Here is a 55,974-nt window from a genome sequence, read left to right as displayed (position 1 = left end):
GAGTTATTCGTTACTGGGTCGTGCGTCGTGGTGGCACGGGCGTCGACGGTCGCGACACGGGTGCTGACGGGCGGACGGGCGCTTTCGACAGATGGGCGATCGGGAACGGAGCCGCTCGTCTCGCGTTCCGGGCCCCGGATCATGCTGCCGGTTGATCGCGCTGTCCGCTCGGGGGAGATCAGAGAACGACGGCGGCGGCGTGCCGAGAGAGCCGGCGTTCCGGCTACATCCCCATATCGGCGGCGGCGTCCGGCACCGGGAGGTCTGGGACGGCGGCGCCGAGCAGCTCGGCCGCGTGGTCGAGCGCCATGTCGAACCCGTAGTAGCGCTCCAGTTCGTCGCCGTCCGGGCCGGTCCGGATCTTCAACATCGCGTATCCGTCGGCGTTCTGCGCGACGGTCGCCTCCCGACCGTCCCGCGAGAAGGTGAGCCGTCGCTCGCCGTCGGTCTCCTCGTACCGCGCCTCGATGCCGTTCGCCGACGCGGCCTCCGTGTCGGTCATACAGGCGTTACGGGCCGGTCCCTGTCGAACCTGTCGGTCGCCGAGACCGGGCGATCGGTCGCGAGCCGTCCGGTGCCGTGGCCCCGGTGCCGGGCGGCCCGCGGCCGCGGAGCTAGCGCGGGTCCCACCCGTTGAACTCGCTCCCCGACTCCAGTTCGGGGTCGAACGCGTCGATGACGCCGCCGAGCGTGTCGTACCCTCGGCGACCGCGGCGATGTCGACGATCGCTTCGTCGTCGGTCCCGACCCCGCGGGCGATGGTACCGCGTTGGTGCTACTCGTACCGGTTGCCGATCTCGCTCGATACCGCCAAGATGACCAGTTCACGCTCCCGTTCGGTGAGCCGGCTGTCGGTCCACAGCGACTCGGGGAACGACCAGAGGCCGGCGAGCACCGCGGGGTTGTTGCCGAGCGACCGGCACACGTGAAGCGGTTCCCCTGAAGCGACGACCCCGAGAGCTCCCCGTACTCGTCCGGCACGTCAGACGCCTCTGCGTAGGGAACGCGGGCCATGGCGAAGGGCTCGCACCCGCGAGGCATAGGTGTACGCCACTCGGTACCGTTCGCCGCGACCGGTTCGGGCCGGTCCGCAGGGATCCGCGATAGCAAGCTTAAGGGACGCCACGCGCCAATCGGCGGCAATGAGTACCGAGGTGACCCGTCGGCGCGCGTGGGTTATCGCCGCTCGGCCGCAGACGCTCCCTGCCGCGGCCGCGCCGGTGATCGTCGGCGTCGGGCTCGCGCTCGCCGACGGGGTGTTCGCCCCGCTGCCCGCGCTCGCGGCGCTCGTCGGCGCGGCGCTGATCCAGGTCGGCACGAACTTCGCGAACGACTACTACGACGCGATCCAAGGGGCGGACACCGACGACCGCGAGGGGTTCACGCGCGTCGTCGCCAGCGGCCTCATCGAGCCCGCCGAGGTGAAGCGGGCGATGTGGCTCACCTTCGCGGCAGCGATCCTCGTGGGGACCTACCTCGTCGCCGTCGGCGGCGTCCCCATCCTCGTGATCGGGCTCGCCTCCGTGGCGGCCGGGATCGCCTACACCGGCGGGCCGTACCCCCTCGGCTACCACGGGCTCGGCGACCTCTTCGTGTTCGTCTTCTTCGGCGTGATCGCGGTGACGGGGACCTACTACGTTCAGGCCGCCGCGCTGCTCGCAGGGTGGTTCCCGGCGGGGCCCCCGGAGGGCACCGTCGCGCTCGCGGCGGTGGTCGCGAGCCTCCCGATCGCCGCGCTGTCGACGAACATCCTCGTCGTCAACAACCTCCGCGACCGCGAGGAGGACGCCTCGACGGGCAAGCGCACCCTCGCCGTCCGGTTCGGCTACCGGTTCGCTCGCGCCGAGTACCTCGCGCTGCTCGCCGTCGCGTACCTCGTCCCCGTCTGGTTCGCCGCGCGCGGCGACGGGGTCGCGACGCTGCTCCCGCTCGTCACTCTCCCGCTCGCGGCGACCGTCGCGCGGACGGTGCTCACCGAGACCTCGGGCGAGGCGCTCAACCCCGCGTTAGAGTCGACCGGCAAACTGCTCGCGGCGTACGCCGTCGCGTTCGCCGTCGGGTTGGCGGTGTGACCGACGACGACCCTCGCGGCGAGGCCTCGGTCACGGTCGTGCGCCACCGCCCGTTCGCGCTCGACCTGACCCGACCGCTCGGAACCGCACGCGGCGAGATCCGTCGCCGGGAAGGGTTCGTGATCACGGCTAGACGCGGCGGCGACGAGTCAGGCGCGGTCGGCCTCGGCGAGGCGACTCCGCTCCCGGGGTGGACGGAGTCGCGCGACGCCTGTGCGGCGGCGCTCGGCGACCTCGAAGCCGGGAACATGTCCGAACCGGTCCCGGGAGTGCCGGACGCGGAATCGACGCCAGCCGCGCGACACGGCGTCTCGCTCGCGCTCGCCGACGCCGCAGCTCGCGACGCGGGACGGCCGCTCGCGGAGCAACTCGCCGTCGAGGCCGGCGTGACCGCGACGCCCGCTGACGCCGTCCCGGTCAACGCGACCGTCGGGGACGGCGGGCCGGCGGAGACCGCCGCCGAGGCGACGCGTGCGGTCGAGGAGGGGTTCGACTGCCTGAAGCTGAAGGTCGGCGCCCGCGACGTCGACGCCGACGTCGAGCGCCTCCGCGCGGTCCGCGACGCGGTCGGCGACCGGGTCGCGCTCCGGGCCGACGCGAACGGAGCGTGGGACCGGGAGACGGCGCGTCACGCGCTCGGCGCGCTGGCGGCGTTCGACCTCGCGTACGTCGAGCAGCCGCTCCCGGCGGACGACCTCGGCGGGCTGGCGGAACTTCGCCGCGACGGTGGCGGCGAGCGGGTCCCGATCGCCGCCGACGAGTCGGTCGCGGTCCACGGGGTCGACGCCGTCCTCGAAGCGGACGCCGCCGACGCGGTCGTCCTCAAGCCGATGGCGCTCGGCGGCCCCGACCGCGCGCTGGCGGCCGCGCTACGGGCGCGGTCGGCCGGCGTCGACCCGGTGGTCACCACCACGATCGACGCGGTCGTCGCGCGGACGGCCGCCGTCCACGTGGCGGCCGCGGTCCCCGAGGTGTCGCCCTGCGGGCTCGCGACCGGGACGCTGCTCGACGAGGACCTCGCCCCCGATCCCTCTCCGGTCGCAGAGGGCGCGGTCGCCGTGCCGTTGGGACCCGGACTCGCGGGCGCCGCGTTCGACGATCTCCGGCGGTCGTGAGCGCGCCCCGTCGGCGTCCGCACCCTGACGCGAGGGGGACGGACTTTTCACCGCGACCGGCGAACGGAGTCGCATGAGCGAGTGGACCGACGCCATCGTCGGCGAGCGGATGACCGTCGACAACCAGTTCAACGAGCGCGTCGCCGCGTCGCGCTTCTCCAGCCAGGAGTGGGGCCTGATCATGACGGCCACCGATCTGGAGATCGAGAACGCCGACGACCCCGACGCCGCCCGCGTCGTCGCGGACACGTCGAACCTCCCCGCGATCATGCCGGAACTGGAGAACCTCCGGTCGCAGATGGCGGGGATGGGCGGCGCTCCCGGCGGCGACTCCGGCGGGTCCGGCGGGGGCGTGGTCGACTCGATTAAGGGCGCACTCGGGCTCGGCGGCGGGGGCGGATCCGGCGGTCCCTCGGACGAGGAGCTGGAGGCCGCCGAGCGGCTCGTTCAGGAGTACGCCGACGAGCTACAGGCGCACCTCGAAGAAGTCGGCAAGTGGGAACAGGTCCGCGTCGCGTACCAAGAGTAGCCGGCGGTCGCCGTCCGACCGGCGGGCGGACGCTCGCCCCGGCTCGTTACTCCACGTCGCTACCGCGGAACAGGGTGAGCTCCTCCGCCTCGTAGATGCTGATGAGCTCGCTGACGATCTCGTCGTACTCCTCGTCGTCGACCCGGAGCGCGTCCAGCCGCTCGACCGTCTCCTCGTCGAGGTGTATCTGGGGCATACGCGGCGGTTCGTCGTCCGGAGAATAAAAGATGTCGACGGAAACGAGGTCCCGAGAGTGCGGCCATTCACTCCTCTCTACCCGCTTCGCACGCGGCTTCGGTTGAGCTGACGTCTGACCGTCGGCTTCGGGCCATCGCTGCGATCTCATCCGCGGAGAGATCGTCGCTCCAGAGGACGAGTTCGTCCGAGAACTCGAGGACGGGTGACTTGTCGCTGTGGATATCGAGAATCCCCGAAGCGTCAGTGATCCCGGCCTTCACGCCCGTTCCGTTCAGGATCGATTTCCGGTCGCTGAAAACCCCGGTGAACCGGTACTCGCTCCCGATCAACACTTCGGTCGAGAGGAACGACCAACAGCCCACGCGATAGGTGTCGTTCGCCTGTGATCGGCAGGAATACAGCTGGGTCGTAAGTCCGCGGTCGACGGCGATCGCGGTCCCCGGGTCACCGACGTGTCGAGCGGTCACAGGTCCGTCGCGGAGACTCAGTCGAGTCGCCACTCTGAGCGGGGATCCGGCCGCGATCAAGCCGACCATGGTCCGGAGCCGCTCCGGGGACACGACGTCGCTGAGGTGAATCGCGCTCGACCCGCCGCGCTCGACGGCGTCGATGCCGGCGGCGGTGTCCCTCGTGCCTTCGAACACGGTCAGTTTCGGTGCCTCGGTCCTCCCGTCGAGAGGAAGGGAACCGTCGGGTCCCACGGCGCCGGCGGTTACCGAAGCCCCGCAGAGTACGATGTCGAGTTCGGGGTCGGACAGCGTCTCGACGACCGCGTCGCGAGACGGCGAACCGATCACGTCCAACGACCCGATACCATCGAGTTCCGCAGGTTCGACCATCGACCCCCGAAGGGATCGGGCGCGTTCCTCGTCCTCGAAGAGGAACACGACCGAGAGGGTGCCGCGCTCTGGGATCTGTCTCCGAAGTCGGTTCTCGTACGCGTCGGGGGATATCACGGATGCGCCCGCAGGAATCGGGTCCGCGTCCGGAGACGGAACCCGACTCGAACGAGAGGGAGCCGTCTTTCCCGGTCCCGATGAGGTGTTCGAAGGGCCAAAGGCGGACAGATCCGCTGACGCCTGAGGCGATGTCGCAATCCCCACTGGCGCGTCCGACGCGGAGGAACCGGCGTCGCCCCGGACGCGGACCGGCGCGAGGACGTGAGCGAGGTGCGGCAGCAGTTCCGCGGACGCGGGAACCGGCCGGAGGACGGCCTCGGTCGGCCACGCCGGCAGATGAGGTTCGACCGTCTCGGGATCGACCTCTAGGTACTCCATCAGCCGCTCGCTCATGGAGCGGTCGGCGAGGTTCGGAGGGTAAAACGGGAGATCGGGACCGACCGCGTCGTACTCGTACCGGTCCGACGGGACATACCCCTCCGTCCGCGCGAGCGTGTCGAGGAAGAACCACGTTCGGAACAGTTCCGTGACCCGTTCCCCGAGGGCTTCCCCCTCCGTCGGGAGCCGTTCCTCGTACCCCGTGTCCAGTCGGATCGCCGGGGCGTCGCCCGTCACCATTCGAGCCCCGAGGTAGTACGACAGCGTCGAGAGGCGGTACACGTCGGCGTACGTCGGTCGGACGACGACCTCGACGCCCGTGTCGGGTACCGACAGCGGGCTCGGGACGTCGAGGGAGTCGCCGGGCTCGATCCGAGGCGGATAGCCGCGCAACGTCGGCCACGACCGCTCCGGGGTGAATTCTTTGACTGACGACCCGAGCAGCGACACGGCCTCGGTCAGCGCTGCCGGGTCGTCGGGGACGGTGATCGTCGCCTCGGGGCGCGTGTGGAACGAGCGCGCACCGACCGAGACGGTCCGGGGGCGGTCGAACGAGATAGTAACCGGGTCGGGACCTCCGCCACTGGTCGCCGAGACCTCAACGTCCGTCACGCGGATGAGTACCTTCGTCACCCCGTTCACTTCGATACAGTACGAGCCGCGTTCGAGCTCTATCGAATCGTTGTGTCTGGCGACGTGGTCACCGTTAACGTCCCGGAAGACGATCGACGCGTAGTCGAGTAGCACCAGCGATTCCGCTTCGAAGCTGACCGCGCGGTCCACCGGAGAGGGGAACAGCGCAGGCAGCGCCGGGCGGAGATCCGGCTCGCGGTCGACGCCGAGCCGCAGCTCCTCGCCCTCGATCACGTCTCGGACGGTGAGCGTCGTCCCGTCGACCTCGAACGCGATACGCCCCTCGGATGACCCGTCGTTCACTAGATTAGTCTGATTCGCCAACACGTATGAGGTTGTTGGTAATTATCTCGTTTCGGAGTTCTGAAGCGTGCTACCGTGGTTCTTGCTCGCTTTAGACCAGCCCTGACAACAATCTTAACATCGGCCGACTCGGACGAGCACGCATGGACGGGCCCGGATCGGAACCGATCGACCGCGCGCTCGCTGCGGCGTTTCCGGACCGCGAGGTCGACCGGCTGACCGGCGTCGGCCCCTCTTGGAACGGCGCCAACGAGACGGTCGGCGTCGCCTTCGCGGACGGCTCCTGGGCATTCCTCAAAGTCGCGCTCGCCGACGAGAGCCACCGGCTCACCCGGGAGCGCGCCGTGCTCCGATACGTCGGAGCGCACGGCCTCCTCCCGGTCCCCGAGGTGCTGGCGGCCGATCCGGACGGGGACCCGGCGTACCTCGCGACGGCGCCGGCCCCCGGCCGCGGGCTGCTGGAGGCCTACGAGGCCGCGAGCGACGACGAGCGCGAGCGACTGCTCCGCCGCGTCGGGGGCGCGCTCGCCGCGCTCCACGCCGACCGGTTCGCGAGCCACGGGGAGATCGTCGGCGCGGGGACGGAGCGCGGGAGCGCGGCGGAAGGAGCGGCGACCGCGGGACCCGACGCGCAGACCGGACTCGCGATCGAGTTCGCGCCGTGGACGGACGTGCTGCTCGCGACGGTCGAGCGGACGCGCGAGATCGGCACCTCGGAGCGGCTCGCCGACCACTACGACGCCGTCGTCGACTGCGTGCGCGCGAACCGGGACCTGCTCGACGGCGCGCCGGCGGCGCTGCTCCACGGCGACATCACGAAGCCGAACCTCTTCGTGACGGCCGAAGGGGACGGGGCGGACGCTACCGACGGCCCGGGCGTCGCGGCGATCGACTGGGAGCTGTCGCACGTCGGCGACCCGGCTCGGGACCTGGTGCGCGCGGAGGACCAGCTGCTCAACGGGTTCGACTCGACCGGCTCGGAACGGTTCGCCGCGGCCCTCCGCGAGGGATACCGCGAGCGCGCCGGGGGGCTTCCCGAGGGGTTCGAACGGCGGCGCCCCGTCTACGAGGTCGTCAGAATGCTCGGACGCTCGGGATTCATCGATCAGTGGGTACCGTACCTCGACGAGCCCCTCGATGCCTTGGTCGATCGGGCGGACGCCGAGCTGCGGGCGCGGCTCGACGCGGTCTGATCGCGGTGTCAGCCGGCCGCCCCGTCAGCGGTTCCACGCCGCGTCGTCGGGGTCGATCTGACGTTCCCCCGGATCGAGCGCATCGATCTCATCGAGGTCCTCGTCGGGCAGGTCGACGTCGACTGCGCGCAGGTTCTCCCGCAGGTGGTCGCCTCGCCCCTTCGGGATCGGCACGATACCGCGATCGAGCGCCCACGCGAGCGCGACGACCGCCGGCGAGAGGTCGTTTCGCTCGGCGATTTCGAGGATCGCCGGATCGTCGAGGATCTCCCCGCGGCCGAGCGGGGAGTAGCCCACGAGCCGGTGGTCGAACTCGTCGGCGAGGGCGCGCAGTTCCGGCTGCCGGAACCGCGGGTGACACTCGACTTGGTGGGCCGCGATCGGCGCGTCGAGGATCTCGCGGGCCTCGCGCAGCAGATCGGGCGTGAAGTTCGAGACGCCGACGTGGTCGGTCATCCCCTCATCGCGGAGTTCGTCGAACGCGAGCAGCGTGGTCTCCGCGTCGTACGCTCGGATCGGCCAGTGGACGTACAGGAGGTCGACGCGGTCGAGGCCGAGCCGATCCAGGCTCGCCCGCGCCGTCTCGCGGACGTCGTCGGGCGCGAGGTTCTCGGGGTGGACCTTCGTCGCGACGACCACGTCGTCGCGATCGACGTCGCTCGCGGCGATCCCCTCGCCGACCGCCGCCTCGTTGTCGTACATCTGCGCGGTGTCGACGTGACGGTAGCCGGCGTCCAGCGCCGCGGCGACGGTGTCGGTACAGGTCTCGGGGTCGTCGAGCCCGGACGTTCCGAGCCCGATCGACAGGTCGAGCGGTGGCACGCGTTCGCGTTCCGGCCGCCGGGTGAAAAAGGCGCGCGAGCCGGCACGTCACGATCCCGCAGTTCCGTGCGCGTCCCGTGCGCTTGTCGCGCCCCGCACCCTTAATCCGTCGCGACCGTAGGACGGGTCGATGGCGACCGGACCCGCGCTCCCCTCGACCCCGGATCCGCTCCCGCTGGGCGCGCTCTCCGACCCGATCCTCGTCGACCCCGGACCGCGACTGCTCCGCGCGGTCGTCGAGGCGTACCGGGAGGCCGCCCCGGTGCTCGTCGAGCCGAGCGTCGCGGAGCTTGCCGGTGAGGCGCACGGGGACGGCGGGGAGGGAGACCGCGACCCGTCCGGTCTCCCGCCGCTGAACGTGTTCGCAGGCGAGCCCGCGGTCGACGCCATGACCGCCGGGTTCCGGCCTGCGAGCCGGCTCGCGGCGCTCCTCGACGCCGACGCGATCGACCTCCGGGTCCTCGACACGCCGCAGCCGAACCCCGTGCTGGTGGGAGCGGAGACGGGGTTCGCGCTGATCGGAAGCGAACGCGACGGGGCGGGCGGGGAGACGAGCGAGGAGACGACCGGAGCGGTGAGTCGGTGGCACCGGATCGGCGACGACGCCACGCTCCGCGAGCGGTACGCGCCGCGGTTCGCGGCGGCCGAGCCGTACCGGCTCCGGACGCCGAGCCGACGGCGGGTGTACGAGGGGTTCGCGACGCGGTGTGACGAATCGGTCGCCGCGGCGGTGCTCCGCGCGCTCGATGCCGAGGTCGGCGCCGATTCGCGCGGAGCCGCGGGTCCAGACTCCGAGGAGACCCGCGTCCGCGCCTACGCGGTGGGCGCCCGCGAAGGCGCCCTCGACCGCACCCTCCGGCGGGCCTGCGAGGACGCGGGTCTCGGGAGCCCCTCGACGTTCACGCGGATAAAACGGCTCCTGCGGGAGGCCGAGCTGATCGAGACCGTCTCCGAGCCGCAACCGGTCGGGCGCCCGCGCGAGCGGCTCGCGGCGCGCGGCGCGCTCGCGGCGGCGGAGACGGCGGAAGAGACGGTCGCGGCGGTTCGCGGCGTAACAGGGTGAGAAGCGTTCGGACGCCCGTCACCGGGCGTCATTCCGGACGGATCAGTCGTCTTTCGTCTTGATGTCCGCCGAGAGGCCCTGCGCCATCTCGATCTCCTTCGAGTTGTTCAGGGTCCATGCGGTGCGGTCGGTGACGGCCTCGATCGCCTCCCGGGCGGAGGGGTAGCCGTTGCCGGACTTCTTCACGCCGCCGAAGGGGAGCTGGACCTCGGCGCCGATGCACGGGAGGTTGCCGTACGCCAGCCCCAGCTCGGCGCGGTCGCGGTAGTAGTTGATCTGTCGGTAGTCCTCGGAGATGATCGCGCCAGCCAGCCCGTAGTCGGTGTCGTTCTGGATCTCGACGGCCTCCTCGATGTCGCCGTCGTACTCCATGAGCGCGACGTGGGGTCCGAACACCTCCTCGTGAGTACACGTCAGGTCGGCGTGGGCGTCGGCCTCGTAGACGAACGGACCGACCCAGTAGCCGTCCTCGTGGCCGTCTGGGATCTCCTCGTCGTCGAGCTCGGTCCGGTCGACGAGCACGTTCACGCCCTCCTCGCGGGCCGCCTCGTTGTTTCGGGTGACCTTCTCGCGGTGTTCCTCCTCGATGAGCGGCCCCATGAAGGTGTCCTCGTCGAGGGGGTCACCGACCGCGACCGACTCCGCGACCTCGACGAACCGCTCCTTGAACTCGTCGTACACGTCCGTGTGGACGATCAGGCGCTCGGAGGAGACGCAGCGCTGACCGGTCGTCTTGAACGAGGACATCACCGCGGAGTGGACCGCGACGTCGAGGTCCGCCTCCTCGGTGACCACGATCCCGTTCTTGCCGCCCATCTCGCAGGCGGCGCGCTTGCCGGCGACGCCGCCGAGCTTCTCTTGGATGTGGTGGCCGACCTCGGCCGAACCGGTGAAGATAACGGTGTCGACGTCGTCGTTCTCGACGATCGCGTTGCCCGCGTCGCCGAACCCCTGTACCATGTTGAACACGCCGTCGGGGATGCCGGCGTCGTCGAACATCTCTGCGATGATCTGCGCGCACCACGGCGTCTGCTCGGCCGGCTTGAACACGACGGTGTTCCCCTCGACCAGCGCAATGGCCATGTGCCAGTAGGGGATCGCGACCGGGAAGTTCCACGGCGTGATACAGCCGGTGACGCCGCGCGGTTTCCGTCGCATGTACGCGTCCTTCGAGGGGATCTCCGAGGGGACGATGTCTCCCTTCGGATGCCGGGCGTCGCCAGCGGCCCACTCGACCATGTGCGCGGCCTCGACCACGTCCGCTTTCCCCTCGCTGATCTCTTTCCCGCACTCCTTGGTGACGATCTCCCCGAGCTCGTCGGTCCGGTCGCGGAGCTCGTGGTACACGTCCCAGAGGTACTCCGCGCGCTGGATCCGCGAGAGCTCGCGCCACTCCTCGAACGCCGCGTCCGCTGCGTCGGCCGCGCGGTCGACGTCCTCGGGGGTCCCCTGACGGAACTCTCCGAGCGTCTCGCCGGTCGCGGGGTTCTCGCTCTCGAAGGTCTCGGACCCGTCGCCGTCGACCCACTCGCCGTCGATGTAGTGCTGGTAGGGCTGCGCCATGTTTGAGACATCCGGTCGGCACGTCCAAATAACCCACCCTACCATGGTCGGTAAGGTCTTTGTGATGTAGTGCCAAACATGCGGTACCAATGGCGACAACCGAACCAGAAGGGGCGAGCGAGTGGGCCGGAACCCGGCTCACGCTCGACCTCTGGCATCCGAACTGCTGGGCGATCGAGGCGACGAAAAAGACCGGCGGCGGCGTCCTCGCACACGCGATCTACAACTCACCGATGGCCGAAAGCGACGCGCCGAACACGGTGAACGGCCTGTTCACGGCGTTCGGAGACACGAACGAGGAGGTCGAAGCATTGCTCGACGCGATCCGCGAGTCCGACCGCGCGGGGAACCTCTTGGAGCTACAGGAGCGGTTCGGGCGCGCTCGGGACGCCCCGGGCAACGTCGTCCGCGAGTTCTTCTTGGAGTACGACCCGGGCGACATGGTGTGTCCGACGCTTTTGGAACACGGCTTCGTCCACAGCGCGCCGGTCCGGATCGAGGGCGGACGGGAGGAGTGGCAGGTGTGTTTCGTCGGCGAGCGCACCGAGATCCGGGAGTCGCTCGACGCGGTTCAGGAGGCGGCCGGCGCGGAGGTGACGGTGGAGTCGATGTCGTCGTCGGGCCACGCCGGGCGGACCCCCCGCGAGCAGCGGCTCGACACGCTGACCACGACACAGCGGAAGGTGTACGAACACGCCCGCGAAGCGGGCTACTACGAGTGGCCCCGAGAGGCGTCGACGCGCGAGCTCGCCGACGACATGGAGGTCTCGAAGACGACGCTGCTCGAACACCTGCGGAAGGCGGAGTCGAAGCTACTGGACCCGTGAACGGCAGTGTCGACTGCGGAGCGAGTGTTACAGCGCGTCGAGCGCGGTACGGTATTTAAATATCCGCGAGCGACAGCGCCGATTGGTTATGAATGAAGGCGGTGGCGCGTGCCTGCGAGCGGCCGCTATCGGCGGCCGCGAGTCAGCACGCGCGAGGGAGTCAGTCGCCGGAGCGAAGCGACGGCGACTGACGAGGTTGGGGAGGCGTGAGGCGCCGTGCGGTCGCGGTCGGGTAGGGACTCGAAGGGGCAGTCGCGAGGACGGCGCAGGTGACGTAAGGACCGCAAGGAGCGAGCGAAGCGAGCGACTGAGGACCGCAGCGAGCGTGCGCCGTCCTCGCGACTGGGGCCTTGGAACTGTTTGCCGCCGATCTGCTAGCGACCATTTATTACCGAGCGGCCGGGAATTTGGAGGCGTCCGTCGTCGGTCGTTCAATCGCTGATAAACGGCGGACGGAAAACTTACACGCCGATTGATAAATCGTAGCGCCCGATCGCCGGTCTTTGCCCCGGTTCGTTCAGTTCCCGACGATCGCGCGCAGCGCGAACAGGGCGTTCGACTTGCGCTCCCGGATCCGCCGGTAGAAGTAGGAGAACCACTTGGAGCCGTACGGGATGTACTGGTAGACTTTCACGTCGTCTTCGGCCGCGAGTTCGAACTGCGCCGACTCCCGGACGCCGGTCAGCATCTGGACCTCGTAGGGGGTCCCGTGGTCGGCGTACAGCTGCTTCGCGTAGTCGATCATCGCGGGGTCGTGGCTCCCGACGGCGACGCCGTCGTCGAACGCCTCGAACATATACGCGAGGCAGTCGCGGTACGACTCGTCGACGCGCGCCTTCTTCTTGTAGGAGATCTCGGCCGGCTCGTCGTACGCACCCTTGACGAGTCGGACCTTCCCCGGGAGGTCGGCGAGCCGTTCGAGGTCCTCGCGGGTCCGCTTCAAGTTCGCCTGTACGCAGACGCCGACGTTGCCGTCCGTCTCGACGGCGTGCCGTTCGAACGCGTCGAGCGTCACGTCGGTGGTCTCGTGGTCCTCCATGTCGATCCAGACGAAGGTGCCCGTCCCGTCCGGCCCGGTCGCGGACGGCGGGTTAGCCGCCTCGACGATGCGCGCCAGGTTCTCTTCGAAGACGTCGTCGGCGATGTCGAGGCCGATCTGGCTCGATTTGACCGAGACGCAGGCGTCGACGCCGCGCTCCGCGATCGCCTCGACGAGGTCGACGTACGCGTCGGCGTCGGCGTCGGCGGGGGGCCGTTCCTCGTAGTGTTCGCCGAGCAGGTTCAGGATGCCGGCCACGCCGCGGTTGTTGAGCCCCTCGACGTGAGCGAGCGCCGCCTCCGGCGTCTCCCCGGCGACAAAGTTGCTCGCGATGGGCGGGATCATGCGATCACTGCGGATCCGGAGCGGTATATAATGGCACCCGACCAATTGTTCCGAAGACATATTCCTGTATAAAATTCTTTCAGTCCCACTACCAGCCGATTCATCGATCTGCCGCGCGCTCACCGACCATGGACGGGTCGGGGTTAAGGTAGCCGAATGTGCTCGGGACTATCGGAAACATATGTCACGGAATACCACGGGCATGACGGATCGGCGGACGCTGCTGAAACTGACCGGCGGTGCGGGACTCGTCGGACTGTCGGGCTGTCTCAGCACGACTGACGACGGCAGCGACGGCAGTGACGGCAGCGACGGCGGCGACGGCGGCGACTCGACCGTGGCTTACGAGATCGGGATGGTCGACTCCCAGACCGGGTCGCTGTCGGCGTTCGGCGAGCGGAACCAGCGCGGCGTCGACCTCGCCCTCTCGATGGTCAACGAGGTCGGCATTAACGGGCGAGACCTCGACATCGTCGTCGAGGACTCCGAGAGCGAGAACCAGGGCGGGATCGCTGCCGCCCAGAAGCTCGTCAATCAGGACGGCGTGCCGTTCCTGATCGGCGCGGTCGGCTCCGGCGTCTCGCTGGCCATCTACGAGAGCGTCATCGAAGGAACGGACGTCGTTCAGCTGAGCCAGAACTCCACCGGGCTCAACCTCACCGAGTTCCCGGGACTGCTCCGGATGTCGCCGTCGGGGCGGAGCCAGTCGCTCGCGCTCTCGAACCTCATCAGCGACGACGGCTACGACGAGGTTGCGATCACCTACGTCAACAACGACTACGGCCAGAGCCTCACGGACGCGTTCGTCGACGCGTACGAGGGCGAGGTCGTCTACAACACGCCGCACGATCAGGACCAGCAGTCGTACTCCAGCGTCATCTCGGAGATGAACAGCTCCGGCGCCGACGCGTGGCTGTTCATCACCTACCAGGCCGAGTTCGCGACGATGGTCAACGAGGTGTTCTCCTCGGGGTACGAGGCGCAGTTCTACGGCGCCGACTCCGTCTCCGGCGACAACGTGCTCGAGAACACCCCGGAGGGGAGCATCGAGGGGATGAAGATCGTCGTTCCGTCCGCGCCCGTCGAGGAGGAGAACTACCAGTCGTTCGCGGACACCTTCGAGTCGGAGTACGGCCGGCAGCCGACCTCGTGGGCGGCGTACGCGTACGACTGCGTGATCAACGCCGCCTTGGCGATCCAGGCCGCGGACGAGTTCACGGGGGCGGCGCTCCAGGACACCGTCCGGCGCGTCTCCGGGCCGGAGGGCGAGACGGTGACCTCGTTCGAGGCCGCGAGCGGGATCCTCGCGGACGGCGGCGGACCGGACGACGTCGACTACCAGGGGGTCAGCGGCCCCATCGACTTCGACGAGAACGGGGACCCGATCGGCTTTCTTCAGGTCCTGGAGGTCCAGGACCACGCGTACGAAGGCATCGACTTCATCGAAGGCTAATCCCGACCGATGACCGTCCTCGGATACCTGGCTAACGGATTGGTGTTCAGCAGCATCATCGTCCTCGGCAGCATCGGGCTGTCGCTGGTGTACAGCATCGCGGACTTCGCGAACTTCGCGCACGGCGACACGATGACGATCGGTGCGTACTCGGCGCTCGTGACCTTCGGCGCCGTCGGCGGGCTCGGCGGCGCGGTGTTGGGGCTCCCGTACGGCTTCTTCCTGGCCTTGGTCGTCGGGATCGCAGTCGCCGCGGTCGTGGCGGTCGCCACCGAGAAGCTCATCTACGAGCCGCTCGACGTCGACTCGATCGGCCTGCTGATCACGTCGATCGGGATCGCGTTCATCTACCGCGCGGTGATCCAGATCCGGTTCGGCTCCGACTTCACCCGGTTCGACGTCCGGCCGCTGCGGCCGATCGAGGCGCTGGTGCCGTACGGCGTCCGGATAACGCTCCACGACGTCGCGATATTCGGATCGGCGGTGGCGCTCGTCGTCGGGCTCCACGTCCTGCTCCAGTACACCGACCTCGGTCGGAAGATGCGCGCGATGGCGGACAACCCCGACCTCGCGCGGGTTAGCGGTATCCGGACGAAGCGGGTCAAGCTGTGGACGTGGGTCATCGGCGCCGGGCTCGCCGGCGCGGGCGGCGTGTTCCTCGGACTGTTCAATCAGCTCGCGCCCCGGATGGGCTTTAACCTCCTGTTGGTGATCTTCGCGGCGGTGATCCTCGGCGGGATAGGCTCCGTCTACGGCGCGATGGCGGGCGGGTTCCTCATCGGCATGATAAACCAGCTAACGCCGTTCTTCTCCAACGTGGTCGAGGCGCTACCGATCCGTCCGAACTGGCTCGCGACCGTGATCGAGAACATGATCACCATCGAGTACGCGAACGCGATCGCGTTCGTGATCATGGTCGTCGTGCTGTTGGTCCGGCCCAACGGGATCGCCGGGGAGGGCGCGACGTGAGCCTCCTCGACGACCCGAAAGCGGCGTTCGCAGACCTCTCCCGCCCGGAGGGGTGGGTGCTTGGCGTCAGCGTCGCGTTCGTACTGTTCCTCTTCGTCGCGATGCTCACCGGCGCGCTCGGTCCGACGTACTTCCTGTTCCTCGTCGGGCTGGCGGGGATGTACGCGCTGTTGTCCTTCGGGCTGAACGCCCAGTGGGGGTTCACGGGACTGATCAACTTCAGCGTCGCCGCGTTCTTCGGCATCGGCGCGTACGGCACCGCGCTGATGACCGCGAGCGGCTCGCCGATCGCCGGCGGATTCAGTCCGCTCGTCGGGCTCGCCGTCGCGCTCGTCGTCGCGCTCGCGCTCGCGCTGCTCATCGGCATCCCGACGCTCAGGCTCCGGGCCGACTACCTCGCCATCGCGTCGCTCGGGCTCGCGGAGGTCGTGCGGCTGATCGTGTTAAACGAGCGCTGGCTGACGAACGGGAGCGCGGGGCTGCGCGGCATCCCGGGCTTCTTCGACGGGTGGCCGGTGCTCTCGACGTTCCCGGAAGCGATGCCGGGGCTCCGGCTGGAGGTGATCCCCGGGTCGCCGGTGATCCTGGAGACGGCGTTCTGGCAGGCGTCGCTGAACGTCCTGTTGGTGCTCGCGTTCGCGGGCGCGGCGTACTTCGTCCTCCGGCGCGCGCACCGATCGCCGTGGGGGCGCGTGCTACGCACGATCCGCTCCGACGAGGACCTCGCGCGGGCGCTGGGCAAGAACACCTACTCGTTCAAGATGCAGTCGTTCGTCCTCGGGAGCCTGATAATGGCGCTTGCGGGCGTCTTCTACGCGCATCTGAACCTCTACGTCGGGCCGGGCGACCTGGACCCGATCACGACGTTCTACGCGTGGGTCGCGGTGATCTTGGGCGGCAGCGGCTCCAACCGTGGAGCGCTGTTCGGCGGGATCGTCATCGTCACGATCCGCGAGGGGACGCGCTTCCTGAACGACGTGGCGCTCCCGATCGACCCCGCGCCGTTGCGACTGCTGTTGATCGGCGTCGTCATCGTCGCCGTCATGCGCTACCGGCCGCAGGGGGTCCTCCCGCCGCAGCGGGAGCTGATCTGGCCGAGCGCGGTCGGCGGTGGCGGAACGCCCGAGACGCCGGACAGCGGCGTCCGCGAGCGGAAGGGAGGTGGTGACGATGAGTGAGGGCGCGCTTCCGAAGGAGGACGCGGTCCTCCGCGTCGACGACCTCCAGAAGTCGTTCGGCGGGCTCGCGGCGACCGACCACGCGACGTTCGCGGTGGAGCGCGGAACCATCACCGGGCTCATCGGCCCGAACGGCGCCGGGAAGTCGACGCTTTTCAACCTCATCTCCGGCTTCTACGAGCCGGACGGCGGGACCGTGGAGGTGAACGGGACCGACGTGACCGGCATGGAGCCGTACCAAGTCGCGGAACACGGGCTCATCCGGACGTTCCAGACGCCCCGGAAGCTGGAGGGGATGACGGTCCGCGAGGCGATGCTGGTCGGCCCGCGGAAACAGCCCGGCGAGTCGTTCCTCACGCTTTTCACCTCGCCGGGGACGGTCGCGGAGAGCGAGTCGGCGAACCTCGCCGAGGCGGAGCGGATACTGGAGGACTTCGAGATCGACCACCTCGCGACCCAGCCCGCCACCGACATCTCCGGCGGCCAGATGAAGCTCGTCGAGCTCGCGCGGGCGATGCTCGCCGAGCCGGAGGTGCTGCTGCTCGACGAGCCGGTGGCGGGGGTGAACCCGACGCTGGCGAAGAAGCTCAAAGGCCAGATCCGGCGGCTCAACGAGCAGGGAACGACGTTCCTGCTCATCGAACACGACATGGAGTTCGTGATGGACCTGGCGGACCCGATCGTCGTCTTGGATCAGGGACACGTCCTGACGGAGGGGACGCCGGAGGGGGTCCGGAACGACGACCGCGTCATCGACGCGTACCTCGGAGGCGGAAGATGAGCGACGGTATGACAGACGACACGACCGGGGCCGCGGACGGGCCTCACGGCGGAACCGACCCCGTGCTCTCGCTGTCGGGCGTCGACAGCGGGTACGGCGAGGTGTAGGTGCTCGACGACTGCTCGGTCCGGCTCGACCCGGGCGAGATCGTCTGTCTCGTCGGGCCAAACGGCGCCGGGAAGTCGACGGTGCTCAAGACCGCGTTCGGGATGTTGACTCCGTGGACGGGGACCGTCGAGTACCACGGCCGCGACATCGGCGGGATGGCGCCCGAGGAGATCGTCCGCGAGGGGATCGGCTACGTCCCCCAGACCGACAACGTGTTCGGCTCGCTGACGATCGACGAGAACCTCCGGATGGGGGGCGTCGCCCGCGACGGGAGCCTCGAGGAAGTCATCGAGACGCTGTACGACCGGTTCCCGATCATCGACGAGAAGCGCGGCTCGAAGGCGAAGACGCTCTCCGGCGGCCAGCGTCAGGTGCTCGCGTTCGCCCGCGCGCTGGTGATGGAGCCCGACGTGCTGCTCATCGACGAGCCGTCGGCGGGGCTCGCACCGAACACCGCCGACGACGTGTTCGAGGACGTCAAGGAGGTCAACGACATGGACACGGCGATCCTCATGGTCGAGCAGAACGTGACGAAGGGGCTCGGCATCTCCGACCGCGGCTACGTCCTCGACCAGGGGACCGTCCGGTTCGAGGGGACGCCGGAGGAGCTGCTGAACGACGAAGAGGTCTCGCAGCTGTACCTGGGCGGCTGAGTCTCCGGTCGGTCCGCTTTCTCGCGGCGTCTCACGCCGTGCGCTTCTCGAGCTCGCCCGTCAGCTCCGCGGCGTCGAAGTCGTGGTCGGGACGGATCGCGACGAAGTCGAGGAATCGGCGCGCCGCGAGCAGCTCGTCGGTCGAGTAGCTCGTCAGCGCGGCGGCGATCGCGTCGGCCGCGCCGAGGATCGGCTCCAGCGCCGCGAGCGCGCTCGCGAGGTCGTACGCGCGAGCGGCCTCGCGCCCGTCCTCGCTCACGCGGGTCGCGTCGATGACGTAGAGGTCGCTGTCGGCGACGAGGACGTTCTCGGCCCGGAGGTCGCCGTGCGCGAGCCCCGCGTCGTGGACGGTCCGCAGCGTCGAGAACAGCTCTGGCGCGAGCCGGGCGACGGCGTCGGCGTCGAGCTCGCCCAGCGTGCGGAACTCGGGGAGGTACTCCAACACCAGCACGCCGAGGTCGCCGACCTCGAACGCCTCGACCGGCTCCGGCGCGTTGACGCCGAGCTCGCGGACCCGGCGGGTCGCCTCCAGCTCGTGACGCGCCATCTCGTAGGGGGTCTCGTGGCGCTCGAAGAACCCCTCGGTGCCGGACGAGACCGCGCCGAGGTTCCGCCCGGTGGTGAACAGCGCGTGGACGAGCGTGTTCTGCCGGGTGATCACCTTCACGAAGAGGTCGTCGTCGACGACCATCGGCGTCGACAGCCAGTTGTCGGCGTCGAGAAACCGGACCCGGATCGTATCGCGGTCGTACCGGTCCGCCAGCTCGCGCGCGACGCGCTCGACGTCGGGCCAGTCGACGCGCCCCCGGACGAGCTCGCGGAACTCCATACCGACGGCACGCGGCGGCGCCTGATAAGTCGTCGGCTCGCGGCGGCGCCTGATAAGTCGTCGGCGCGGGGCGACACCGCCGACCCCGCTACAGTCCATCACGGTCGTTCGCATCGTTTATGCCCACGCGTCGCAATTCTTGCCCATGGACTTCGAGGTACCCGCCGAACACCGGATGATACGCGACACCGTCCGAGAGTTCTGCGAGGAGGAGATCGCGCCGATCGCCCAGGAGATCGAGGACGAACACCGCTTCCCCGAGGAGGTGTTCGAGTCGCTCGCGGACTTGGACATGATGGGGATTCCGGTCTCGGAGGAGTACGGCGGGCTCGGCGGCGACCAGCTGATGTACGCCCTGGTCACGGAGGAGCTCGGCCGCGTCTCCGGCGGGATCGGCCTCTCGTACGCCGCGCACACCTCTCTGGGCGCGAAGCCGATCGACCTGTTCGGCACCGACGAACAGAAGGAGGAGTGGCTCCGCCCGCTCGCTGAGGGCGAGGGGCTCGGCGCGTGGGCGCTCACGGAGCCCGGGAGCGGCTCGGACGCCTCCGACATGGACACGACCGCGGAGTACGACGCCGAGGCGGGCGAGTACGTGCTGAACGGCACCAAGCAGTTCATCACGAACGCGAACGTCGCGAACTCGGTCCTCGTGAAGGCGGTGACGGACCCCGAGGCCGGCTACGACGGCATCTCGACGTTCATCGTCGACCCCGAGAACGACGACGGGTTCGAGGTGACGACGGTCTGGGACAAGATGGGGCTCAACAGCTCGCCGACCTGCGAGATCAGCTTCGACGACGTGCGGATCCCGGAGGACCGGCTGCTCGGCGAGGAGGGCGAGGGGTGGACACAGACGATGAAGACGCTCGACGGCGGGCGCATCTCCATCGCCGCGCTCTCGGTCGGGCTTGCGCAGGGGGCCTACGAGGCCGCCAAGGAGTACTCCGGCGAACGCGAGCAGTTCGGCAAGCCGATATCGAAGTTCGACGCGGTCCGCGACAAGGTGGTCCACATGCACCGGCAGATCGAGCGCGCCCGACTCCTCACCCACCGGGCGGCGACGAAGTACGACGCCGGGGAGTCGGTCACCCGGGAGTCGGCGCTGGCGAAACTCGACGCCAGCGAGGCGGCCCGCGAGGTCGCCGAGGAGGCGGTCCAGACGCTCGGCGGCTACGGCTACACCACCGACTTCGCGCCGCAGCGCTTCTACCGCGACGCGAAGCTGATGGAGATCGGCGAGGGGACCAGCGAGATCCAGCACGTCGTCATCGGGCGCGAACTCGGCCTCTAGTCGGGCGAGTCGTCAGTCAGCGACGCCGGGCGCTCGGCGCGCCTCAGGGGAATTCGATCAGGTCGTCGTCGACGGCGCGCAGGCTCTCCGCGAGCCGCGAGCCTTCGGGGACCGCCCGCCGGAACGGCGCCGAGCCGAACGCCGCCTCACCGTTGACGGAGACGAGCCCGAGGTCGACGGGGTCGCCGTCGAGTCCCGTTAGGAACGCGACGGTGCGGACCGCGGGCACGTCGCCCGCCCGCGCGTCCGGGTCGATGGAGCCGTACAGCGTGCGGTTCTCCGCGACGTGGTGGACGCAGGTCGGCGTCGGCGCGAAACACAGGAGGTAGCGCGCGCCCGGCTCGGTGCGACCGAGCTTGGGGCGGAGCGCGTGGCGTTCGTCGACGTGGAAGTACCGCTCCATCCGGCGGTACTGGCGCAGGATCTCGTTCGCGCCGGTGGCGCGGCGGACCGCGGCGTCGGCCTTGAGCTCGATCACGCGGTCGACCGGTTCGGGCGTTCGGGTTCGGACGAAGAGGTCGACGACCCCCTGCCGCCCGTCGGCGTCGTACGGCTCCTCGAGCCGGATCGCCGGCGACTCGGCCGTCGCCTCGTAGTGTTCGACGAGCCGGGTCGCGAGCGCGTCCTCGCGCATGGCTCTCGCGAGGCGTCGGAGGGCGATAAGTCCGCCCTTCGCGGCGCGCTGCGACCGCCCGCCGACCGGAGTCATAGCCGCTCGGGAAATTCCTGCGAACCGGAAGCTATCACGGGGTTTGTAAGGCTTCGACCCCTACGAAAAGTGATGTCTGATAAACTGTCCAGACGGCGGTATCTCGCCGGAACCGGCGCCGCGTTGACCATCGGGACACTCGCGGGCTGCTCCGGAGGCGGTGACGGCTCCGACGGGTCGGACGGTTCCGACGGTTCCGACGGTTCCGACGGCTCCGACGGCTCCGGCGGAGGCGGCAGCGCCGTCGAGGACGTCCCGAGCGAGATAGACGAGTACCTGTCCGAGGCCCGGATGTACGAGGGCACCATCATGGACTTCACGGGACAGGACGAGGTGACCGTCGAGGTCGGCGCCGGCGACGTCGGGTTCGCCTTCTCGCCGGCGGCGATCCGCATCGACTCCAGCACGACCGTCGTCTGGGAGTGGACCGGCAACGGGGGCGCGCACAACGTGGCCTCGGTCGAGGGGTCCGAGTCCGACTTCAACAGCGGCGACTCCGTCTCCGAGGAGGGGCACACGTTCGAGCAGTCGTTCGACAACACGGGGATCCAGCTGTACCAGTGTACCCCCCACCAGGCGAACGGGATGCTCGGCGCCATCGAAGTCGTCGAAGCGTAAGCGGCTCACTTCGCGCGGTTCGAACGCGAGCGGATTTTTTCACGCCTGCTCGGCGTTCACGAGAGGAACGACCAGCGCACGTCAACGATCCGGTCGCGTTCGCTGGTGACCGTGGGCCGCGCGAGGTGGTCGTTGGCGTTGGCGCCGGCCTCGGCGAGCCGCGACAGCGCCTCCTCCAGCGTGCGCTCCGAGCGCTCCACGCTGGCGTCGCGTTCGTAGGGGGCGTCGATCGGGTCCGCCGGCGAGTTCGAGATCGCGATCGCGTCGGTGAGGTCGCCGCCGATCGCGTGCGGCGGCTGGTGGAAGTGCCAGTCGCCGACCGTGAGGAAGAGCCACACGTCGCCGTTGATGGCGTGGTACTCGCCGGTGACGCCGTCGGCGTCGTACGCGACGATCCTAGAGAGGACAGCGGTTTTGAGCCGGTAGAGGGCGTCTTTCCGCGCCGAGCGGACGTTGCTCTCGGTCACGTCGCCGCGCTCGTAGGCGGCGGTGGCCTCGTCGGCGAACTGCTTCGCGACCTTGTTGACGACGTACAGCGATTCGAGCAGGTCGTCCGTCGGTTCGAGCGGAGTCACGAGGGGTACCGGTCGGGGCTGCGACCGGACGCAGATGGGGTCGTCGCGCTGATAGGCGTTTCGGGATCCGAGACGCCGAGACGGACCTCGCCGTCGCCGCAGCGGGTACCCCGGATGGTTAATTCTTTAAGCGCAGGGACGAAGGGGTGAGTAAGATGGCGCACGACTCCGTGAAAATGTATTCGGCGATATACGTCGCCCTCCTAGTCGCGGCGACGCTGAACTTCGCTCTCTTCGAGACGTCGTTCATCGAGTTCACCTACGCGCAGGCGCTCGGCGGCACGCTGGTGATCGCGACGGTCAAGACGCTGCTCATCGTCGCGTACTTCCAGCACCTGAAGTGGGAGAACCGCTCGCTGACCTACCTGATGGGGCTCGCGCTCGCGCTCACCATGCTGCTGATGGCGGCCGCGACGTACTCCATCTCGTAACGACTCGCGGCGTCTCTTTCTCGCTCGAACGCCTCCGAACCGTTTTCCCGGCACTTTCGCCGGGTTTTCGCTCGACCGAGCACGGTCCCGACGAGGGTCTTTCTGCTGCCACCACCTAGTGGTATTAGTTAGTTATAACTCGCCGCAAGACGAGGGGCCGATGCGATGGGTTTCAGCGACCGACTCCTCGAGGCCGGATCAGAGATCTGGGACGCACAGAAGCGACACCCGTTCGTCGTCGAACTCGCGGAGGGTGAGCTCGACGAGGGCGCGTTCCGTCACTGGGTGAAACAGGACTACCGGTACCTGCTCGACTACGCGCGCGTCTTCGCGCTCGCCGGTACGAAGGCCGACGACGAGGAGACGACGCGGCGGTTGACGGCGACCGCGCACGCGACGCTGGACGACGAGATGGACCTCCACCGGTCGTTCGCCGCCGACTACGGGCTCTCCGTCGACGACCTCGACGCGGTCGAGAAGGCGCCGACCTGCGCCGCCTACACCGACTTCCTCGTCCGGACGGCCCACGAGGGGTCGATCGCGGAGATCGCGGCCGCGATCTACCCGTGCGGGCAGGGGTACCTCGACGTCGCCGACCACATGGCGAGCCTCGCGACCGAGACCCACCGGTACACGCCGTTCATCGAGAAGTACAACAGCGACGCGTTCCGCGAGACGGTCGCGTGGATGCGAGACCTCGTGGACCGGTACGGCGAGGCGTACCCGGGCGAGCGCGACGCGATGCGCGCGGCGTTCCTGCGGAGCGCCCGCCTCGAACACGCGTTCTGGGAGATGTGTTACACCCGGGAGACGTGGGAGGTCTGAGTCGAGGAGCAGTCGCGCCGATGGCGGGAACGCCGACCGAGTTTTTTGTAGCCGGAGCGTGATCCGTCCGCATGGACCTACGCGCCGCAACGGTCGAAGACGTCGACGCGGTCCGGTCGGTCGCCCGCGAGTCGCTCGTGGCGTCGTACGGACACGCCGTCGGCGAACAGCTGCTGGACGAGGCCGTCGAGGAGTGGTACGACGCCGACGACCTCGGGGACGACATCGACGACGACGACGCGGTGTTCCCGGTCGCCGCCGTCGACGGCGACGTGGTCGGGTTCGCGGAGAGCTACGTCGTCGGCCGCCGCGAGCGGGTCGGCGAGATCGACTGGCTCCACGTCCACCCCGACCACAGGGAGTCCGGCATCGGCTCCGCGCTCCTCGAACGGGTCGAGTCCGCGCTCCGGGATGCCGACGTGGACCGGATCGAGGCGCGCGTCCTCGCCGACAACGAGGCCGGCACGGCGTTCTACCAGCGAGAGGGGTACGAGCTCGCCGGCGAGCGCGACGTCGACATCGGCGGCGAGCCGTTCGCGGAACGGGAGTACCGGAAGCAGATCGGTCGCCTCACCGGCATCTCTGAGGCAATCTACGAGACGGACGACGGAGACCGGGTCCACGTCGCCTTCGACGAGAGCGAGCGCGGGTCGCTGGCGCCGTTCTACGTCGCCTACGTCGACGCGGACCACGAGCGCCGGTACGGCTACCTCTGCGGCAACTGCGAGGGAACGGACGTCGCGATCGACACGATGGACCGGATGGAGTGTCGCAACTGCGGCAACCGCCGGAAGCCGACGCGGTGGGACGCCGCGTACTGACACGCTCCGGCCCGCGGAGAACGTCGCTCCGCGCTACGCCGAGACCACTCTCTCAGAGCGTCTGTTTCACGCCGATGACCCGCTCCTCGGCCTCGCGGCCGGGGTCCCACTCGCTCCCGTCGCGGTCAGATTCGCGGTGCTCCTCCACGGTCCGTGCCATCGCTTCGTCGACCGGCGTCGACTCCCAGCCGAGGTCGGCGAGCCCGCAGGTGTCGAGCAGGTGCGGGTACTCGCGGTAGAGGACGAAGTCGTCGGCGTCGAGCCCGCCGGCCGCGAGCGCGTCGTCGCTCGCCGGGACGACCTCACAGTCGACGCCGGCGGCGTCGGCGATCGTCTCTAACGTCTCTCGTAGGGTGAGCGCGCGTCGGTCGCCGACGTTGTACGCCGCGCCCGGCTCGCCGCGCTCGGCGACGATCCGCAGCGCGCTCGCCACGTCCTCGACGTACGCCCGGTGCCAGAGGTTCTGTCCGTCGCCGGGGACGACCACGCGGTCGTGCGAGAGCACGCGGTCGATCCAGTAGTCGAGCCGCTCCGTGTAGTCGTGCGGCCCGTAGACGATACACGGGCGAACCGCCGTCGCGGACACGCCGTCCTCGGCGGCCGCGAACACCGCGCGGTCGCCCTCGGCCTTCCGATTGCCGTACGTCTCGTGGGCGTCGTCGGTGGCCTGCGCGTCGGTACACGGCTCCAGCGGCGTCTCGCCCTCCCGCTTGGGGATCTCCTCGGCCGCGTAACTGGATCCCGACGAGATGTACACGTAGCCGTCGACGTCGGCGAAGATCTCGGTCGCGGTCTCCACGTCGGCCGGCTGATAGGCGACGCAGTCTATCACGACGTCCGGTTCGACCGACAGCTTCGCGGCGCGCAGCGCGGTCTCGTCTTTCCGATCCCCCTCGACGTGGGTCACGCGGTCGTCGTCCGCGAATGGGTTCTCGTGGTTCCCGCGGTTGAATATCGCGACCTCGTAGTCGTGTGCCAGCAGTTCCTCGACGGTGTGTCGCCCGATGAACCGCGTGCCGCCGACGACGAGCGCCGTGTCTGTCATACCCGAGATCCGATGAGCGAGGTAAAAAACGTGGCCGAACCGGAAGGCGACGGGCCGGCTCAGTCGTCGCCGCGGGGCCCGTCGCCGCGCCACCGGCGATACAGGAGGTACGCGACGCCGAGGCCGATCCCCCAAGTGCCGACGCCGAACACCGCGAACGCGACCCCCGAGAGGAACTCACCGAGCGGAACGCCGAACATACCCGGGTTCGGCGCGTCCGCCACATAAACGCTCCGAGAGAGGGGTAGGTTCTCGGGGCGGGAACCCGTACGGGCGCTCATGACAGACCACACGCGTCGGCGACCCTGGCTCGCCGCCCTGCTCGCGCTCGTCGTCTCCGGGCTCGGCCACGCATACCTCCGCCGGTGGGCCCGCGCGTTCGGCTGGTACGTCGCGGTCACCGCCGCGGTCTTCGTGTTCGTCCCCGAGGCGGCGATCTCCGGCGTCCTCGCCGGCGAGCCCCCGCCGCTTCGGGACGTGGCCCCCGCCGCCGCGGTCGTCGGCGCGAGCGTCATCGACGCGTACGTCGTGGCGCTCCGCAACAACCGCGAACACGAGCGGGAACGCGACGCGGCCCGCTCGGCCGACGCCGCGGAGCCGACCGCCGGCGGAACGGTCGACGGCCCGGCCGCGCCGTCAACGGAGACGACGAGCGACGAGACCGTGCGCTGTCCGGAGTGTGGCAAGGAGACCGACCCGACCGTCGACTTCTGTCAGTGGTGCGCCGAGCCGCTCGGCGACGACGCTACATGAGTGGACGAAAGGGAAAAAGACCGGACCGCGACCGACCTCAGAAGAGGTAGAACAGCGGGAAGATGAACACCCAGACGATGTCCACGAAGTGCCAGTAGAGGCCGAAGTACTCGATCGGCCGCTCGTCGTCGAGGTAGTGACCCTGGTAGGCCCTGACGAACAGGAAGATGGCGATCACTAAGCCGAGCAGCACGTGGATCCCGTGGAGTCCGGTCGTGACGTAGTAGATCGACGCCTGAATCGGGTCGCCGTGGGCGTTCGCCGAGATCGTCACGCCGCGGTCGAATATCTCGTGGTTCCACTCCCACAGCTTGATGGCCATAAACGTGAACCCGAGCAGGATGGTCGTCCCGAGCGTCGCCAGCAGCCCCTGCCGGCTCTCGCGGCGGGCCGCGACCAGCGCGAGGATCACCGTGAACGAGGAGGTGATCAGCACGAAGGTGTTGATGAGCCCCGGCAGCGACTCGGTCAGCGGCGACCAAGTCATCCAGCCCGCGTTGTAGCGGACGAAGATGGCCGCCGAGAGGAACGCGCCGAAGACGATCACGTCGGAGGCCAAGAAGAACCACATCCCCAGCTTCACCTTCTCGACGCCGTTGAACGGCCAGCGCTCGGCGAACTCGGTCGGCGGGGCGTAGAAGTCTTCGAGTCCCCACTTCACGCCGGTGTAGAGGAGCCCGACGAGGCCGGCCACGATGGCGATCGGATACATCGCGTTGGAGATGACGACGTTGCTCTGCAGCGCCGTCTCACCCAGCTCCACGGTGACCGCTTCGGCGAAGCCGGAGAAGCCGAACAGCGTGACGCCGAGCGCGAGCGCGAGGGCGAACGGCCAGATGCTCGCGTGACTCGGGTGTTTGTCCCAGTAGGGGTACTCCGAGATGTGCGCCGAGTGACTGTCGCCGCCGTCGGTGGCGACGTCGCCGTTGTCGTCGGTCTTCATCGCGGGGCCGCCGTCCGGCACGTAGTCTTTCACGAACTCCAGTTTCCCGGAGGCGTACGACGGCCGGTTCGGCCAGTTCTCCAGCGGCGGGGGCGAGGAGACCGCCCACTCCGCCGTCCGCGAGTAGTCCCACGGGTTATCGCCCGCGGGCTCGCCGGAGACGTAGGACTTCGCGAAGTTGTAGAACATGATGAAGAACGAGAACCCGAGCACGAAGGCACCGATCGTCCCGAACTGGTGGTAGATCTGGAACTCGGGGTTGTACTCGAACACCCGGCGGGGGGTCTCCCAGCCGAGGAACATCGAGAAGTAGACGGCGTTGAAGCCGATGAAGAAGATCACGAAGTGGAGCTTCCCGAGGAACTCGTCGTACATCTTCCCCGTTATCTTCGGGAACCAGTAATAGGCCCCGCCGAACAGCGCCGTCGCGCCGCCGAACATCACGTAGTGGAAGTGCGCGACCACCCAGTAGGTGCCGCGGAACTCGTAGTCGAGCACGATGGCGCCGAGGAAGACGCCGGTGATCCCGCCGAGGATGAACAGTAGCAGCGCCCCGAACGCGAACAGGAACGGCGTCGTGAACTGGATCCGCCCCTTGATCAGCGTGTAGATCAGCGCGAAGACGACCAGGTCGAACGGCAAGGAGATGCCGATGGTCGTCGCCATCATCAGCGTCTTGATCTCCAGGTTGATCGTCGTCAGGAACATGTGGTGCATCCACACGAGGAACGACTGGACGGAGATCAGACAGATGGAGATGATCACCCACTTCCGGCCGACCAGGCGACGCCCGGAGAACGTCTGGAACAGCTCTAGCATGACGCCCAGCGCCGGGAAGAAGACGATGTACACCTCGGGGTGACCGAAGAACCAGAACAGGTGGCCCCACAGGAGGGACCCGCCTTCGGTCGCCGAGAAGTAGACGCTGCCGAGGACGCGGTCGGCCGCGAGGATGAGCCCGACCGCGAGCAGCGCGGCGAACGCGAACAGCATCATCCACACGGTCGCGAGCATCGACCAGGTGAACATCGGCATGTCCATGATCCCCATCCCCTCGGCGCGGGAGTGGTGGATGGAGGTGAGGAAGTTCACCGTCGACGTCGTCGTGCCGGTGACGAACATCGCGAGCGCGAGGACCGCGCCGGTCGACCCGATGCTCGGGGTGTACATCGGCACGTTGAGCGGGGCGTATATCGTCCACCCCGCAGAGAGGGTCCCGCCCTGGAAGAAGCTGACCGCGAGCAGGACGCCCGAGAACAGGTACAGCCAGTACGAGACGGCGTTCAGCCGCGGGAACGCGAGGTCGTCCGCCCCGATCTGAAGCGGCACGAAGTAGTTCGCAAACCCGAACGCGAACGGCGAGAGGAACCAGAACACCATTATCAGCCCGTGCGCGGTGACGGCCTCGTTGTACGCCAGTCCGGAGAGGATCTGGCTCGTCGGGTCCCACAGCTGGAGGCGGATGAGCAGCGCCATCACGCCGCCGAACAGCAGGAAGAACAGCGCGGTGATCGTGTACAGGATCCCGATGTCCTTGTGGTTGGTCGTGACGAGCCACCGCTTGACGGAGGTCGTCGGCGGGAGTCCGCTCATGCGCTCACCCCGCTAGGCGCGGTGACGCCGGCTCCGGGCGCCTGAACGTTGGCGCTCGCGGAGCTGTTGCCGGTTCCCGCGTACCACTCCTCCCACTCGTCTTGCGGGAGGACCGTGATCTGGCTCTTCATCTGCGAGTGACCCGGGCCGCACAGTTCGAAGCACTCGACGCGGTAGGTCGCCTCCCCGCCTTGCGCCTCGACGTCCTCGGAGCTCACCGCGAACCACGTCTCGCTGTGATCTCCGGGGATCGCGTCGGACTTTATCCGTAAGTCCGACGAGCCGAAGTTGTGCCACACGTCCCTCGACGTGATGTTGAGGTCGATCCGCTGGTCGGCCGGCACGATCAGCTCACCCCGTTCCGTGTGTCCGTTTGGGTACTCGTACGCCCACCCGTACTGGTAGCCTTCGACCATGATCTCGATGTCGCCCTCGTCGCCGGTGTCCGGTCCGTCCTCGACGTAGAGGAGCAGCCCGTACGCGTACACAACGAGGCTGATGACGACGATCGCGCTCAACCCGAACGAGAGGAAGAGCTTCTTCGCTTTCGGACCGCCCTGTCCCGTGGGGAGCTCGCCGACGACCGGCGCGTCGAACTCTTCGTCCGACCGGTTCCCGTCGTCGCGGTACTTGTACACGTTCCACAGCGTGTACGCCACGACGATGGTGCCGACGAGGGTGCCGAGCGCGAGGAAGACGAAGAAGATCTCGTCGAAGACCTCCGCCTGTGCGCGCCAGTCACTCCCCTGTTGTAGGATAACTGGATCTATCATGTTCGTCTGTCTGCCCTTGTACCTCCCTTGGCGATGGTACACTTATCTCTTGTGTAGCGGGCCGGGCGATCGGACGAGAGAGGCAGCGATTCAGGCACCCGAGCGGAGCCGGAGCCGCTCCGCCGACGAACCCGGCGACGGTCGAGCGGGACACGCAGCGAACGGCGCGGGCGCACGTGTCGGAACGCGGGGAACTCGCGCGTCGAAGGGTATTTGTACGCGCGAACGGAGGCCCTAACAACGGATATCCATGACATCACTAACCCTCTTGAGTACGGGGCTGATGGGCCTCCTCGTCGTCGCCACCTTCGTCGCGGTCGCCGAGATCGGCGCGAAGCGAGCGGCGCCCGGTCGCGACGGCGGCGGCGGTAGCTACGAGGCGATCGTCGAGACGCTCGGCGACATCGCCCGGACGCCAGTCGTGTGGGCGATCTCGTTCGTGGGCGTCACCGTCCTCTTCGGCGGCAGCATCATCCTCGGCGTCGGGAGCTTCGGTATCCCGGAGGGGCTCGCCGGCACCCTAGTGAACGTCGCGTACCTGATCGTCGGGCTGCTCCTCGTTGGCTTCGTCTTCCTCGGCGCGTACTTCGCGACGCGGAGCCGCGGACTCGGAAACGCGCACGGCGTCGCCGCCGGCACCCTCGCGACCGGCGCCGCGTTCCTCGTCCTCGTCACGGTCCAGCTCCTCGTCGGCGTCGTCGGCTGATCGACGGGAAACGCGTTCTCTCCCCGGCGAAACCCTTCGACCGTCAGCGCCCGCTCTCGGCGCCGGAACCGCGGAGCCCGTCGTCGAGCCCGAGCCCGACGCGCGAGCCGTACCGGTCCCACACGACGACGAGGGACGGCACGAGCAGGATCGAACAGAGGTAGGCGTAGAACACGCCCAGCGCGAGCAGGACGCCGAAGTCGCGAAGCAGGGGGATCACCGCGAGCCACAGGACGCCAAGCCCGGAGACCGTGGTGAGCATGCTGCCTGTGAGCGCGCCGCCGGTCCCGGCGATGGTGACGTCGAGCGCCTCGTCGATCGGGAGCCCCTCTTGATACTCGTCGACGAACCGGTGGACGAAGTGGACGGTGTAGTCCACCCCGAGCCCGATCGACACCGAGAGGATGGGGGCGTTGATCGGCGTCAGCGGGATGTCGAACAGCCGCATCGACCCGATGAGCAGCCCGACGGTGACGAGGACGGGAACGAGGTTCAGGAAGCCGTAGACGGCCTTCCCCTCCAAGTACGCGTACGACAGCGCCAAGAACAGCGCCGTGAGCCCGAAGGCGGCGAACAGGCTCCGGATCGCCGACTCGGTCAGCAGGTCGATCACGGCCTCGTTGACCACGAGGGAGCCGGTCGGCACCGCTTCGAGCGGCGTGCGCTCGGCGAGGTCGCGCACGTCGGCGACCGCCTCGGAGTCGTCGACGCCAGGTTTGATCGTGAAGTCGACGCGCGCGCTGCCGCGGTCGGCCGCCACGTATCCTCGGGCGCGGCTCTCCGCGGAGGAGTCCAAGAGCGCGTCGTACACCTCGTCGACGTTGCGGTCGGGCACGCCGTTCCCGAGGCGGTCGTTGCGCTCTACCAACGCCGCGAACTCGGGGTCACGCGACGCGCGGTCGTCGATCACGGTGACGACGCTCGTCGCCTGCGCGCGGCGCTCGTCGGTCGTCGCGAAGGTCTCCGGCGGGTTCCGCGCGGTCCGGTCGATCAGTTCTAGGGCGTCGTCGTCTCTCACCGACTGGTCGATGTACAGCGTCACCGACCCCACGAAGTCCTGTTCGAACTCCTCCTCGAACAGCGTCAGCACGTCGAGGAACGTGTAGTCGGTCGGCGCGAACGGCTCTGGCAGCTCCGCGTACGTCTCCAACCGGTCTTGATCCGGGAAGAAGGCCTCCTGCGAGAACTCCGTGTCCACGCCGGAGCCGTAGGCGCCGCCGGCGGCGCCGCCGAGGAGGAGGAGCACGACGACCGCGACCGGAGCGATCCGCGAGAGGTCGACGCCGACGCGGAGGACGCGCGCGATCCGCGAGCCGCCGGTGCCGAGCGCGCTCGTGCCGAACTCCGGGATCGGGAGCCCCTCGCGCCACCGGTCAGAGAACACCTTCGCGGCCGGGAGGAAGACGCCGAAGATGATCAGCGTGAACGTGATCCCGGCGGCCGCGACGATCCCGAAGTCGCGGTTGGGGTCGAACGGGCTCGCGACGTTGGAGACGAGCCCGAACACGGTGGTGATCGTCACCAGCAGGAAGGCGATGAGCAGCTGGTCGGTCGTGGTCCGCATCGACCGCTCGATCCCGGCCCCGGTCGCCCGCTCCTCGCGGTAGCGGTTGACGATGTGGATGCCGAAGTCGATCCCGACCGCGAGCAGGAGCGGAAACACCGTCACGAGCGAGTTGGAGAAGGGGATCCCGGCGTACCCCATGAACCCGAACGTCCACAGGAGCGACATGAGCAGTGCTGACAGCCCGATCGCCATGTCGAACGGGTCGCGGTACGAGAAGATCAGGAATCCGACGATCAGGATGAGCGCCGCCGGGAAGACGATGATCGCGGTGTCGGTCAACAGCGCGGTTATCTCGGACTGGAGGACGCCGTCGCCGAAGAGGATCGCGTTCTCGCCGGCGACGTTGCCCGGGACGGAGTCGACGACGTCGACGCTGCGGGTCTGGAGCTCCGTCACCCGCGCCGTCGTCGCCGACGCCGGAAGGTCGTACGTGATCCCCACGATCGCGGTGTCGGCCGCCTGCGCGGTGGGGTTGTAGTCGACGGACACCTGCGCCGCGATCGCGCCCGTCGCGTCGGCGTCGGCGATGGCGGCCCGCAGTTCGGCGGGCGTCGCCTCGGCCACGGCGTCGCGTCGCTCGGCCGCGCTCGCGGCGGTCGAGTCCAGCTGTCGGGCGACCGCGTCGGCGTGGCTCGACGTCGACGCGACCCGGAGCGTCGACCGCGACTCCAGCCGGTGTTGGGTCTCCAAGGTTCGTAGCAGCGCGTCGCGAGAGAGGACGTTGTCGTCGGAGACGATCACCTGCGCGGAGGTGGCGGAGCCGCCGATCGACGTCTCGAACTCCTCGTCGATGTCGTCGAGCGCCCGCTGTGCGGGGATGTCCTGCGTGAACTGGTCCGTGCCAGCGTTCGTCTCGATGCCGGTCAGACCGCCCGCGAACGCGGCGGTCACGAGGATGAAGACCGCGATGACCGCCAGCGGCCGCTCCGTGACGACGCGGTCGATCTCCTCGATCAGCCGGTCGACGGCGGTCACGGTCGCCCCGCTGTCGGACGTTCACTCGTCGGCGACGGAAGGCTGGCCGACGGGGAGCGAAGGCGGTGGCGCTCCGTCGCGCGAACGGTGGCGTGTCCCCTCATCGGATCACCGCCGTCGGTACCAGACGGCGCCGCCGGCCGCGGCGACGACGAGCAGGGCGGCGACGGCGATCAGGCCGACGGGGCGCCCGCCGTCGTCGACGGCGGCGGTCACCGTGACCGGGACCTGCGTGATGTCGGAGATGCGGTCGTTGCCCCGCTCGTCCTCGTACCGGAAGTCGAGCTCGATCGGGTGGTCCTCGACGCTCGCCCCCGAAGCGGCGGACACCTCGAACCAGATCTCAGCGGACTCGCCGGGTTCGAGCTCGTCGACGAACGCCTCGTCGTTGACCGCCGTCAGCGGGCTGTCGGCGTAGAGTCCGGCGTTGATCGAGGAGAGCGTCTCCGGCCGCCGGTTCGTGATCGTGGCGTTGATTCGCCGGGTCTCGCCCGCCGTGACGGTGGCGTTCTCGACGGCCAGTTCGAACTCGGGCTGCCGGGGCGCCACCTCGACGCGGCGGGTCTTCTCGACCGAGAGCGTCGCGTCGCCGCTGTCGTACTCGGTGGTGAACCGGAACTGTCGGGGGCCGGGGTCGGCGCTCCCGCTCACGTCGGCGTCGAAGGTGAAGGTCGCCGACTCGCCGGCCGGGATCGTCGGGAGCGCGTACCGGCTCTCGCCAAGGCTCACGCGGTTACTCCCGGAGTCCGCGACGAGGACGGCGTTCTCGACGTCGAGCGGGCCCTCGTTCGTGATCGTGCCGGAGACCGTGCCGGAGTACCCGACTTCGAGCGTGCCGGAGACGTTGCGCAGCGCGAACGACTGCTCACGGATCGGAACGACGCCGGCGCGGGCGGCCGCCGCGGTCGCGTCGATTCCGTTCGGGTCGCGGTAGTCGACGGTCGAGGAGAGCGCGTAGGCGCCGCCGGGGAACGACTCCGCCACGGAGGAGTCGAACGTTACCGTCCGGTTCTCGCCGGGCGCCCAGTCGCCGACGAACGCCTGCCCGCCGCCCTGCCCGAGGGTGACGCCGGGCGCGGTCGTGGTGCCGGAGACGACCGCGTCGCGCGCGGTCTCGTCGCCGACGTTCGACAGCGTGACGGCCACGTCGCCGCTGCCGCCGACCTGCGCGTCGGTGTCGGTCTCGATGACCGCGAAGCGGGCGCCGTCGTCGACGACGATGGTCAGGTCGAAGTCCTCGATCCCGCGGCGGTCCTTGTGGTCGTTGAACTCGGGGATGATCTCGAAGGTGTACCGGTAGCGGGCCGTCGCCTCGACCTCGTACCGGCCGTCGGGCACGTCGTCGGGCACCGTCACGTCGAGCGGCACGGAGACTGGGCTCGCGGCGGTCCGAACGTCTCCGACCGGGATCTTGCCGTCCTCCACGTCGATCGGCACGCCGCCGTCGTCGATCTCGAGGGTGAGCCCGCGAGCGGTGGTGACGCGGGAGTCAAGCTGGTTGCCGATCGACATCTCGCCGGTGTTGACGATGTCGATCGTGAGGGTCGACTCGGCGCCGCTCGGAACCGTCCGCTGGGTGGCGAACAGTTCCAGCACGGGCGACCCGCGGACCTGCCTGGGGGTCGGATTCGACTCCGTCTGCGCGACGGTGCCGTCGGCGGTCGGACCGTCGACTCCCGACAACGCGGCGACGTCGCCGCCGGACGGCGCGCCCGCGCTCGGCGCCGCGGCGCCGGCGAGCGAGACGCCGACGAGCAGTGCGCTCGCCGCGACGACGGCGAGCGCGGCCGTCGCGAGCCGCGTCGGCCGGCTCATCGGTCACCTCCGCCGTCGCTTGGGGTGCGTTTGGTCGCGAACGGCGACCGGTCGTACCGCGGCGGAGCGTGACGAGTCATAGGTTCCTGTCAGTCGCCATCGACATAAGCGTGTTGAATGAACGTTCAATCAGGGCCGATATATAGTCGGCGCCAGTATCCAGAACATGGACGGACCGTTCGCGGAGCCGACGAACACGCGGGAAGCGATCCTCGGCGCGGCGTTCCGCGCGCTCCGGAAGCACGGGTACGCGAGCGTCACGATCCAGCGGATCGGCGACGAGTTCGACAAGAGCCCGTCGCTGGTGTACCACCACTACGACGGCAAAGACGACCTGCTCGTCGACCTCATGGGGTTCCTGCTCGACGAGTTCGAGGCCTCGATTTCCGACAGCGGCGACCCCCCGCCCGTCAGCGGCGGCGACTCGCAGCCGGTCGACGAGTCGGCTCCGAGCGCGAACAGCGACGGCGCCGAGGCGCCTCCGGAGCGCTCGGCCCGGGACGAGCTCGACATCTACCTCACGGCAGCGGTCGATCCCGCGTCCCTCGACGGCGCCTACGCACCGGACGCGCAGTTCGTCACGGTGATGACGGAGCTCCGCGCGCAGGCCGCGAACGACGAGGCGTACCGCGAGCACTTCGACCGCAGCGACCGGGTCTTCGGCGAGTACCTAGAGCGGCTCGTCCGCGAGGCCGCGGCCGAGACGGAGGCGCCCGACGGGCACGCAGCGGGAGCCAGCCCACCATCGGTACCTGTTGAGGAGGTCGTTGCGACCCTCCAGACGTTCGCGACCGGGGGGATGTTCCGCTGGACGACGACCAACGGAGGAGCTTGGGTCGACGACTCCCGTGCCGGGATCGACGGGTACCTCGAACGGGTCCTGCCGCTGGTGGAGACGGACGAAGCGGACTGAGTTCGCTCTCGGCGGCGACTGGCCTCGTTTCCGGCGGCTGCCGGGAGGAAGGGGACCGGTTCAGCGGTCGGTGACGCCGTCGGCGTCCATCTTGGAGACCTCCTCTTCGAGCCACTCGCGGAGCCACTTCACGCGTTTGATCCGCTGGTGGGCGATGCTCTCGGCGGTGTCGGAGACGACGCGGTCGGTATGGTCGTGCGCTCGCTGGAGCACGCGGTCGACCATCTTCGCGGAGTCCATGTGCGTGCGCGACTCGTACCCCATGCGCAACAGCATGAGGACCGCGCCGTTGGCGCCGACCTTGTCGAGCACGTCGGCCTCGATCAGACACCGGCTCTCGAGGGGCACGTCGTCGAGGTCGCCGGTGTACGAGTGGTCGACGACCGCCCCGCACACCTCCTCGATGAACGACTCGGGGTAGTTGCCGCGGCTCTGGAGGTACTCGCGGGTGACGCGCGCGCCGGCCTCCGCGTGGACGTCCTGCTCCGCCTCCAGCTTGGCGACGTCGTGAAAGACGGCCGCGACGCGGACCACGTCCACGTCGGCGCCCTCCGCCTCGGCGATCTCTGTCGCGAGGTCGACGACGTTGAGGATGTGGTTGAACCGGTACGACGCCGAGTGCCAGGGGTACCAGCGCATGCGCCCGCCGTCGTCCTCGCTTTCGACGCTGGCCGCGAGGTAGTCGCGGACGAAGCCTTTCATCTCCTCGAAATCCTCGTCGCTCACCTCCGTTTCCTTAATTTCGACGCCCACCGGGACCACCTCGGGCGAAAAGATCGTGATTCATTACCGTAGGCGAGGAGCGTTTCGGTCTTAGGCGTTACGACGGAGTCTTCGGGCGCGAGACGGCCGTCGCTAGCGGCCGCCTTCCGGCGATGCGGCGAGCGTTGACGCGACGCGAGACGCTTAACAGGGTCGCGGGCGCACCGACTGCTATGTTGAGTCCCTTCGGGAACGACGACCGCGCTCGGTTCCAGCGGGCCGCGGCGGTGAACGTCGCGGGCAACGCGGCGAAGATAGCCGTCGTGGGCGCGACGGGGCTCGCGTTCAACAGCGTGGCGCTGCTGGCCGACGCCGCGCACTCCGTCGCCGACCTCGTCGCCAGCGCGGTCGTGTTCGTCTGGGGGGGATCGCGGTACGAGAGCGCGGACGAGACGCACCCGCACGGCCACCAGCGGATCGAGCCGCTGACGGCGCTGTTCGTCGGCGCGACGGTGGCGGTCCTCGGGCTGCTCCTGTTGCGCGAGTCCGTGCTCGGGTTCGTCGGCCCGGTGGAGGTGCGGGCGAGCCTCCTCCTCGCCGGGGCGCTGCTGTTCGCGATGGCGGACATGTACCTGCTGTATCGGTACACGGAACTGGTGAACGCCGACCTGGGCTCGACGGCGCTCGCCGCCCTCGCGGTCGACTGTCTCAACGACATCTACACCACGATCGCCGCCCTGGTCGGCGTGTTCGGCGTGTTCCTGAACGTGCCCGTTCTCGATCCCGTCGCCGGCGCGCTCGTCAGCCTCCTCGTCGTCTACCAGGGAATCGAGATCGGCCGCGAGAACGTCACGTACCTCGTCGGGGGCGCGCCGCCGCCGGGCGACCGCGAGCGCGTGGTCGCCGCCCTCCGCGACAACCCCGCCGTCGAGGGCGTCCACGACCTGACCGTGTTCTACGACGGAACCGACCTGGAGGTCGAGGTCCACGTCGAGGTCGACGGGGAGATGACGCTCCGAGAGGCCCACAGCGTGGAGACGGAGCTCGTCACGACCCTGCGCGGACTGGAGGACATCGGCGACGTCCACGTCCACCTCGATCCGTCCGGCCTCGGCGAGTGGAAGGACGCGCCGGAGGCGCCCGACTCCGCGGCCGATCGCGGGGACGACGCCGGCCCGCGAGAGTGACCGTCGGCGGGGGTCCGAAACCGCCGGTGTCGTGCGGGTTTTGCCCCCTCGTCACGTACAGATCGGTATGCTCGGTCGCCGCTGGCTGGAGATGACGTGGCGGGACGGACTGTTCGCACACTGGCCCGTCGACCCGTCGACCGTCGCCGCGGCGCTGCCCGACGGGCTCTCGGTCGCGACTCACGACGGCGACGCGTACCTCGGCGTCGTCCCGTTCGTGATGGAGGACATCCGTCCGCGCGGGGTCCCGCGAGGGCTGTCGTTCCCCGAACTCAACCTCCGGACCTACGTCGAGGGGCCGAACGGTCCCGGCGTCTACTTCCACAGCCTCGACGCCGACGATCGTCTCGGCGTCGCGGTCGCCCGCGGGCTGTTCCGGCTCCCGTACTACCGCGCCGAGACCGACGTTCGGGGCACCGCGGCGAGCGGCGGCGCGGGGCAGGGAGGCGTTGACGCGGACGCGCGCGACGCCGTCCGCTTCGCGAGCCGTCGCGTCCACGAGGGCGTCCCGCACGCGCGGTTCGACGCGACCTACGCGCCGGCCGGCGAGGCGTTCACCCCGGATCTCGGGTCGCTGCCGGCGTTTTTACTGGAGAACTACCGGTTCTACACCGCGGGAGAGAGCGGGCGGCTGTACGTGGGCGAGATCGAACACGACCCGTGGACGCTGCGGCCGGCCGAGGCGGATATCCGGGCGAACACGCTGTTCGCGGCGAACGGCTTCGAGGCCCCCGACGGCGACCCGATCCTCCACTACGCCGAGCCGATCGCGGTCACCGCCGACCGGATCAGCCGGGCCTGACGCCGAGCGGAGCGTCCGCGGCCGGAAGCGACCGCGACCAGCCGGCTACGGGAACAGCCCGCGGTACTCGTGGGCCTTCGCGGTGCGCTCCAAGGCGAGCGTGTAGGCGGCGGTCCGCAGGTCGGGGAGCTCCTTCGTGTCGTACTGTTCGACGGTCTTGTCGAAGGCGCTCCCGATGCGCCGCTCAAGCTCGGCGTTAACCGTCTCCAGCGGCCACGAGAACTCCTGCGCGTTCTGGACCCATTCCAGGTAGGAGACGATGACGCCGCCCGCGTTCGCGAGGATGTCCGGCACGACCTGGATGTCGCGCTCGGTGAGCGCCTTGTCGGCCGCGACGGTCGTCGGGCCGTTCGCCGCCTCGACGACCGCCGACGCACGGAGGTCGTCGACGTTGTCGGCGGTGATCACGCCCTCGACGGCGGCCGGGATGAGCACGTCGACGTCGAGCGTGAGCAGCTCCGCGTTGGTGATCTGGTCGGGGTCGTCCCAGCGGGAGTCGGCGGTGCTCGCGCCGCCGCGGATCTCGCCCGCGACATACTCCTCGACCAGTCCGCCGGCGTCGACGTGCGCGCCGAGCGCGGCCACGTCGAGCCCGTCGGGGTCGTAGGCCGCGCCCGACACGTCCGAGGTGGCGACCACGTTGGCGCCCCCCTCGTCGAGGAGTCGGGCCGCGTTCGACCCGACGTTCCCGAATCCCTGAATCGCGATCGTCGCGTCCGACAGGTCGCGGTCGAGGTACTCGAAGAGCCGCTCCGTGACGAGCGAGACGCCGCGACCGGTCGCCTCCACGCGACCCGGCGTCCCGCCGATCTCAAGCGGCTTCCCGGTGACGACCTGCGGGACGGAGTACCCCTCGTACATCGAGTAGGTGTCCATCATCCACGCCATCGTCTGCGGGTTCGTGTTCATGTCCGGCGCGGGCACGTCGATCTCGGGACCGATCATCCGACGGATCCCCTCGGTGTACCGCCGGGTGAGCCGTTCGAGGTCGCGTTCGGTGAGGTCTTTCGGTTCGCAGATCACGCCGCCCTTGGCGCCTCCGTACGGGAGGTCGACCAGGGCAGTCTTCCACGTCATCCACCCGGCGAGCGCCTCGACCTCTCGCTGCGTGACCGTCGGGTGGAACCGAACGCCGCCCTTGAACGGCCCGCGGGCGCTGTCGAACTGACAGCGGTACCCCTCGAACACCTCGACCTCCCCGGACTCCAGCTCCACCGGGAGCGTCACCTTCAGCGTGCGTTCCGGGTGCTTGAGCCGCTCGAACACCCCGTGGTCCACGTCTGCGTACTCCTCGGCGCGGTCCATCTGGGCGAGCATGTTCTCGAACGGATCGTCGGCCATGGCGACCACGACTCGATCGTTCGTGATATTGGTTTCGGCAAGTTTCTCCTTTGATAGATGATAACAATCACGGCAATCGACGCCCGCGGATCGGCGCTCGCACGTCGAAGCCTTCCGGCCACGTCCGACCGGACTTATACGTCGGGGGGAACAAGCCGCGGACATGACACACGGACACGCGACGGGGGACCGTCGATGACGGCACAGACGCTCCATCCCCGAGTCCAGGTCGTGTGGGTCCTCCGCGCGGTGCTGCTGTCTGCGCTCGTCACCGCTCCCTTCGTCGGCGGCGCGTACTTCGAGTACCTCCCGCGGTGGGCACCGGTCGCCGTCGGGGGGGTCGTCCTGACGCTCACCGTCGCCCACGCGCTGTTGCGGTACCGACGCTGGAGCTACGAGATCCGCGAGGACGCGATCTACCTCGACCGCGGGGTGGTCACGCAGGTCCGGACGACGGTACCGCTGGTGCGGATCCAACACGTCGACTCCCGCCGCGGCCCGGTCGAACGGACGGTCGGGCTCGCCTCCTGCGTGGTGTACACCGCCGGATCGCGGGGCGCGGACGTGCGGATCCCGGGACTCACGCCGGACGGCGCGAGCGACCTCCGCGAGGAGTTGAAGCGGCTGGCGATCCGCGCCGACGGGGAGGACGCGGTGTGAAGCTGGCGCCGCAGTCGGTCCCGTACCGCGCGCTCCAGAAGGCGGCCGGGACCGCCGTCGCGCTGTTCGTGATCGTGAACAGCGGCGGCTTCGGGCTCCCGTTGGCGGTCGGCGGGGGCGCCGCCATCCTCCTCGTCACGTTCGCCTACGAGGTCGCGTACTACCGCCGGTTCGAGTACGTCCTCACCGAGGACACGCTCGACATTTCCTCCGGCGTCATCTCGCGACGCGAGCGAGAGATCCCGTACCGGCGGATCCAGAACGTCGACGTGAGCCGCGGCGTGATTCAGCGGGCGATCGGCGTCGCCGCGGTCGACTTAGAGACCGCCGGCGGCTCCAGCACCGAGGGGTCGATCCGCTTCGTCACGCCCGACGAGGCGACGCGGCTCCAGCGCGAAGTCCAGCGCCGGAAGTCCGGACGCGCCAGCCGAGACGACGACGCCGAGGCGTCGGGGACCGACGCCGACGCGGTCGACCCCGGTGGAGACGACGCGTTCGGCCCCGACGAGGAAGTGTTGTTCGCCATCTCGCCCGGCGAGCTCGCCATGGTCGGCGCGCTGTCGTTCGACGGGCGCCTGATCGGGCTGCTGGCGTTCCTCAGCTCCGGGTCGTTCCCGGTGCTGTCGAGCTTCCTGCCGGAGACCTCGGCCGCCGCGCTGACCGCGACCGCGATCGTCGGGGTCGCGGCCCTCTTCATCGCGTCGTGGCTCATCGGCGCGGGCGTCGCCTTCTCGAACTACTACGGGTTCCGGCTCTCGCGGGCCGGCGACGAGCTGCGCTACGAACGCGGGCTGTTCCGGCGATACAGCGGGTCGATCCCGACGGAGAAGATCCAGGCGCTGCGGATCACCGACAACCCCGCCAAGCGCGCGCTCGGCTACGCGAGCCTCTCTATCGAGACGGCGGGATACGCCCCCGGACAGGGGAGCGAGTCGGGCAACCAGTCCGCCGTCCCGATCGCCGCCACCGACCGCGTCTACCGGCTCGCACACGAGGTCGAGTCGTTCGGGACGCCGGAGTTCAACCGCCCGCCGAAGCGGATCCGCTGGCGGTACGTCATCCGGTACACGCTGATCGTCGGCGTCCTCACCGGGATCGCGTACGGCGTGAACTGGTACGTGTCGCCGTCGATCCCCTGGTACGGGGCGGCCGCCCTCCTCCTCGCCGTCCCGCCCGCGGCGCACCTGAAGTGGAAACACCGCGGCTACTGGGTCGGCGAGGACCACCTGCTCACGCGGAACGGGTTCTGGAGCCGGACCGTCGCCGTCGTCCCGTACTACCGGATCCAGAACGTGATCGACAGCCGGACCGTGTTCCAGCGCCGGTGGGGCGTGGCGACGATCGTCGCCGACACGGCGGGCACCGGTTCGCTGACCGGCAGCGACGCGGCCGCCGTCGACTTCGAGGTCGGCGAGGCCGAGGCGCTGAAGCAGACCCTCACCGAGCGCCTCGCGACCGCCGTCGCGGCCCGCCGAAGCGACGGGGCCGACTCCTTCGAATGGCTCGACGGCGACGACGGGGGAGAGGACGGAGTCGACGAGACGGACGGAAGCGTCGGGAGTCGCACAGAGGAGGGGAAGCCCGCCGAAGACGAGGAGCCCCCTGGAGGCGAGAAGCCCGCGGGAGACGAGAGGGGCGGCGTCGACGAGGGTGGCGTAGAGAGCGAGGACGCCGGCGACGAACCCGACGACGACGTGGTCGCCGACGCCGAGGCGGACGACGTTGCGAGCGAGGCGTCGTCCGAGGAGGACCTCGATATCCCCGAGGACGGCGTCGTCCGGCCCGACTTCTCGCCGAGCGATCGCGATTACTCGGAGCCCGCGGAGCGGATCGACACCGGAGAGTACGCGGTCGACCAGAACCCGTCGGACGCCGACGTGGCGCACGGGCCGGGATCCGGCGAGGAGCGCGAGGCAGACGGAGACGCGGCGGACGGCGATCGCGACATCGCGGACGGCGACCGCGACGGGGAGGGCGAGACTCCAGACGACCGCTGAGGGGCGTGGCCCGCGCGGCCCCGCCCGCTCACTCGTCGAGGAGCTGTTGTGCGATCGTGTTGCGGAGCACTTCGCTCGTTCCCTCGTATATCTCCGAGAGCTTGGCGTCGCGGTAGAACCGCTCCGCGGGGAAGTCCTTGGTGTAGCCGTAGCCGCCGTGGATCTGGATGCCCTCGTTGGCGACCTCCCGGGCGATCTCCGAGGCGTACAGCTTCGCCTGCGCGGCCTCCTTGATGTAGTCCTCGTCGCGCATCTTCAGGTCGGCCGCCTCGTGCATCAGCAGCTCCGCGGCGCGCGCCTTCGTGTCCATGTCGGCGAGCTTGTGCTGGATCGCCTGGAAGTCGGAAATGGGGCGGTCGAACTGTTCGCGCTGTTGGGCGTAGGATTTCGCCTCGTTAAGTGCCGCGCGCGCGATCCCGACCGACCGGGCCGCGATGGTGATGCGCCCGCCGTTGAGCGTCTTCAGCGCGTGGACGAACCCGTCGCCCTCCTCGCCGAGCAGCCGGTCCTCGGGGATCCACATGTCGTCGAACCGGAGCTCCGCGGTCGGACATCCCTTGTCGCCGAGCTTGTCCTCCGTCCCCTCGACGATGAACCCGTCGTCCTCCTCGGGGCGCACGACGAACGAGGAGATGCCGTTCCGGCCGGCGTCGGGGTCGGTCTTGGCGAACAGGGTGACCGTGTCAGCGACGGAGCCGTTCGAGATCCAGAGCTTGCCGCCGTTCACGACGTAGCCGTCGCCGTCGCGTTCCGCGGTGGTCGACATCGCCGGCACGTCGGAGCCGGCCTCCGCCTCCGAGAGGGCGAACGCGCCGATGTCCTCGGCGGTGTTTAACGCGGTGAGGTACTCCTGCTTCTGGGCCTCGTCGCCGAACTCGTAGAGCATGTTGCCGGCCAGCGAGGTGTGGGCGGCGACGACCGTCCCGAGCCCGCCGGAGCCGCGGGAGATCTCTTCGAGCCCGATCGCGTAGCTGTGGTAGTCGAGGCCCGCGCCCTCGTACTCCACCGGGAACGGCATGCCCATGAGACCGAGGTCGGCCATCTCCTCGACCAGGTCGGCGGGGAACTCGTCGGTCTCGTCGATCTCGGCCGCGCGCGGAACGACCTCCTCGTCGACGAACTCCGCGACGGTGTCGCGTATCTGACGCTGCTCTTCGGTGAGCGTGAACTCCATACCCGAGCCTTTGGCCGGGCGGACTTAGCCGTTTCCACACGATTGTACACGGGTCGTCGGTTCGTCGGAGCTGACGGGAGTCGAGTCGTGCGATTTCGGCCGCCCGTCCTGCGGTCGACGCCCGGCGGACGTTCCACGAGGGTTTTTATGCGTTGTGCCGTAAATACCGGCAACTGAATGAGCGGACGAGAACACGGCCCCGGCGAGGCCGACCTCGAGTGGTGTCACGAGGCGGTCCAGGGGGTCTCGCGGACCTTCGCGCTGACTGTCGACGTGTTAGAGGAGCCGATGGCGTCGCAGATCTGCGTCGGCTACCTCCTCTGCCGCGTCGCCGACACGGTCGAGGACGCGGGTCATATCCCGCCGGACGCCCAGAGCGACGTGTTGCGGACGTACCGGCGATCGATCGATCCGGACGACGAGACGGACATCGCGGCGTTCCGCGCGTCGGTCGACGAGTGGCTGCCCGCGGAGCGCGACGACGACTGGACCGTCGTCGCCGAGGCGCCCACGATCGCTGCGACGTTCGAAGAGCTCGACCCGGAGGCCCAGGATGCCATCGTCCCGCCGGTGTTGGAGATGGTCGACGGGATGGCGATGTTCGTCGAGCGTCACGCGACCGAGGGCGGACTCCGCATCGACGACCGCGACGAGTTGGAACAGTACTGCTACTACGCGGCCGGCACCGTCGGCAACCTCATCACGAACCTGCTCACCCGCGGCGACCTCACCGAGGAGCGCGCGACGCGACTGCGGGAGACCGCCGAGGAGTTCGGCCTCCTCCTCCAGCTCGTCAACGTCTCGAAGGACGTCTACGACGACTACACCGAGGAGAACAACGTCTACCTCCCTGCCGAGTGGCTCGAGGCCGAGGGCGTCGAGCAGGAGCGCGTTGTCCACCCCGAGAACCGCGAGTCGTCCGCGCGGGTCGTCGGCCAGACCGCGGACTACGCCCGCTCGTTCCTCGACGACGCGCAGGCGTACCTGGAGACGATGCCGCTGTCGAACGGGAACACGATGGAGGCGTGGACGGTCCCGTACCTGCTCGCGGTCGGTACCCTCCGAGAGCTCGGGAGCCGCCCGGAAGACGCGCTCACCGAGACCGGCGTGAAGGTGTCCAGACAGGAGGTGTTCGCGGTGATGTCCGCGGCGAGCGACGTCGGCCGCGACTCGCTCGCGGAACTGCGCCAGACCATCGCCCGGACGCCGTTCCACCGCGCGGTCGGCTCGGCGGACTGAGCCGCCGCGCGTCGCCGCCGCTTTCGTTTTTCCCCGGCATCCCTCGTCGCTCACAGCCGCGACCGCGCCCGGGACACCGCGGGAACGCGCACGCCCGTCGTCTCCCCGAGCGCCTCGGCCGCGCTCAGCAGCCACTCCGCGCGCTCGACACGGGAGTCGAGGTCTCCCGGACCGATCCGGTACCGCTCGACCAGCTCCTCGACGGTCGCGCCCCCGATCCACTCGTCTAGGATGCGGGCGGTCTTCACCGACTCCAGCCACCCCTCGAAGTCGTCCGGGTCGGTCATGTCCGTCGTCAGCTGTGCGGCGTTGCTCCGGGCGAACTGGTAGATGTCGGCCCGCTCTGCGTTGCCGAGGTAGGTGTCCTGCATGTCCGGCGTGTCGCAGATCACCTCGAAGGCGGTGAGCGTCGTCGCCTCGGACAGGTCGGCCGCCGCGCGGAGGCCGGCGACGATCCGCTCGCCGGTCTCCGGGCGGACGTACTGCTTCGAGGTCGTCTCGCCGACCGCCGTCGCGACGAGGCGATAGTCCTCGACCCCGCCCGTCTCCCGCGCGACCATCTCGGCCGCAACGAGGTCGTCGACCGCGACGGCGACGGCGTCGGCGAGCCCGCCCGCCCCCGTCTCTCGCGCGTAGAACGTCCCCTCGAACACGTCGAGGATCTCCGACTCGGTCGCGGCGAACCCCGTCGCGACCGCCGCGAGCACGTGCGTCCGGAGCGCGCCCGGCTCGGCGAGCTGCGACTCGACGGCCTCGGGCTCGCCCTCGACGTAGCGCTCGCGAACCTCCCCTCGAGTGTCTGCGTCGGCGACGAGGACCGCCTCCCCGTGCGGGTCGAGGCCGGGCCGACCGGCGCGGCCGCACATCTGGTGGACCTCGAGCGTCGGGATCCACGCCATGCCGCCCTCCCCGTACCGGCGCTGGTCGCGGACGACGACGCGGCGCGCGGGCACGTTGACGCCGGCCGCCAACGTGGGCGTGGCGCAGATACAGGCCACGTCGCGCTCGCGAAACGCCGACTCGACGACGGCGCGGTGACCCGACCGGAGCCCGGCGTGGTGGAACGCGACGCCCGTCCGCAGGCAGTCGGCGAGCTGTCGGCCGGTGAGCGTGCCGTCCACGTCGGTCGCCTCCTCGGCCGCCGCGGCGGCCGCCTCGTCGATCCCCAACTCCGCGGCGAGGCCGTCCTCGGCGAGCCGCTCGGCGAGGTCGACCGCCTCGCGGCGAGAGCGGACGAAGGCGAGGCACTGGCCGCCGTCCGCGACCGCGTCGGCGACCAGCGCGGCCGTGACCTCGGTCGGATCGTTCTCGTCGTCAGCGTCCCCGTCGCCGTCGATTTCGGTCTCGTCGAGGTCGACCGAGAGGCTCGTGCCGTCGTCGAAGTCGACCTCGCCGCCGACGGCGACGCCGGTCCGGAGGTCGACCGGCCGCCACTCGGACTCGACGAGCGCGGCGTCGAGCCAGTCGGCGATCGCCTCGGGGTTGTCGACCGTCGCCGACAGCGCGACCGTCTGGAGGTCCGGATTCCGGCGTCGGAGCGTCGCCAGCGTCACTTCGAGGGTCGGTCCGCGCCCCGTCGCGCCGAGCAGGTGGACCTCGTCGACGACGACGCAGGCCAGCGCGTCGACCCACGAGGCGCCGTTGCGGATCGCCGAGTCGACCTTCTCGCTCGTGGCGACGACCACGTCGTTGCCGGCGAGCGCCTCGCCCGTCGCGTCGAAGTCGCCGGTGGAGATGCCGACGTCGACGCCGGGGAGCGCCGCGAACGTCTCGTACTTCTCGCGGGCGAGCGCGCGGAGCGGGCAGACGTAGAGCCCGGGGCCGTCGGCGGTCAGGAGCGCAAGTTGTGCGACGAGTGTCTTGCCCGAGGCGGTCGGCACCGCCGCGACGACATCGGCGCCGTCGCAGACGCCCGCGTCGACCGCCGCGCGCTGCGGCGGGTACAGTTCGCGCACGCCGCGCTCGGCGAAGTGGTCGACGACGCGTGACGAAAGCGGCAGGTCCCGGACGCGCATACGAACACGCCTTCGGCCGGATCGCTGATAAAGAGTCCGCGGCGCCCCCTCTCGAACCCGTTCGGTCGCCGACTACCCGTCGGCGTCGAAGTCTTGGAACAGCTTCTCGTAGTCCTCGTCGTCGGTCGCGACCGCGTCGCGCGACTCGTCGGCCCGCTCGCGGAGCTCGTCGATCCGACCGGTGAGCCGCTGGTACTCCTCGTTGTCCGCGAGGTCGCTGGCGCTCTTCTCGGACTCCAGCATCGCCTTCTTGGAGGTCAGCGAGAACAGCTCTTGGACCTCCGAGTCGTACTCGCCGCGCCGTAACAGCCCTTCGACGGTCTCTCGGAGCGTCTCGCTCGTGACGGGCTTGACGAGGTAGTCGTCGAACCCCATCTCGAGGATGTCGAAGTCTGGCTCGACGGCGGTGACCATCGCGACCCGACAGTCGATGCCCCGTTCGCGGACGGCCGTGAGGACCTCGTCGCCGGAGAGACCCGGCATGCGTCGGTCGAGGAGGATCGCGTCGACCTCGTCGTCGACCTCGTCGAGTTGGTCGAGCGCCTCGCGGCCGCCGTACGCGGTCCGGACGCGGTACTCGTCGCCGAGCCAAGCGGCGTACAGGTCGGCCAGATCGGGTTCGTCCTCGACCACGAGGACCAGCGGCGGTTGCTCACTCATGGATGACGGGAGCGAGGGGGTGTTCGCTCACACGTTTCGTCTCTCCGCTGGCTATATTAAAATACCTCTTCGAAGCGCCACGCTGATCGGTCGCCCGGCCGGACGCGATCGGACGAGACGCGACCGGAGTCGACGAGGCGCAGCGCGACGCGGTGGGGCGCGACCCGACAGGGACCGCGCTCGGTCGGCGGTCGGTTCCGGTTACTCGTCCGGGCTGTAGTTGGGCGCCTCGTCCGTGATCATCACGTCGTGCGGGTGGCTCTCGCTCTGGCCCGCGGTCGAGACGCGGACGAACTCCGCGCGCTCGTGGAGGTCGGGGACGGTCTCCGCGCCGACGTACCCCATCCCGGAGCGCATCCCGCCCGTGAGCTGGTGGAGCTCGGAGGCGAGGCTCCCCTTGTACGGGGTCGCCGCCTCGACGCCCTCGGGGACGAACTCCTCGTCTTCGTCCTCCTCTTTGAGGTAGCGGTCGCCGCCGCCGGACTTCATCGCGCCGACCGACCCCATCCCGCGGTACTGCTTGTACTTCTTCCCCTGCATCGTGATGACGCGGCCGGGGGCCTCGTCGGTGCCGGCGAAGTACGAGCCGAGCATCACGGCGTCCGCGCCCGCCGCGATCGCCTTGATCGCGTCGCCGGAGTACCGGATCCCGCCGTCGGCGATCACGGGCACGTCGTGCTCGGCGGCGACGTCCGCGACCTCCGCGACCGCGGTCATCTGGGGCATGCCCGCGCCGCTGACGACGCGCGTGGTACAGATAGAGCCCGGTCCGATGCCGACCTTCAGCCCGTCGGCGAAGTCGACCGCGGCCTCGGCGGCCTCGCGCGTGCCGACGTTGCCGACGACCACGTCGGCGTCGACGGTCGCTTTGATCGCCTCCGCCGAGTCGAGCACGTTGAGGTTGTGGGCGTGCGCGCAGTCGATGAAGATGACGTCTACGCCGGCCTGATCCGCCGCGACGGCGCGCTCCTCCTCGAAGGGGCCGACGGCGACCCCGGCGAGCAGGCGCCCCCGGTCGTCGCGGGCGGCGTCCTCGTGTTCGCGGCGCTGGAGGATCCCCTGCATCGTCACCAGCCCGACGAGCCGCTCGTCGCCGTCGACGATGGGGACGCGCTCGATCTTATGATCGTACATCAGTTCGAGCGCCTCGCGCGCATCGACGTCGTCCGGGGCGGTGATCACCTCGTCGGTCATCGCCTCGCGGACGGCGTCGTCCTCGCCGACTTCGAGGTAGGGCCGGATGTCGGTTCCGGAGATGATACCGAGGACCGTGTCGTCGTCGGCGACGACCGGCGCGCCGGAGACGCCCTGCCGCTCCATCACCTCGTCGGCCTCGCGGACGGTGTCGTCGGGCGAGACTGTGACGACGTTCTCGCGGCGGATGACGAGCTCGTGCGCGCGCTTGACGCGCTCGACCTCGGCGGCCGTCTCCTCGGCGGTCATGTTGCGGTGCAGGACGCCGAGGCCGCCTTCGCGGGCCATCGCGATCGCGAGGTCGCTCTCGGTGACGGTGTCCATCGCCGCCGACAGCACGGGGACGGTGAGTTCGACGTGCTTCGACACGCGCGTCGTCAGGTCCGCGTCGTCGGGCTCGACCCGACTCTCTTTCGGACGGAGGAGCACGTCGTCGAACGTCAGCGCTTCCGGGACATCGAGCTTCGCCGAGAATCGGCCAGAATCTGTCGCCATATAATCCGTCATGAACGGCCGATGAAAAGCGTTGCGAGACGGCACGGACGTGGTTGTTGCTCACATTCGAATACCTATTATATACATGATCATGGCTATCAATCGGCCGAGACGCGATCGGTTCGAGAACGATTGAGTCCGTTCGGCCCGTCGAAGCCGCTCTGCGTCCGGAGTGAGAGCCGGCGCCGAGAGATGATCGGAGAAGCCCCGAAAGCGGCGACGGTTCCTCGTCGGAGCCACGCGTTCACCGTGGATACGTCGTGTCATGCGGACGCGTCTCACACAACCTTTAACGCGACCGAAACACGTATATCTGGTATGGACTCCGACAGTCCCGTGAACGCGCGTATCGCCGGCCAGTCGAACGCCGACCTCGGCGTCCGCTTCACAGCCGGCAATCCGCGCAAACCCTTTACATGGGCTCGTCGGACCTCCCGCGGCGTGGACTCCGCGTGCTGGTCCCCGGACCACTGCGAGTCGCACGCGTCCCACCGCCACCCCGACGGTCAGGGCTATCGTCCCTAAATGAGCACGTCACGTCACCCGGTCGCCCTGCGATTAGAACAGCAGGTCGGGAGCGCGACGAAGTTGCTCGCGACCGTGATGGTCCTGCCGCTCATCGACGGCATCTTCCCCGCCCTCGTCGTCGCCGGCGTCCTCGGATCGGCCACCGGCGTCGTCGAGACCGGTATCCTGATCTTCGGCGGCTCCGCGACCGCTGCGGTGATCCTCGCGGAGATGGACGGGACCCGTCGGGAGATGGTCGCGTCCGTGCTACTGATCGGCGCGGTGATCATCCCGGTCGCCGCCGTCGAGGCGGCCCTCGCGCCAACTCTCCAGGAGCTGCTCAACCTGCCCGTCTTCGAGCGGTTCGCCGGGCTTGTCATCCTGACGATCGCCGCGAAGACCGCTAGCTCGGAAATCGGCGAATACCTGCCGAGCCCGGGCGTGATCATCGGACTCGGCCTCGTCGCGAGCTTCGAGCCGTCGGGGTTCGCCCTGCGGACTTCGACCGAGTACGTCGTCAACGGCACCGCGGCCGCCGCCGTGGGCGTGGCGTTCGCGCTGTCGATCGCGCTGCTGTCGCCGCACCTCCGCGGCCGCGTCGACATCGATCGGTTCCGGTTCGGCTCCGCGGTCGCGCTGGGCGTGCTCGCGCTGCCGATCCTGCTCGGCCCGTTCGACCTCATGCAGACGGAGGCGCCCGTCGCGCTCGCGGTGCTCGCGGTGACGACCCTGTTCGCGTACGACCCGAACTCGGAGGGAGAGGAGGGCGCCGCCGGGGACGACGAGGCGCCCGACGACGACGCGCCGGACGGTCGCGTCGACGGCGCGGACAAGTCGGACGCCGACCCCGCCGACGCCGACGAAGAGTCGGAGGAAGCGCCGAGCGAACCGCCGCTCGACGCGCCGCCTGAGGGGCCCTCCCCGATCGTCGACGACGACGTCGCCGTCCTCGCGAACGGCGGCGAGAGCCGGGACGCCGACGACGACGGGGCGGACCCGTTCACCGACGACGACTCCCGCGCGCCGTGGCTGTAAGCCCGGCGTAGCCGGCGACCGACATATCCGATTTCTGCCCCGGATCGCACGGCTCCGTGATCGCCCCGCGTGTCGCCGGGGTTTAGGTACTCGACCCCGAACGGACGGTATGTCGAACCGCGTCGTTCAGGGGCGGATGGTGACGCCCGAGAAGCTCGCAGAGCTGATCGAAGGAGAGTCCGTGCTGGAGGCCGAATCGATCGCGGACGCCGACCGCGACTGCCCGGAGTGCGGCGGGGACGTCATCTCGGTCGGGTACATGCCGAGCGTGACCGAGTTCGTCACCGGGTACAAGTGCCAAGACTGCGACTGGAGCGACGACGACCGAGAGTAACGCCGGTCGGATCGCCGCCGTGTCGCGCGCGTTCGCTCGCCGCCGCCGCGTCGTCGGATCGTCCGTGATCGAAACCCCTTTATCCGCGTTTCGGCAACGGTCGAATGCGAGATCACGCGGGGCTGTGGCCAAGCCAGGCATGGCGACTGACTCCAGAGGCTTGCGCCCGGGACGACACTCCAGACTGATATACCGAGCGGCCGACTGATCATCGGTCGCGTTGACGACCCTCTGGAGTTCCGAGGCGCACCGGAGATATCAGTCGATCGGGGGTTCAAATCCCTCCGGCCCCATAGCGGTCTTCACTCTAACGTATCACTCCTTAGTAATAGGTATTCGAGGAAAAACAGGTCCGTAGCCGGAGGTGTCGGCGCGTGAGCCTCGGCTACTCCGGGAGCTTCACCGCCGAGAAGGACCGCGAATTCTTCTGCGACACCTGCGGCGCGCGCTGTACCCGCAGCATCAACGGCGACCTCGAGTACGGCCACCTTGTCGGCTGTCCCGACCGGCCGGACGATTTCAAGATCGGCACGTCCGAGGGCCGTCACTACCGTCCCGACGAGGGACCCGACGGGGGTGCGTCAGCGTGAGCGACGAGGAACGCAGCCACGCGAGTTCCCTTGCGGAACAGCTCCGGCTCGCGGAGGAGAACGGGAACCTCCCCGACGAGCTCGCAGAGAAACGCGAGGACGAGGAGACCGAGGAGGTGGACGATGTCGAGTGAGCGAGCCACCGCGCCCGGCGTGGGTCACGTCGGTCCGCTTCTCTCGGCTCGCTGTACGGGCTGCGGGAAGACGTCGAAGAAGCGGACTACCGAGATCGTCGGTGACCGCTCCAGCGGCTCGTTCCAACACGTCTGTCACTCCTGCCACGGCGTAACTTGGTGGAACGTCCTCGACGTCGTCGAGGCCGACGCGGGAGGTGAACGATGACGGGATGCCCACACCCCACGCGGCGCCGGAACGGCGTGTGTCAGATGTGCGCGGTCGAAGAAAAATTTGACGGCGTAGACCTAGATAAGGGCGATTACGAGTGTCCGGAGTGCGGAGGGAAGACGTCCGGCGAAGACATCGTCTGGTACAAGTGCCGGGGTGATTCGGCGTGAGCATCGACACGCCGACCAGTCCGGAGGCCGGGATCGGCACGCTCCCGGACCCGCGGATCGAGGACCGGGTCGCGCCGCAGCCGGCGGCGCACGGGGCCGCCGTTCAGGCCGTCTTCAACGACGCGGGTCGCGACCTCGCGCTCTACTCGGCCGTTCACCAGTTGTGGTACGATATCGTTGGTGATCGTGACGAGGAGCCGGGGATCGCCGCCGAGCTCGATCACCACGAACTGACGTGGCTCGACGCGCCGACGCCCGGACGAGAGTGGGTCGTGAAGCTTACCTCGTCGCGCTGGAAGGCCGGTACCGGCTCGGGCGACGACTACTCGGCGTACTACAAGTACGACCTCACGCTTCGCGAGCGCGACGAGGACGGCGACCTCTACAAGACCGGGAAGGCGTGCTCGCTCCGGGTGATCCCGCAGTTCGAGGATCTCAACTATAAGGACGGCGAGCCGCTCACGCTCCAGTACGACGAGGGCTCGCTCGTGCGGTGTTCGACCACGTGGGCCGACACGGCCGCCGAGGTCGAGGGACGGATGCTCGACCTCCTCGAGATCGTCCTGGACGTCGACCGCGGTCGCCTCCTCGCGGACCGGAACGCCGATTCGCGCCGTCTCACCAAGGCCGAGGCGCACCATCGGTTCGACATCGGGTGGAAGCGGCAGGTTGTCGAGGTTCTGGATCAGACTCGAGAGCTGATCGCCTACGGCGGCCAGTCCGAGATCGAGGCGCACCAGCGCCGCCAGCGCGAGGGATACTTGGAGGCGCTCCTCGACGCCGACCGCTGGCACCTCCTCGGGTTCGAGCGGACGTCCTACGACATCGAGCTCAAGTGCTACCAGGCTGCCGGATGGGCGGAGTTCCCGCGGGAGGACCCGGCGCACCACCCGAAGCTCGAGGCGTCGTTCGCCGGCGTCGACGGCGACGGCCCGCTCCCTCACGTCGACGAGTGGGACGAGGTCATGTCGGTGCTGCGGTCGGTCGTCTCGGCGCACCTGGAGTGGGCCGGGATCGGTCGCGACGAGCTGATCGCCGACGACTATCAGGCGGGACCGGCGAGCCCGGAGTACCGGTACAAGCACCCCGGCGGTCGTCGTGAGCAGCTTCGCGAGCGCTACGAGGCGGTCGGGACGGAGATCCACCGCGAGGCGCTGAAAGCGAACACGCAGGCCGTCTACGACATCCTCCGCGTGGTCGCGACGGAGTCGGGCGCGTCCTACGACACGCTCGAGGAGCGGACCGGGCTCGCTCGCTCGACGATACGCTACCACGTCTCCCGGCTCGTCGACGTCGGGATCGCGGAGAAGGTCGGGAACCCCGTGCTGGTCGTGTTCCCGAGCCTCGCCGTCCTCGACGAGGCCGAGGAGATCCTCCGCCGGATCTACCCGGACGACCAGGTCGACGACATGATGGACCGCGCGGAGGCTCGACGCGAGCGCCGCGAGGAGCGCGAGGATCCGTCCGCGGTCGGTGACGACGTCCGGGAGGGCAGAGACGACCAGGACGACGCCGGCGACGGAGATCGCGGACGTCGTTCGGAGTGGGCGTACTTCCAGGACCTTGCGCTCGAACCGCACCAGCTGGCGACGGCGCTCGAGAAGGAGTACCTGGAAGGCGACGAGGTCCGCGTTCGGACCGATCGGCGAGACTGGGTCGAGTAACGGCGCTCGACGCGCCTCGGTTCGCCGCGGTCGGTAGCTTCGCCTCTGTTCTTTCGCGCGCTCTGACGCCTCGATCCGCTCCTCTTGTTCCTCGACGTCGACGACCAGGCGGCTCGATCGGCGTCGATCGCTCCGCTTCCGCAGTTACGCCCGCGACCGGAGCGGATTTTAAAACATAATGGTTCTTAACTCCTTTCTGCGGATCGTGTCTCTCGTGGTGTCGAGCGTCGCGAGAACAGGCGGTAGAGCGTCTGCGGTGCGTGGGTAGGTTAGCAGGGGACCCTACGGGTGTAGCCCCTAAGGGGGAGAACAATAACGGCCGGCGACAGAACGTCGCCGGCCTGCCGCACCGCACCGCTCCGCACGTTGAACCTACAGGACAGTCGTAGAACGCCCTCTCGCCGGTGAGAACGCAGTATAGTGGGGGACGGGACCGTGAGAAGCTACCTTGTCAGATAGCCTTAGGTGGGGCTACCCGAGCCGGCCGATCGTATGGTCGATCACCCACTCGCCGACAGCGCTCCAAATAGTCTCCACGGCCGTCGAGACCTGAGTCGTTATCGCGTCGACGTTTGGATCTACCCACCCGAGCGCGATCGCGACTCCCGCGCCGACCAGAACCACGATACCGTACGCGGCCCCCGACGACAGGACGCTCCCGACGAGACGCCCCACTTTCACCGCCTTGAACAGGTAGAGCGCTCCCGCGAGGAGCATCGCTCCCATCATGAGGCGTTGCCCCGCTCCGAGCGCCGACAGCGCCTCGAAGAGCCAACTCATTAGTTCGATCCCTCGTCGTCGCCCGAGTTGAACCGCCCGCCGATCACTATCTGCGGCCGGTCATCGTTCGGATCGTTATTCGCCCGGTACTCCCGCACGAGTTGAATCACGGCGTAGCCGCCCATGAGGACCGCGATCAGGAACGCGTCCGAGTTGACAAACTGAGCGAGGAGGTCTCCCTCTCCAAGCCCTTGAACCGCGACCACGCCCGCGACGGCGACGATCGCGATCCATCGAGCCGTAGTAAACTCGCCGGCCTCTCGGAGGACATACAGCGAGCCCACCGCGATCCCTCCGACAGCGAGGATCGCGCCGGCCTCCGAGCCGACCTGGTAGAGTCCCGCCTGTCCCGCCGCGACCGCGACCGCCGCCGCGATCGCACCCGACAGGAGCCTGTTCTCGCCGACGCTAACGAGCGCGCTACCGACGCTCGAGACCGCGGACTCCAGCGCGCTCCCGAGTGGCGGTCCGACGAGCGGGACCTGCTCGACGACGCCGCCGAGGCTCCCTCCGAGCCCGTCGATCGCGTCCCTCGAGGCCGCCGGTCGCGTCCCGGCGACGAACAGCATAGCGACCCCGCCGAACAGGACTGTCAGGCTCGGGAGATTCCCGGTTGTGAGCGTCGCGAACACCCCACCGCCGACCGTATCGGATCCCGGAGTCGGCGGCTCCGCCGCGACGATCTCCACGAGACCCACGTCGTCGCGAGAGACCTCAATCTCCGAGGGCTTCTCCGCCCCGCCGAGTCGGTCCCCGTTCTTGTCGACGGCCGCGTAGTATTGGCCGTCGGTTCCGGCGACGTACTCGATGCTCCACGAGTCTCCAATTACCGACGCCGGCTCGACGACGAACCGCGGGCTCGTTGCGTTGACGCCATCCGGAACGCGGACCCGCATGGAGTTCTGGTCCGGCGAGACGCGCGCCGACAGCGTTTGGAGCGTCAGGGTCGAGCCACTCGTCGCGTTCGGCGCGTAGAACCGCTGTTCCCCGTCTAAGTACAGCTCGACATAGTCGCTCTCCGTGGGATAGCTCTCGTTTGTCGCGTAGTGCGTCAGCTCGCCCTGAGCGGTCTCGCCGACCGCGAGGAAGCTATCCGAGCTCCAGGAGTCGAGCCGAATCCGCGAGTTAAGATCGAACCCGACCGGCGTCGCTCGCTGGACCGATATCTCTCCATTACGCACGTCGACGCGCGAGGCTGCCGATCGAACCTCGACAGTTGTTCCCGCCGGGACCGGGTTGCCCGCGATCTCCGACACGTCGACCGACAGCGTCGTTCCCGAGAGGTTCGTCGCGTACTGAGGCACGCTCGACCATCTCCCGGTCTCGTTGAGTCGGTACTCCACGGACCGCATTGAGTATACGTTTCGAGCGTGCGGAACCCGGAGCGTTGCGTCCGCTATCTGGTTTGTGTACGTCTTTGTGACGTTGTATCGCTCCGAGAGCGCTTCGGACTCATAGAGAACAGTCCGCGGCGACTCGATGTCGTGTCGGTACTCGAGCTCGACCTTCGGCTCCGGTCCAGCGCCCGAGTAAGAACCGTCTCCGACACTCACCGTGATATTATTCGTTCCCTCCTGGACCCACGAGGCTTTAGCGTCCAGCGAGACGGTCTCTCCGTCGTTGAGCGTCCCGGAGTAGCCGACAGTTTCGCCGTTCAATTCCACGACGGGATCGCGCGTTCGGGATACCTCTGTCCATGAGGCCGACACATCGACGGGGCCGCTGACCGATATATGCCCGGACTGTGAGCCCGTCGACAGATCGACAGATTCCGTTA

Annotated in this window: 54 protein-coding genes and 1 tRNA gene; 31 read left to right on the top strand and 24 right to left on the bottom strand. The window is 69.0% G+C overall.

Translation table 11 applies throughout. From position 1 onward, the window contains the following. Positions 1-223 precede the first annotated feature (223 nt). Positions 224-502 (bottom strand): hypothetical protein, encoded by a 279-nt coding sequence (locus EXE47_RS05555; RefSeq protein ID WP_089307774.1) that lies wholly within the window; start codon positions 500-502, stop codon positions 224-226. 273 nt (positions 503-775) lie between these two features. Next, complete coding sequence (locus tag EXE47_RS18895) at positions 776-925, bottom strand: carboxymuconolactone decarboxylase family protein (RefSeq protein ID WP_233125168.1); 150 nt, start codon at positions 923-925, stop codon at positions 776-778. 217 nt (positions 926-1,142) lie between these two features. Between EXE47_RS18895 and EXE47_RS05545 the strand changes: the two genes are divergently transcribed. From EXE47_RS05545 to EXE47_RS05535, 3 genes are all read left to right on the top strand, one after another. Further along, positions 1,143-2,072, top strand: a complete 930-nt coding sequence (locus EXE47_RS05545) for a 1,4-dihydroxy-2-naphthoate polyprenyltransferase (protein ID WP_089307775.1) — start codon at positions 1,143-1,145, stop codon at positions 2,070-2,072. Then, complete coding sequence (locus EXE47_RS05540; RefSeq protein WP_089307776.1) at positions 2,069-3,187, top strand: o-succinylbenzoate synthase; 1,119 nt, start codon at positions 2,069-2,071, stop codon at positions 3,185-3,187. The genes EXE47_RS05545 and EXE47_RS05540 overlap by 4 nt, the downstream gene beginning before the upstream one ends. 73 nt (positions 3,188-3,260) lie before the next feature. Then, a complete protein-coding gene (locus EXE47_RS05535) occupies positions 3,261-3,716 on the top strand; it encodes a DUF5799 family protein (RefSeq protein ID WP_089307777.1) in 456 nt (151 codons plus the stop codon). Positions 3,717-3,762: 46 nt separating this feature from the next. On the opposite strand, the gene EXE47_RS18675 is transcribed toward EXE47_RS05535, so the two are convergent. Together EXE47_RS18675 and EXE47_RS05530 are read right to left on the bottom strand one after the other, a co-directional pair. Further along, positions 3,763-3,912, bottom strand: coding sequence for a hypothetical protein (locus EXE47_RS18675; RefSeq protein ID WP_017342927.1), 150 nt, complete (start codon positions 3,910-3,912; stop codon positions 3,763-3,765). Positions 3,913-3,979: 67 nt separating this feature from the next. After that, a complete protein-coding gene (locus EXE47_RS05530) occupies positions 3,980-6,127 on the bottom strand; it encodes a hypothetical protein (RefSeq protein ID WP_137708085.1) in 2,148 nt (715 codons plus the stop codon). 143 nt (positions 6,128-6,270) lie between these two features. Between EXE47_RS05530 and EXE47_RS05525 the strand changes: the two genes are divergently transcribed. Then, entirely contained in the window at positions 6,271-7,320 is a 1,050-nt protein-coding gene (locus tag EXE47_RS05525) for a phosphotransferase family protein (RefSeq protein ID WP_089307779.1), read from the top strand. A gap of 24 nt (positions 7,321-7,344) precedes the next feature. Here EXE47_RS05525 and EXE47_RS05520 read toward each other — a convergent pair whose 3' ends face one another. Further along, entirely contained in the window at positions 7,345-8,142 is a 798-nt protein-coding gene (locus tag EXE47_RS05520) for an aldo/keto reductase (RefSeq protein ID WP_089307780.1), read from the bottom strand. A 130-nt stretch (positions 8,143-8,272) separates the two neighbouring features. Between EXE47_RS05520 and EXE47_RS05515 the strand changes: the two genes are divergently transcribed. Further along, the gene (locus tag EXE47_RS05515; protein WP_089307781.1) at positions 8,273-9,205 is read left to right on the top strand and encodes a DUF5821 family protein; all 933 of its coding nucleotides are present in this window, start codon (positions 8,273-8,275) and stop codon (positions 9,203-9,205) included. Between the two features lie 42 nt (positions 9,206-9,247). On the opposite strand, the gene EXE47_RS05510 is transcribed toward EXE47_RS05515, so the two are convergent. After that, positions 9,248-10,768 carry an aldehyde dehydrogenase family protein gene (locus EXE47_RS05510; protein WP_089307782.1) on the bottom strand — a complete coding sequence of 507 codons (1,521 nt, stop codon included), beginning with the start codon at positions 10,766-10,768 and terminating at the stop codon, positions 9,248-9,250. 89 nt (positions 10,769-10,857) lie between these two features. On the opposite strand from EXE47_RS05510, the gene EXE47_RS05505 reads away from it, so the two are divergent. Beyond that, entirely contained in the window at positions 10,858-11,595 is a 738-nt protein-coding gene (locus EXE47_RS05505) for a helix-turn-helix domain-containing protein (RefSeq protein ID WP_049929895.1), read from the top strand. 517 nt (positions 11,596-12,112) lie between these two features. Here the strand turns inward: EXE47_RS05505 and EXE47_RS05500 are convergent. Further along, on the bottom strand, positions 12,113-12,979 hold the full coding sequence (locus tag EXE47_RS05500; RefSeq protein ID WP_089307783.1) for a proline dehydrogenase family protein: 867 nt from the start codon (positions 12,977-12,979) through the stop codon (positions 12,113-12,115). A gap of 181 nt (positions 12,980-13,160) precedes the next feature. Between EXE47_RS05500 and EXE47_RS05495 the strand changes: the two genes are divergently transcribed. From EXE47_RS05495 to EXE47_RS05475, 5 genes are all read left to right on the top strand, one after another. Further along, entirely contained in the window at positions 13,161-14,432 is a 1,272-nt protein-coding gene (locus EXE47_RS05495) for an ABC transporter substrate-binding protein (RefSeq protein WP_089307784.1), read from the top strand. A 9-nt stretch (positions 14,433-14,441) separates the two neighbouring features. Beyond that, on the top strand, positions 14,442-15,401 hold the full coding sequence (locus tag EXE47_RS05490; RefSeq protein WP_004596315.1) for a branched-chain amino acid ABC transporter permease: 960 nt from the start codon (positions 14,442-14,444) through the stop codon (positions 15,399-15,401). Further along, entirely contained in the window at positions 15,398-16,579 is a 1,182-nt protein-coding gene (locus EXE47_RS05485; protein WP_004596316.1) for a branched-chain amino acid ABC transporter permease, read from the top strand. The genes EXE47_RS05490 and EXE47_RS05485 overlap by 4 nt, the downstream gene beginning before the upstream one ends. Then, the gene (locus EXE47_RS05480) at positions 16,572-17,360 is read left to right on the top strand and encodes an ABC transporter ATP-binding protein (RefSeq protein ID WP_049929902.1); all 789 of its coding nucleotides are present in this window, start codon (positions 16,572-16,574) and stop codon (positions 17,358-17,360) included. The genes EXE47_RS05485 and EXE47_RS05480 overlap by 8 nt, the downstream gene beginning before the upstream one ends. Positions 17,361-17,467: 107 nt before the next feature. Then, the gene (locus tag EXE47_RS05475) at positions 17,468-18,121 is read left to right on the top strand and encodes an ABC transporter ATP-binding protein (RefSeq protein WP_241997554.1); all 654 of its coding nucleotides are present in this window, start codon (positions 17,468-17,470) and stop codon (positions 18,119-18,121) included. A 31-nt stretch (positions 18,122-18,152) separates the two neighbouring features. Here the strand turns inward: EXE47_RS05475 and EXE47_RS05470 are convergent, their stop codons facing one another. Next, on the bottom strand, positions 18,153-18,950 hold the full coding sequence (locus EXE47_RS05470) for an RIO1 family regulatory kinase/ATPase (protein ID WP_089307785.1): 798 nt from the start codon (positions 18,948-18,950) through the stop codon (positions 18,153-18,155). 145 nt (positions 18,951-19,095) lie between these two features. Between EXE47_RS05470 and EXE47_RS05465 the strand changes: the two genes are divergently transcribed. Next, positions 19,096-20,244 (top strand): acyl-CoA dehydrogenase family protein, encoded by a 1,149-nt coding sequence (locus EXE47_RS05465; RefSeq protein WP_049929904.1) that lies wholly within the window; start codon positions 19,096-19,098, stop codon positions 20,242-20,244. 43 nt (positions 20,245-20,287) lie between these two features. On the opposite strand, the gene EXE47_RS05460 is transcribed toward EXE47_RS05465, so the two are convergent. Beyond that, positions 20,288-20,878 (bottom strand): hypothetical protein, encoded by a 591-nt coding sequence (locus tag EXE47_RS05460; protein ID WP_086219841.1) that lies wholly within the window; start codon positions 20,876-20,878, stop codon positions 20,288-20,290. 147 nt (positions 20,879-21,025) lie between these two features. Here EXE47_RS05460 and EXE47_RS05455 point away from each other — a divergent pair, with 147 nt between their 5' ends. Continuing rightward, positions 21,026-21,571: a halocyanin domain-containing protein gene (locus EXE47_RS05455; RefSeq protein ID WP_089307786.1), complete on the top strand. Its 546-nt coding sequence runs from the start codon at positions 21,026-21,028 to the stop codon at positions 21,569-21,571. Positions 21,572-21,627: 56 nt separating this feature from the next. Here EXE47_RS05455 and EXE47_RS05450 read toward each other — a convergent pair whose 3' ends face one another. Further along, entirely contained in the window at positions 21,628-22,146 is a 519-nt protein-coding gene (locus EXE47_RS05450; RefSeq protein ID WP_089307787.1) for a hypothetical protein, read from the bottom strand. A 155-nt stretch (positions 22,147-22,301) separates the two neighbouring features. Between EXE47_RS05450 and EXE47_RS05445 the strand changes: the two genes are divergently transcribed. The 3 genes from EXE47_RS05445 to EXE47_RS05435 all read left to right on the top strand — a co-directional run bounded on the left by EXE47_RS05445 (position 22,302) and on the right by EXE47_RS05435 (position 24,223). Next, positions 22,302-22,577, top strand: a complete 276-nt coding sequence (locus EXE47_RS05445; RefSeq protein ID WP_049929908.1) for a cytochrome C oxidase subunit IV family protein — start codon at positions 22,302-22,304, stop codon at positions 22,575-22,577. A gap of 165 nt (positions 22,578-22,742) precedes the next feature. Continuing rightward, the gene (gene tenA / locus EXE47_RS05440; RefSeq protein ID WP_086215972.1) at positions 22,743-23,402 is read left to right on the top strand and encodes a thiaminase II; all 660 of its coding nucleotides are present in this window, start codon (positions 22,743-22,745) and stop codon (positions 23,400-23,402) included. A gap of 71 nt (positions 23,403-23,473) precedes the next feature. After that, positions 23,474-24,223: a GNAT family N-acetyltransferase gene (locus tag EXE47_RS05435; RefSeq protein ID WP_049929911.1), complete on the top strand. Its 750-nt coding sequence runs from the start codon at positions 23,474-23,476 to the stop codon at positions 24,221-24,223. A 52-nt stretch (positions 24,224-24,275) separates the two neighbouring features. Here EXE47_RS05435 and EXE47_RS05430 read toward each other — a convergent pair whose 3' ends face one another. Beyond that, a complete protein-coding gene (locus EXE47_RS05430; protein WP_089307788.1) occupies positions 24,276-25,268 on the bottom strand; it encodes an NAD-dependent epimerase/dehydratase family protein in 993 nt (330 codons plus the stop codon). A gap of 59 nt (positions 25,269-25,327) precedes the next feature. Then, positions 25,328-25,468 (bottom strand): hypothetical protein, encoded by a 141-nt coding sequence (locus tag EXE47_RS18670; RefSeq protein ID WP_167373062.1) that lies wholly within the window; start codon positions 25,466-25,468, stop codon positions 25,328-25,330. A 79-nt stretch (positions 25,469-25,547) separates the two neighbouring features. On the opposite strand from EXE47_RS18670, the gene EXE47_RS05425 reads away from it, so the two are divergent. Beyond that, the gene (locus EXE47_RS05425; RefSeq protein WP_089307789.1) at positions 25,548-26,021 is read left to right on the top strand and encodes a hypothetical protein; all 474 of its coding nucleotides are present in this window, start codon (positions 25,548-25,550) and stop codon (positions 26,019-26,021) included. A 37-nt stretch (positions 26,022-26,058) separates the two neighbouring features. Here EXE47_RS05425 and EXE47_RS05420 read toward each other — a convergent pair whose 3' ends face one another. Both EXE47_RS05420 and coxB read right to left on the bottom strand, forming a co-directional pair. Next, positions 26,059-28,557 (bottom strand): cbb3-type cytochrome c oxidase subunit I, encoded by a 2,499-nt coding sequence (locus EXE47_RS05420; protein ID WP_049929915.1) that lies wholly within the window; start codon positions 28,555-28,557, stop codon positions 26,059-26,061. Beyond that, positions 28,554-29,330, bottom strand: a complete 777-nt coding sequence (coxB, locus tag EXE47_RS05415) for a cytochrome c oxidase subunit II (RefSeq protein WP_049929918.1) — start codon at positions 29,328-29,330, stop codon at positions 28,554-28,556. Before coxB ends, EXE47_RS05420 begins: the two co-directional genes overlap by 4 nt. 283 nt (positions 29,331-29,613) lie before the next feature. Between coxB and EXE47_RS05410 the strand changes: the two genes are divergently transcribed. Then, a complete protein-coding gene (locus EXE47_RS05410) occupies positions 29,614-30,036 on the top strand; it encodes a hypothetical protein (protein WP_049929919.1) in 423 nt (140 codons plus the stop codon). 43 nt (positions 30,037-30,079) lie between these two features. Here EXE47_RS05410 and EXE47_RS05405 read toward each other — a convergent pair whose 3' ends face one another. Next, complete coding sequence (locus EXE47_RS05405; protein ID WP_086215966.1) at positions 30,080-32,578, bottom strand: RND family transporter; 2,499 nt, start codon at positions 32,576-32,578, stop codon at positions 30,080-30,082. A 108-nt stretch (positions 32,579-32,686) separates the two neighbouring features. Further along, complete coding sequence (locus tag EXE47_RS05400; protein ID WP_049929923.1) at positions 32,687-34,393, bottom strand: COG1361 S-layer family protein; 1,707 nt, start codon at positions 34,391-34,393, stop codon at positions 32,687-32,689. A gap of 166 nt (positions 34,394-34,559) precedes the next feature. Between EXE47_RS05400 and EXE47_RS05395 the strand changes: the two genes are divergently transcribed. Continuing rightward, positions 34,560-35,306 carry a TetR/AcrR family transcriptional regulator gene (locus EXE47_RS05395; RefSeq protein WP_049929925.1) on the top strand — a complete coding sequence of 249 codons (747 nt, stop codon included), beginning with the start codon at positions 34,560-34,562 and terminating at the stop codon, positions 35,304-35,306. A 60-nt stretch (positions 35,307-35,366) separates the two neighbouring features. On the opposite strand, the gene EXE47_RS05390 is transcribed toward EXE47_RS05395, so the two are convergent. Then, on the bottom strand, positions 35,367-36,068 hold the full coding sequence (locus EXE47_RS05390; RefSeq protein WP_049929926.1) for an HD domain-containing protein: 702 nt from the start codon (positions 36,066-36,068) through the stop codon (positions 35,367-35,369). Between the two features lie 173 nt (positions 36,069-36,241). Here EXE47_RS05390 and EXE47_RS05385 point away from each other — a divergent pair, with 173 nt between their 5' ends. Together EXE47_RS05385 and EXE47_RS05380 are read left to right on the top strand one after the other, a co-directional pair. After that, positions 36,242-37,195: a cation diffusion facilitator family transporter gene (locus tag EXE47_RS05385; RefSeq protein WP_089307790.1), complete on the top strand. Its 954-nt coding sequence runs from the start codon at positions 36,242-36,244 to the stop codon at positions 37,193-37,195. A 67-nt stretch (positions 37,196-37,262) separates the two neighbouring features. Beyond that, positions 37,263-37,997, top strand: coding sequence for a YqjF family protein (locus EXE47_RS05380; protein WP_089307791.1), 735 nt, complete (start codon positions 37,263-37,265; stop codon positions 37,995-37,997). 45 nt (positions 37,998-38,042) lie between these two features. On the opposite strand, the gene EXE47_RS05375 is transcribed toward EXE47_RS05380, so the two are convergent. Further along, positions 38,043-39,338 (bottom strand): Glu/Leu/Phe/Val dehydrogenase, encoded by a 1,296-nt coding sequence (locus EXE47_RS05375; RefSeq protein WP_049929931.1) that lies wholly within the window; start codon positions 39,336-39,338, stop codon positions 38,043-38,045. A gap of 195 nt (positions 39,339-39,533) precedes the next feature. Between EXE47_RS05375 and EXE47_RS05370 the strand changes: the two genes are divergently transcribed. Together EXE47_RS05370 and EXE47_RS05365 are read left to right on the top strand one after the other, a co-directional pair. After that, positions 39,534-39,998 carry a PH domain-containing protein gene (locus tag EXE47_RS05370; RefSeq protein ID WP_049929933.1) on the top strand — a complete coding sequence of 155 codons (465 nt, stop codon included), beginning with the start codon at positions 39,534-39,536 and terminating at the stop codon, positions 39,996-39,998. Beyond that, positions 39,995-41,995 carry a PH domain-containing protein gene (locus EXE47_RS05365; RefSeq protein WP_089307792.1) on the top strand — a complete coding sequence of 667 codons (2,001 nt, stop codon included), beginning with the start codon at positions 39,995-39,997 and terminating at the stop codon, positions 41,993-41,995. The genes EXE47_RS05370 and EXE47_RS05365 overlap by 4 nt, the downstream gene beginning before the upstream one ends. A 28-nt stretch (positions 41,996-42,023) precedes the next feature. On the opposite strand, the gene EXE47_RS05360 is transcribed toward EXE47_RS05365, so the two are convergent. Beyond that, a complete protein-coding gene (locus tag EXE47_RS05360) occupies positions 42,024-43,169 on the bottom strand; it encodes an acyl-CoA dehydrogenase (RefSeq protein ID WP_086215960.1) in 1,146 nt (381 codons plus the stop codon). Positions 43,170-43,346: 177 nt separating this feature from the next. On the opposite strand from EXE47_RS05360, the gene EXE47_RS05355 reads away from it, so the two are divergent. Next, the gene (locus tag EXE47_RS05355; protein WP_089307793.1) at positions 43,347-44,408 is read left to right on the top strand and encodes a phytoene/squalene synthase family protein; all 1,062 of its coding nucleotides are present in this window, start codon (positions 43,347-43,349) and stop codon (positions 44,406-44,408) included. A gap of 50 nt (positions 44,409-44,458) precedes the next feature. Here EXE47_RS05355 and EXE47_RS05350 read toward each other — a convergent pair whose 3' ends face one another. The 3 genes from EXE47_RS05350 to guaB form a co-directional block, all read right to left on the bottom strand. Then, positions 44,459-46,423 (bottom strand): DEAD/DEAH box helicase, encoded by a 1,965-nt coding sequence (locus EXE47_RS05350; protein ID WP_089307794.1) that lies wholly within the window; start codon positions 46,421-46,423, stop codon positions 44,459-44,461. A gap of 72 nt (positions 46,424-46,495) precedes the next feature. Further along, positions 46,496-47,083, bottom strand: coding sequence for a HalX domain-containing protein (locus tag EXE47_RS05345; RefSeq protein WP_049929939.1), 588 nt, complete (start codon positions 47,081-47,083; stop codon positions 46,496-46,498). 201 nt (positions 47,084-47,284) lie between these two features. Then, positions 47,285-48,772: an IMP dehydrogenase gene (gene guaB, locus EXE47_RS05340; protein WP_089307795.1), complete on the bottom strand. Its 1,488-nt coding sequence runs from the start codon at positions 48,770-48,772 to the stop codon at positions 47,285-47,287. A 525-nt stretch (positions 48,773-49,297) separates the two neighbouring features. Here guaB and EXE47_RS05330 point away from each other — a divergent pair. The 7 genes from EXE47_RS05330 (at position 49,298) to EXE47_RS05310 (ending at position 53,417) form a co-directional block, all read left to right on the top strand. Beyond that, a complete protein-coding gene (locus EXE47_RS05330; protein WP_089307796.1) occupies positions 49,298-50,314 on the top strand; it encodes a DUF5794 domain-containing protein in 1,017 nt (338 codons plus the stop codon). A 109-nt stretch (positions 50,315-50,423) separates the two neighbouring features. Beyond that, on the top strand, positions 50,424-50,648 hold the full coding sequence (locus tag EXE47_RS05325; RefSeq protein ID WP_049929945.1) for a DUF5795 family protein: 225 nt from the start codon (positions 50,424-50,426) through the stop codon (positions 50,646-50,648). A 118-nt stretch (positions 50,649-50,766) separates the two neighbouring features. Further along, positions 50,767-50,941: transfer RNA gene (locus tag EXE47_RS18410), tRNA-Trp, on the top strand. Positions 50,942-51,022: 81 nt separating this feature from the next. Continuing rightward, positions 51,023-51,238 (top strand): hypothetical protein, encoded by a 216-nt coding sequence (locus EXE47_RS05320; RefSeq protein WP_007344517.1) that lies wholly within the window; start codon positions 51,023-51,025, stop codon positions 51,236-51,238. Beyond that, positions 51,235-51,372 carry a hypothetical protein gene (locus EXE47_RS18405; RefSeq protein WP_158293590.1) on the top strand — a complete coding sequence of 46 codons (138 nt, stop codon included), beginning with the start codon at positions 51,235-51,237 and terminating at the stop codon, positions 51,370-51,372. The genes EXE47_RS05320 and EXE47_RS18405 overlap by 4 nt, the downstream gene beginning before the upstream one ends. Continuing rightward, the gene (locus EXE47_RS05315) at positions 51,362-51,580 is read left to right on the top strand and encodes a hypothetical protein (protein WP_094552950.1); all 219 of its coding nucleotides are present in this window, start codon (positions 51,362-51,364) and stop codon (positions 51,578-51,580) included. The genes EXE47_RS18405 and EXE47_RS05315 overlap by 11 nt, the downstream gene beginning before the upstream one ends. A gap of 169 nt (positions 51,581-51,749) precedes the next feature. Further along, on the top strand, positions 51,750-53,417 hold the full coding sequence (locus EXE47_RS05310) for a winged helix-turn-helix domain-containing protein (RefSeq protein ID WP_137708084.1): 1,668 nt from the start codon (positions 51,750-51,752) through the stop codon (positions 53,415-53,417). A gap of 471 nt (positions 53,418-53,888) precedes the next feature. Here the strand turns inward: EXE47_RS05310 and EXE47_RS05305 are convergent, their stop codons facing one another. Both EXE47_RS05305 and EXE47_RS05300 read right to left on the bottom strand, forming a co-directional pair. Beyond that, on the bottom strand, positions 53,889-54,197 hold the full coding sequence (locus EXE47_RS05305) for a hypothetical protein (RefSeq protein WP_137708083.1): 309 nt from the start codon (positions 54,195-54,197) through the stop codon (positions 53,889-53,891). Then, positions 54,197-55,501 carry a hypothetical protein gene (locus EXE47_RS05300; RefSeq protein WP_241997553.1) on the bottom strand — a complete coding sequence of 435 codons (1,305 nt, stop codon included), beginning with the start codon at positions 55,499-55,501 and terminating at the stop codon, positions 54,197-54,199. Before EXE47_RS05300 ends, EXE47_RS05305 begins: the two co-directional genes overlap by 1 nt. Positions 55,502-55,974: the final 473 nt, after the last annotated feature.

Source organism: Halorubrum sp. GN12_10-3_MGM (genome assembly GCF_005435235.1).
GTDB lineage: Archaea > Halobacteriota > Halobacteria > Halobacteriales > Haloferacaceae > Halorubrum > Halorubrum ezzemoulense.
Note: the sequence above shows the minus strand (reverse complement) of the source record. Positions and strands in the feature narration are given on the sequence as shown.

What these genes read in the sequence shown, in the direction of transcription:
- EXE47_RS05555 (WP_089307774.1), bottom strand. Translation starts at nt 502, where the DNA reads ATGACCGACACGGAGGCCGCGTCGGCGAACGGCATCGAGGCGCGGTAC.
- EXE47_RS05445 (WP_049929908.1), top strand. Translation starts at nt 22,302, where the DNA reads ATGGCGCACGACTCCGTGAAAATGTATTCGGCGATATACGTCGCCCTC.
- EXE47_RS05515 (WP_089307781.1), top strand. Translation starts at nt 8,273, where the DNA reads ATGGCGACCGGACCCGCGCTCCCCTCGACCCCGGATCCGCTCCCGCTG.
- EXE47_RS05305 (WP_137708083.1), bottom strand. Translation starts at nt 54,197, where the DNA reads ATGAGTTGGCTCTTCGAGGCGCTGTCGGCGCTCGGAGCGGGGCAACGC.
- EXE47_RS05465 (WP_049929904.1), top strand. Translation starts at nt 19,096, where the DNA reads ATGGACTTCGAGGTACCCGCCGAACACCGGATGATACGCGACACCGTC.
- EXE47_RS05470 (WP_089307785.1), bottom strand. Translation starts at nt 18,950, where the DNA reads ATGGAGTTCCGCGAGCTCGTCCGGGGGCGCGTCGACTGGCCCGACGTC.
- EXE47_RS05425 (WP_089307789.1), top strand. Translation starts at nt 25,548, where the DNA reads ATGACAGACCACACGCGTCGGCGACCCTGGCTCGCCGCCCTGCTCGCG.
- EXE47_RS05525 (WP_089307779.1), top strand. Translation starts at nt 6,271, where the DNA reads ATGGACGGGCCCGGATCGGAACCGATCGACCGCGCGCTCGCTGCGGCG.
- EXE47_RS05375 (WP_049929931.1), bottom strand. Translation starts at nt 39,338, where the DNA reads ATGGCCGACGATCCGTTCGAGAACATGCTCGCCCAGATGGACCGCGCC.
- EXE47_RS05510 (WP_089307782.1), bottom strand. Translation starts at nt 10,768, where the DNA reads ATGGCGCAGCCCTACCAGCACTACATCGACGGCGAGTGGGTCGACGGC.
- EXE47_RS05345 (WP_049929939.1), bottom strand. Translation starts at nt 47,083, where the DNA reads ATGAGTGAGCAACCGCCGCTGGTCCTCGTGGTCGAGGACGAACCCGAT.
- EXE47_RS05430 (WP_089307788.1), bottom strand. Translation starts at nt 25,268, where the DNA reads ATGACAGACACGGCGCTCGTCGTCGGCGGCACGCGGTTCATCGGGCGA.
- EXE47_RS05330 (WP_089307796.1), top strand. Translation starts at nt 49,298, where the DNA reads ATGAGCACGTCACGTCACCCGGTCGCCCTGCGATTAGAACAGCAGGTC.
- EXE47_RS05385 (WP_089307790.1), top strand. Translation starts at nt 36,242, where the DNA reads ATGTTGAGTCCCTTCGGGAACGACGACCGCGCTCGGTTCCAGCGGGCC.
- tenA (WP_086215972.1), top strand. Translation starts at nt 22,743, where the DNA reads ATGGGTTTCAGCGACCGACTCCTCGAGGCCGGATCAGAGATCTGGGAC.
- EXE47_RS05435 (WP_049929911.1), top strand. Translation starts at nt 23,474, where the DNA reads ATGGACCTACGCGCCGCAACGGTCGAAGACGTCGACGCGGTCCGGTCG.
- EXE47_RS05400 (WP_049929923.1), bottom strand. Translation starts at nt 34,393, where the DNA reads ATGAGCCGGCCGACGCGGCTCGCGACGGCCGCGCTCGCCGTCGTCGCG.
- coxB (WP_049929918.1), bottom strand. Translation starts at nt 29,330, where the DNA reads ATGATAGATCCAGTTATCCTACAACAGGGGAGTGACTGGCGCGCACAG.
- EXE47_RS18670 (WP_167373062.1), bottom strand. Translation starts at nt 25,468, where the DNA reads ATGTTCGGCGTTCCGCTCGGTGAGTTCCTCTCGGGGGTCGCGTTCGCG.
- EXE47_RS05420 (WP_049929915.1), bottom strand. Translation starts at nt 28,557, where the DNA reads ATGAGCGGACTCCCGCCGACGACCTCCGTCAAGCGGTGGCTCGTCACG.
- EXE47_RS05315 (WP_094552950.1), top strand. Translation starts at nt 51,362, where the DNA reads ATGTCGAGTGAGCGAGCCACCGCGCCCGGCGTGGGTCACGTCGGTCCG.
- EXE47_RS05490 (WP_004596315.1), top strand. Translation starts at nt 14,442, where the DNA reads ATGACCGTCCTCGGATACCTGGCTAACGGATTGGTGTTCAGCAGCATC.
- EXE47_RS05360 (WP_086215960.1), bottom strand. Translation starts at nt 43,169, where the DNA reads ATGGAGTTCACGCTCACCGAAGAGCAGCGTCAGATACGCGACACCGTC.
- EXE47_RS05370 (WP_049929933.1), top strand. Translation starts at nt 39,534, where the DNA reads ATGACGGCACAGACGCTCCATCCCCGAGTCCAGGTCGTGTGGGTCCTC.
- EXE47_RS05480 (WP_049929902.1), top strand. Translation starts at nt 16,572, where the DNA reads ATGAGTGAGGGCGCGCTTCCGAAGGAGGACGCGGTCCTCCGCGTCGAC.
- EXE47_RS05410 (WP_049929919.1), top strand. Translation starts at nt 29,614, where the DNA reads ATGGGCCTCCTCGTCGTCGCCACCTTCGTCGCGGTCGCCGAGATCGGC.
- EXE47_RS05500 (WP_089307783.1), bottom strand. Translation starts at nt 12,979, where the DNA reads ATGATCCCGCCCATCGCGAGCAACTTTGTCGCCGGGGAGACGCCGGAG.
- EXE47_RS05545 (WP_089307775.1), top strand. Translation starts at nt 1,143, where the DNA reads ATGAGTACCGAGGTGACCCGTCGGCGCGCGTGGGTTATCGCCGCTCGG.
- EXE47_RS05455 (WP_089307786.1), top strand. Translation starts at nt 21,026, where the DNA reads ATGTCTGATAAACTGTCCAGACGGCGGTATCTCGCCGGAACCGGCGCC.
- EXE47_RS05380 (WP_089307791.1), top strand. Translation starts at nt 37,263, where the DNA reads ATGCTCGGTCGCCGCTGGCTGGAGATGACGTGGCGGGACGGACTGTTC.
- EXE47_RS05505 (WP_049929895.1), top strand. Translation starts at nt 10,858, where the DNA reads ATGGCGACAACCGAACCAGAAGGGGCGAGCGAGTGGGCCGGAACCCGG.
- EXE47_RS05460 (WP_086219841.1), bottom strand. Translation starts at nt 20,878, where the DNA reads ATGCGCGAGGACGCGCTCGCGACCCGGCTCGTCGAACACTACGAGGCG.
- EXE47_RS05535 (WP_089307777.1), top strand. Translation starts at nt 3,261, where the DNA reads ATGAGCGAGTGGACCGACGCCATCGTCGGCGAGCGGATGACCGTCGAC.
- EXE47_RS05355 (WP_089307793.1), top strand. Translation starts at nt 43,347, where the DNA reads ATGAGCGGACGAGAACACGGCCCCGGCGAGGCCGACCTCGAGTGGTGT.
- EXE47_RS05325 (WP_049929945.1), top strand. Translation starts at nt 50,424, where the DNA reads ATGTCGAACCGCGTCGTTCAGGGGCGGATGGTGACGCCCGAGAAGCTC.
- EXE47_RS05495 (WP_089307784.1), top strand. Translation starts at nt 13,161, where the DNA reads ATGTCACGGAATACCACGGGCATGACGGATCGGCGGACGCTGCTGAAA.
- EXE47_RS05350 (WP_089307794.1), bottom strand. Translation starts at nt 46,423, where the DNA reads ATGCGCGTCCGGGACCTGCCGCTTTCGTCACGCGTCGTCGACCACTTC.
- guaB (WP_089307795.1), bottom strand. Translation starts at nt 48,772, where the DNA reads ATGGCGACAGATTCTGGCCGATTCTCGGCGAAGCTCGATGTCCCGGAA.
- EXE47_RS18675 (WP_017342927.1), bottom strand. Translation starts at nt 3,912, where the DNA reads ATGCCCCAGATACACCTCGACGAGGAGACGGTCGAGCGGCTGGACGCG.
- EXE47_RS05395 (WP_049929925.1), top strand. Translation starts at nt 34,560, where the DNA reads ATGGACGGACCGTTCGCGGAGCCGACGAACACGCGGGAAGCGATCCTC.